The sequence below is a fragment of the Dactylosporangium maewongense genome, assembly GCF_039531485.1.
Classification (GTDB): Bacteria; Actinomycetota; Actinomycetes; order Mycobacteriales; family Micromonosporaceae; genus Dactylosporangium; species Dactylosporangium maewongense.
On record NZ_BAAAQD010000056.1, the window covers coordinates 1 to 44,726 of the forward strand.

Annotated in this window: 26 protein-coding genes and 1 pseudogene; 13 read left to right on the plus strand and 14 right to left on the minus strand. The window is 69.5% G+C overall.

All coding sequences use genetic code 11. The features are described from left to right. Positions 1–49 precede the first annotated feature (49 nt). From ABD332_RS58020 to ABD332_RS58045, 6 genes are all read left to right on the plus strand, one after another. On the plus strand, positions 50–679 hold the full coding sequence (locus tag ABD332_RS58020) for a hypothetical protein (protein ID WP_344515413.1): 630 nt from the start codon (positions 50–52) through the stop codon (positions 677–679). Positions 680–732: 53 nt separating this feature from the next. Then, on the plus strand, positions 733–1,125 hold the full coding sequence (locus ABD332_RS58025) for a hypothetical protein (RefSeq protein ID WP_344515415.1): 393 nt from the start codon (positions 733–735) through the stop codon (positions 1,123–1,125). 83 nt (positions 1,126–1,208) lie between these two features. Beyond that, positions 1,209–1,769, plus strand: coding sequence for a hypothetical protein (locus tag ABD332_RS58030; protein ID WP_344515417.1), 561 nt, complete (start codon positions 1,209–1,211; stop codon positions 1,767–1,769). A 149-nt stretch (positions 1,770–1,918) separates the two neighbouring features. Beyond that, positions 1,919–2,851 carry a hypothetical protein gene (locus ABD332_RS58035; RefSeq protein ID WP_344515419.1) on the plus strand — a complete coding sequence of 311 codons (933 nt, stop codon included), beginning with the start codon at positions 1,919–1,921 and terminating at the stop codon, positions 2,849–2,851. A gap of 62 nt (positions 2,852–2,913) precedes the next feature. Then, positions 2,914–4,626 carry a DUF6884 domain-containing protein gene (locus ABD332_RS58040; RefSeq protein WP_344515420.1) on the plus strand — a complete coding sequence of 571 codons (1,713 nt, stop codon included), beginning with the start codon at positions 2,914–2,916 and terminating at the stop codon, positions 4,624–4,626. A 114-nt stretch (positions 4,627–4,740) separates the two neighbouring features. Beyond that, positions 4,741–6,237, plus strand: coding sequence for a DUF2637 domain-containing protein (locus tag ABD332_RS58045; protein ID WP_344515422.1), 1,497 nt, complete (start codon positions 4,741–4,743; stop codon positions 6,235–6,237). A gap of 154 nt (positions 6,238–6,391) precedes the next feature. On the opposite strand, the gene ABD332_RS58050 is transcribed toward ABD332_RS58045, so the two are convergent. Genes ABD332_RS58050 through ABD332_RS58065 form a run of 4 tightly spaced genes read right to left on the minus strand, consistent with a single transcriptional unit; the run spans position 6,392 to position 12,202 of the window. Then, positions 6,392–8,983, minus strand: coding sequence for an SAV_2336 N-terminal domain-related protein (locus ABD332_RS58050; RefSeq protein WP_344515424.1), 2,592 nt, complete (start codon positions 8,981–8,983; stop codon positions 6,392–6,394). A 2-nt stretch (positions 8,984–8,985) separates the two neighbouring features. Further along, a complete protein-coding gene (locus ABD332_RS58055; protein ID WP_344515426.1) occupies positions 8,986–9,957 on the minus strand; it encodes an AAA family ATPase in 972 nt (323 codons plus the stop codon). 30 nt (positions 9,958–9,987) lie between these two features. Further along, on the minus strand, positions 9,988–11,844 hold the full coding sequence (locus tag ABD332_RS58060; protein ID WP_344515428.1) for a VMAP-C domain-containing protein: 1,857 nt from the start codon (positions 11,842–11,844) through the stop codon (positions 9,988–9,990). A gap of 7 nt (positions 11,845–11,851) precedes the next feature. Beyond that, the gene (locus tag ABD332_RS58065) at positions 11,852–12,202 is read right to left on the minus strand and encodes a CU044_2847 family protein (RefSeq protein ID WP_344515430.1); all 351 of its coding nucleotides are present in this window, start codon (positions 12,200–12,202) and stop codon (positions 11,852–11,854) included. A gap of 368 nt (positions 12,203–12,570) precedes the next feature. Between ABD332_RS58065 and ABD332_RS58070 the strand changes: the two genes are divergently transcribed. From ABD332_RS58070 to ABD332_RS58080, 3 genes are read left to right on the plus strand one after another with little or no spacing between them, the layout of a single operon-like run. After that, positions 12,571–12,834 (plus strand): DNA-binding protein, encoded by a 264-nt coding sequence (locus tag ABD332_RS58070; protein WP_344515432.1) that lies wholly within the window; start codon positions 12,571–12,573, stop codon positions 12,832–12,834. Positions 12,835–12,872: 38 nt separating this feature from the next. Continuing rightward, positions 12,873–15,590, plus strand: a complete 2,718-nt coding sequence (locus ABD332_RS58075; RefSeq protein WP_344515434.1) for an argonaute/piwi family protein — start codon at positions 12,873–12,875, stop codon at positions 15,588–15,590. Next, on the plus strand, positions 15,587–16,921 hold the full coding sequence (locus tag ABD332_RS58080; protein WP_344515436.1) for a PD-(D/E)XK nuclease domain-containing protein: 1,335 nt from the start codon (positions 15,587–15,589) through the stop codon (positions 16,919–16,921). Before ABD332_RS58075 ends, ABD332_RS58080 begins: the two co-directional genes overlap by 4 nt. 190 nt (positions 16,922–17,111) lie before the next feature. Here the strand turns inward: ABD332_RS58080 and ABD332_RS58085 are convergent, their stop codons facing one another. The 8 genes from ABD332_RS58085 to ABD332_RS58120 form a co-directional block, all read right to left on the minus strand. Further along, the gene (locus ABD332_RS58085) at positions 17,112–19,205 is read right to left on the minus strand and encodes a toprim domain-containing protein (protein ID WP_344515438.1); all 2,094 of its coding nucleotides are present in this window, start codon (positions 19,203–19,205) and stop codon (positions 17,112–17,114) included. Then, positions 19,202–21,220: a type IV secretory system conjugative DNA transfer family protein gene (locus tag ABD332_RS58090; protein ID WP_344515439.1), complete on the minus strand. Its 2,019-nt coding sequence runs from the start codon at positions 21,218–21,220 to the stop codon at positions 19,202–19,204. The genes ABD332_RS58085 and ABD332_RS58090 overlap by 4 nt, the downstream gene beginning before the upstream one ends. 259 nt (positions 21,221–21,479) lie before the next feature. After that, positions 21,480–22,262, minus strand: coding sequence for a phosphoadenosine phosphosulfate reductase (locus ABD332_RS58095; RefSeq protein WP_344515441.1), 783 nt, complete (start codon positions 22,260–22,262; stop codon positions 21,480–21,482). Positions 22,263–22,306: 44 nt separating this feature from the next. Further along, positions 22,307–23,656, minus strand: coding sequence for a hypothetical protein (locus ABD332_RS58100; RefSeq protein WP_344515443.1), 1,350 nt, complete (start codon positions 23,654–23,656; stop codon positions 22,307–22,309). 137 nt (positions 23,657–23,793) lie between these two features. Next, complete coding sequence (locus tag ABD332_RS58105; RefSeq protein WP_344515445.1) at positions 23,794–25,278, minus strand: SCO6880 family protein; 1,485 nt, start codon at positions 25,276–25,278, stop codon at positions 23,794–23,796. A 5-nt stretch (positions 25,279–25,283) separates the two neighbouring features. Further along, positions 25,284–26,747: a hypothetical protein gene (locus tag ABD332_RS58110; protein WP_344515447.1), complete on the minus strand. Its 1,464-nt coding sequence runs from the start codon at positions 26,745–26,747 to the stop codon at positions 25,284–25,286. A 5-nt stretch (positions 26,748–26,752) separates the two neighbouring features. Continuing rightward, positions 26,753–27,490, minus strand: a complete 738-nt coding sequence (locus ABD332_RS60490) for a DUF8175 domain-containg protein (RefSeq protein ID WP_486303849.1) — start codon at positions 27,488–27,490, stop codon at positions 26,753–26,755. Positions 27,491–27,493: 3 nt separating this feature from the next. Next, a complete protein-coding gene (locus tag ABD332_RS58120; RefSeq protein WP_344515451.1) occupies positions 27,494–27,808 on the minus strand; it encodes a hypothetical protein in 315 nt (104 codons plus the stop codon). A 359-nt stretch (positions 27,809–28,167) separates the two neighbouring features. Between ABD332_RS58120 and ABD332_RS58125 the strand changes: the two genes are divergently transcribed. The 4 genes from ABD332_RS58125 to ABD332_RS58140 all read left to right on the plus strand — a co-directional run bounded on the left by ABD332_RS58125 (position 28,168) and on the right by ABD332_RS58140 (position 41,806). Beyond that, positions 28,168–29,280 (plus strand): C40 family peptidase, encoded by a 1,113-nt coding sequence (locus ABD332_RS58125; protein WP_344515453.1) that lies wholly within the window; start codon positions 28,168–28,170, stop codon positions 29,278–29,280. A 69-nt stretch (positions 29,281–29,349) separates the two neighbouring features. Next, the gene (locus ABD332_RS58130) at positions 29,350–30,087 is read left to right on the plus strand and encodes a hypothetical protein (protein ID WP_344515455.1); all 738 of its coding nucleotides are present in this window, start codon (positions 29,350–29,352) and stop codon (positions 30,085–30,087) included. Between the two features lie 320 nt (positions 30,088–30,407). Continuing rightward, positions 30,408–30,665, plus strand: a complete 258-nt coding sequence (locus ABD332_RS58135) for a hypothetical protein (protein WP_344515457.1) — start codon at positions 30,408–30,410, stop codon at positions 30,663–30,665. Between the two features lie 38 nt (positions 30,666–30,703). Then, positions 30,704–41,806, plus strand: a complete 11,103-nt coding sequence (locus ABD332_RS58140; RefSeq protein ID WP_344515459.1) for a UvrD-helicase domain-containing protein — start codon at positions 30,704–30,706, stop codon at positions 41,804–41,806. 499 nt (positions 41,807–42,305) lie between these two features. Here ABD332_RS58140 and ABD332_RS58145 read toward each other — a convergent pair whose 3' ends face one another. Both ABD332_RS58145 and ABD332_RS58150 read right to left on the minus strand, forming a co-directional pair. Further along, positions 42,306–43,535 (minus strand): IS110 family RNA-guided transposase, encoded by a 1,230-nt coding sequence (locus ABD332_RS58145; RefSeq protein ID WP_344515461.1) that lies wholly within the window; start codon positions 43,533–43,535, stop codon positions 42,306–42,308. A gap of 1,086 nt (positions 43,536–44,621) precedes the next feature. Then, a pseudogene (locus ABD332_RS58150) lies at positions 44,622–44,726 on the minus strand (IS982 family transposase); the annotation flags it as partial.

Below are 44,726 nucleotides of genomic sequence, written 5' to 3' on the forward strand. Positions count from 1 at the left end.
GATCGCGGGCACGGGCATCCTTGTCGATCACGGAGCGTAGAGAACTCACATGATCGTTGATGCCTGTGCCCGCTTGCTGCCCCGCTCTGATCTTCTGACCGACTTACGCCCTATTGCCGGTCGCTCTAAGAAAAGACACTCCACCTCTATCTTTGTCTATACCTTTTATTATACGCTTGCGGTGAGGCGCCCGGCGGGTGCGGGAACACCAGCCGGGCTGCGGAAACAACCTCTGCGAAAGGCGTTTCCAATGACCAACCCTACGTCCTCCGACTCCAGTCAGAGCCATCAGACCGCACCACCCATCGAAGACCTGATTCGCCTGGCGGCGTGCTACTCCAACCGCGACCAGGTGGAGGCCGCCGGATTCAGCTTCGGCACCGCCCTCAAGATCGGCGACGTCGCGGCGATCGACTCACGGGGACGGTGGCGCGTCGGTGTCATCGTACGAATCGGTCGACTCAACGCCGCCGTGGAGTACACGACCGAAGGTGCAATCCGCGACGCGGCTGACCCGCGCAGCTCCTGGACGGAGCCGTTCCGGTCGATCAAGACCGCGCGATTCGCGGACATTGCGGTCCGTCCCGCCGCGGCGCCCGCCCGTCCGGAGACAGCGCCTCGGCGCCCGCCCGGCTGGACTGCTGACCGCTCCCGCCCCGGCTGGCCACGCATGCGATGAGGTCCTGCGCGGCCAGCCGGCCACCCGATCCCGCGTCCTGTCTGGAGGAACCCATGTCGAACGAATCAGACCCGGCGGCCAGCAGCCGCGACGGTCAGCGCGACACCGCCAACGTTCTGCTTGATGAGGTGATCACCCGCATCCGTCGCAGCTATCCCGACGCCGTCATGGCCTACCTCAACCACCCTGGTCTCGGCGACGGCATCATCCTGTGGGATCTCGCCAGCGCCGATCGGCTGCTGTGGCCCGACGAGGACGGCGAAGTGTTCCAGGGCGCGGACGAGCCTGGAGAACGCCTGTGGCTCGACGACCGCGACGGCGACCCCTACGCGGAACTCGCTGAGATCAACCGGCTGCTCACCGCGGTCTACCGCGAGCGCGGAGCCGACCTGTTCGAGCCCGGCGAGCTGGGCGGCGGCTGGTACCTGCCGCTGGACCGCACGTAGCCACGCCAGCCCTGCGGGAGCGCCGCAACGCGGCGCTTCCGCTACCAGGCCACCCCGGTCCTCACCGCGAAAGGCGTCCGGCAATGCCCGAAACCACAGCCCATGACCACGAGCGGCACACCGGCCGGGCCACCACACCCGTTGCCGAGTACGACCACAACGACAACTGCGTCGGCTGCGGCACGCACCGCAACGCCCCGTGCCGCCCCGCGTGTCCGTTCGGGACCGGTGTCTTCGACGAGTCCACCATCCTGCGGGCGACGGTACGACGCCTGTCAGACCACCGAGTCATCGACGGTCAGGCCCGAGCTTTCGTCCTGCGCGAGCTGGGCTGCGTCGAGTGGACCGTCCGCCGCGGCCAGCGTCACGGTGGCTACCATCTTCGATCCGCCATGGTCGCCACCGCGGTCGAACTCGTCGGCGAAACACACGCCACGTCGCTGGTCGAGCGGGCACGCGAGTTCCTCATCGACTTCCTCGTCGTGGAATGGGGCGCTGCACCCCAGCCGATGCGGGTCCTGGTCGTCTACCTGCACGGGATGACCGCTGACCTGCAGGACATCGGCCTCTCGCTGTACGCCGCAGCAGCACGCCTCGACGGCGACGACTTCAACGCCGAGGACTTCGGCGAAATCGACGGCTGAGCTTCCGCCGAATCCACCAACGCTTCGTCACCCGAGCCGAACCCGCCAACACGCTGACGTATGGGTCCTCCCATGACGCGACAGCTGCCGGCATCACGACGGATTCGTGAAGGCTCGGGCCCAATTTGCGAACAGTGAAGGAGCCCAAAATGACCAGCACTGACGTGTATGGGCTGCAGCCAGGGGACCGCATCACGGTATCCCCGGGCGCGGCCATGAGCGGCCACACGTACCGCACCCTCGCCGGCGGCTTCGCCCTCGACGTCACCTCGGTCCGGACCGATCACCGCGGCGACTTCGAGGTCAGTGGCATCGAGTTGACCACCCGCGGTGCGTGGCGCCACGGCGTCCCGAGCCGCTCGGTGATCCTCCCGCGTGGCGCGTACAGCATCCCCGTCCGCGTCGGCGACAGCGTGGCCGCTTCGGGCATCAGCATCGCTGCGGCGGTGACCGCGCTCCACGTGCGCGCTGACGGAACCGCGGTCGCGGACCTGCTGCTCCCCGAGGGCGAGACGAGGTGCGGGTACAACCTCGTCGACTTGCAGCACCGCGCTCGGGCGGCGCAGGAGCCCGTGCGTCGACCGTGCCTGCGCGCACACGCTGCCGAGGCACGGTGCCAGCGATGCCTGGACGCAGACGAACCGGCCACGATGCCGTGTGACGCGGAGCGATGCTCGGTCACGGCCGTCAACGTCTTGCTCACCCGCCGCGGACACACGCTCGGCGCCTGCGGCTCGCACACTGAGCAGGTCCGCCACATCCTGCAAGACGGCGCTGCCGTGACGATCGTGCTGCGTGCTGGCACGCGTGAGTGCTACGCCGATGGAACCCAGGTGGCGACCTGCCGGCACTGCGGGCACCAGATCTACCCGGCCTTGGCCGGCGCCCGGCGTCCGTGGCGTGGCAATCAGTGGGACGAGACCGGGCGGTGCGGCGCGGCGGAGGACCGGACCCGGATCCGCACCCTGCACGCGCCGGCCGAGACCTGCGCCGAGCTGGACCTGGCGATCGCCGGTGCCGTCTGTGGCCCGACTGCCGATCAGCACAACGAACTGGACTGCCCCGCCCGCAACCTCCGGTAACCGTCCCGCTGTCGGCCGGCCTCGCTGCCCGGGGCCGGCCCCGGAGATCTGGAGCGCCAACCGTGACCAGCAATCACCCCGAGTCTGCCGTGCCCGCCGTCCTGGCCGAGGAGCGGCTCGAGCACCCGAACCCGTACGCGTGCGCGGCGTGCTCGAACCGGGCGACGCTGCGGCTCAGCCTAGCCGGCGGCGGGCAGGTCACCGTGTGCCGGCCGCACGCCGCCGCCTACCGTAACGGCACGGTCAACCGTCACGGCTCCGTCACGCCTGGCTGGCAGCCCAGGACTCCGCTCGCGATGCCGACCGAGACGTGCATGGATGTGCCGCTGCCGACCGGGCCGGGCACGGTTGCGCCCGGCCAGCGGGTCCGCTGCATGCCCGGCTCGCTCCCGGCGCGGGACGGTGGTCAAGGCGGCGGCATCCTCCGCTCGATCGGACCGAAGACTTCCGTGGTCGACGTCGATGGCGGCGGACCAAGGCGGATCCGCAACGAACTGCTGCACCCTTCGGCCGGACCGACGGTCGCGGCCTGGCGACACGGCCGGGGATATCGCACCACCTTCCCCGACGGCCGCAGCTGGCTGCCGGGCTGGGCGTGGCTGGGCTGGACCGTCGCCGAGCACCAGCAGTACGCCGCCGGCCAGCGCCGCCTCCCGGAGCCCGCTCCCGCGCCGCAACGCTTGATCATCGTGGTCTGTGGTGCCCGGAAAGTGGACCGCATCGAAGCACCAGCCGGCGAGCTGTACGTCGGCAGCTACCACCGGGCGGCCCGCCGCGCCGCCGACGCGATCCGCACGCCCGGCACCAGGGTAATGATCCTGTCCGCCTGGTACGGCCTGGTGGAACTGTCCGACATGCTGCTGCGCTACGACGCGCGGCTCGGCCAGCGGCACACGATCACCGCCGAGGCGCTGCGCGAACAGGCCGAACAGCTCGGCCTGCTGGACGTCACCGACGTCGTCGTTCTCGCCCCGGCGCCGTACGCACGCCTCGCCCGGTTCGTCTGGCCGAACGCGACCTGCCCGCTGGACGGCACCCGCGGCATCGGCGAACAGCTGCGCCGCTTCGCGACGCTCGCCTCCGCAGCGACCACGATCGCGCCCGATCCCCAAGCCAAAGCCCGGCCCACCAGATGGGACCACAGCGTGGCGGGCGAGCGACACGTGATCGGCGCCCAGGGCGGCCACGCCCACCTCGACCTAGCTCGCCACGCGCCTCCGCGCACGCCGACCCCTGCCTGCCGGGCGCGGCGGCGGCAGACCGACTGGGTGACGACCCAGGAGCCGCTGAACTGCCCGCGGTGCGCGGTGATCCAGGCCCGTCGCCAGGATCTACGCCGTTGGTGCGCGATGGTCGAACGGCTTGCCGCCGCAGCACACCAGCCTCTGCTTGCCGAGGCACCAGCGCGTCCAGCGCCGATCGACTCCGTCCGACCCGGGGCCCAGCGACCGGACCAGGTACGCGACGGAGGGGAGGGCAGTCGCCGCAGCCCTGCGGGTCGGGCCGTGCGGGCCGCTCGTGCAGCCCTGTCGTTCCGGTTCCAGGTGGTGATCCGGTCGCGACGAGGCGGTCCGGGTCGGCGTACCCGCGGCGACCCATTGGACGAGCTCCACCTGTCAGCAGGACCGAAGACCGCCACCGCCGGCGGCGCCCGGACCGCGGCAGCACGTGGCCAGACGCGACGACCTGGGCCGCCACCAGGGCAAATGCTCCTACCCGTAGCAGGTCCGCTAACGGTTCGTCGACACCATCACTGTGCACCACCAGGTCCGTAGCGCGGCCAGCGTTGGCGGAAGCGCTACGGGCCAGCCGAACAGAGACTTGGCACCTCCGCAGCAACCCAGAGCACCGCAGCCCCGGACACAGCGCCGAACCGGAAGGACCACGCCGTGACCACCCTGACCAGCAACCCCGCCGACGCCGAGCCGAGCGACACGCTCCAGGCCGCGAGGACGGTGCGAGCGGAGGTCACCGACGCGCGGACGATGCGCCAGATCAGCCGGGCCGAACAGGACCGGCTCAACGCCGACGCCGAGGTCGAGCGGCGCGCTCGCGCGGCCAAGCTGGACCTGGAACTCCAGGACGCCCGTCGGGCAGCGGCTCGCCGGGAGCGTGACGCCGCTGAGCGGGAGAAACGCGAGCGCCGCAAACGCCGGCAAGTCCGCCGAGCCGCCCGCTGGGCACGGCTGACCACCGCGGTTCCCCAGGTGGCGGAGTGGGCGTTGTTCACCCTGCCGATCGTGTTTCCGATGGCCGTCGCCTGGGTGGGGCAGATCCGCTTCGCGATGGAGGTCATGCACTGGCCGCTCCCGGCAGCGGTCGTCTTCGCCGCCGGGTTCGAGCTGTCCACCGCCTATGTGGCCCGACTGGACTGGCGCGCCCGCGCGGCCGGCGACTCGTCGCTGCTGTTCCGCGCTGCAACCTGGGGCTTCGCCGCGGGGGCCGCGGTCATGAACTACTGGCATGCAGCCGGCCCGAACTTTGCCCCCACCGGCGAGGCCGTCTCCTATGGGCTGATGTCGCTGACCGGCGTCATCCTCTGGGAGCTCCTGTCGACCTACCGGCACCGCACCCAGCTCCGCGCCGAAGGCAAGCTCCCGGCCGCCCGGCCCCGATTCGGGCTGGCTCGATGGCTGTACATGCGCCCGATCACCCGCATCGCCTGGCTCTTGACGGTCCGCGACGGCTACACCACCACCGACCTTGCCTGGCGCGACGCTGTCGACGCGATCGAGCAGTACGGTTCAGCCAAGCTGGCCCGCCAAGCGATCCGCCGCGGACGTCCGGTGCTCCGTCCAACTGCGGTCGGCCCCGACAGCCCGGAACAGGCACCACGCGAGGAAGCCTCCCGAACCATCGTCCCGCCGCGCGACAGCGCGGAGGAGCCGGACGAGACGACTGCGAGCCGAGAGACGAACACGCGAGACGAGACGACCGGCGGCAGCGAGACGGTCCAGGGAGACGAGACGGCGGCCGGTAACGAGACGGAGCCGGCAGACGAGACGGCCATCGGCGACGAGACAGAGCCGAGAGACGAGGCACCCGTCGGCCGTGCGACGAAGGTGGGAGACGGAACGCCTGCTGGCCGCAAGACGAATGCCCGGGATGGGAGCGGCACGCCCAGCGCGACCACCCGTCGCGGGACTCGTAGCCGCAGCAACAGTCAGCGGGGCGGCGCTGTTGGTGCCAGCGGCGGCGCTGGTCCGAAGGCTCGGCGGGGTGGGTCAGGTGCGTCCCTGCGGGCGCAGATGCTCGCCTACGCCCAGGACCGGATCGCGCAGGGGGCGCCCGTTACCGGCAAGGAGCTCGACGTCGCGTTCCACACCAACAACTACGGCTCCCGAGTCCTGCGAGAACTCGCTCGTGCGCGAGTCGACGGCGCCTGAACGCGCCGCCCGTCGCGACGAGACCACGCAGCAGGGCCAAGGGGGTCCCTCCGAGTCGTCACCGCACGAAAGCGAGACATCCGTGGGCATGATCTTCTATCCGGCCGGCTTCGAGCTGTACGTCGACAACCCTGGCCACGGCGAACACGGCAATTCACTGGGCATCGGCGCCGGCGCGTGGCTGCCGGGACTGTAGCCAGTGCGGTTCCACGTCGGTCGGGCAGAAGTGCGCATCGACGGTGCAGTAGCCGACATAGCCGAGCCCGATCGGGTCGCCGTCACGGTCGATATACCGTCGGGTCAGTCGCCGCAACGTCTCTGCGAACGAGACCCGTGTCGACAGCACCTCGTTGAAGAACTCGGTGGCGAACCGGTTCGCGGCCTCGACGGGGGTCTGCGGCGCGGCCTGGATCACGCATGAGGCTCCGGCCCGGAGAAACTCGAATGCGCGGTATGCGGTATTGGTCGGGGCGTCGGCGTTGAGGAATACGAGTGGGCTGCCCTGCAGGGCCGCTGGTGAGGACAAGATCAGGTAGAGGTTGCCGATGGTCGCCGGGGTGTCGAGGTACAGCAGTTGCGGGGCTTGGCCCCGGAAGTGCTCGTCGAATTGGTCCGAGGCTGAAATCACCGTCGTCCGGGCCCGGTAGGCCATCGTGTTCAGCAGTTCGTCGTCGGCTGTGTCGGGCCCGGGGCGTAGCGAGCGGCTGGTGACGAAGGCGGCGCTCGGGCGGCCCGTGAAGCTAATGTCGCTGACGGACTCGATGCCGGACGCGGGGCGGTTCTCGACCAGGTGGCGGTAGCCGACGAAGCCGCGCACGTCGACCGGGACGTCGCGGGAAGGCGACGGCGAGCCGGGCCGTGGGACGTACAGGAGCTGCCACGGTATGTGCACGTCGTCCGACGTGACCGTGATGATGTGGTCCTGCTCCCACAGCACGTTGGCGAGTGTTTCCCCAAGCTTTCGGAGGGGCTCGTCGTCGAAGAGCAGTCTGAACAGCCGATACCCCATGTCTGCCAGCCGGTACCAGGCATCGTCGCGGGAGCCGGTGGTTCCTCGCGCGAAATCGCTCCAGGCAGCGAGCAGCTGGTTGACGTAGTCCGCGACGGCGCGGGGCTCCGTGGCCGATCGATAGGAGAGTTCGGTCAACCGGTCCGGACCGAGAATGAGGAACTCGTGTCCAGGCGGGTTTTGCGTGATGCGGATGGAGATCGTACGGCGCAGCCGAGGGTGGGTCACCTGTGCGGGATCGGTGGGGCGCGGGGTGAGCTGCGGAGCGCGTACCCCGAGCCGGCTGAGCACCGGACGGCTCACGCGGGCGAACTCGGCCTGCATCGCCGCCCCTACCGCGTCCGGGCCGGAGTGGTGTTCGGCCAGGTAACTGCTGACGGTGGTGACGACGTCGGCAATCTCGTAGTAGCGCAGTGTCGACTGCAGCACGGGGCGCAGGCCCGGCTTGAGGTCGTAGAGCGTGGTCGGGCCGACCTGGGCCGTCGGCTCGAAGATGGTGGACAGGTAGAGCTCGGCGATTTCCGCCGGGCCGGTCTGCGGCAGGAGCTGTTGCTGCACGTGTCGCATGACGGGGATCGTCAGGGGCGCGGCGGCGGCCAGCAGACCGGCGAGGCGGTAGGTGTCTGGGGCGAGCGACGTGCGCAGTGTGAACGCCTGCTCGACCGGGTCTGGCGGCGCTGGTATCAGCTCGGGTCCGGCCGTACGGACCGGTCGCCGCTCGCCGACGAACGTGATGGCGGCGTCGGTCCAGCGACCGGACGTTCCCGCGGTGTAGTGCGCCCACGGACGCAGCCATTGCCGGTCGAGCTCCAGGACCGGGACGGACAACGCGCCCGAGCCGACGCCGTCGCGCTGGGTCCTCGCCCGGGTCTGTGCGTTCGCCGCGCCGCGGTGGGGTGCCGACAGGTAGCCGTCGATCGCTTCCAGCCAGGTGTGGCGCCACAGTCGCTCCGGCAGCGGATCGACGATGGCCACGGCGGCCTGCTCGCCCCACTGGGCCAGGACGCGGTTCGCGGCGCCGGTCGGCCAGTTCGGGCCGAGTGCGTCACTGATCAGGAGGATGAGCTGCCGCCGGCCGGCGGCCGGTAGCGCGCCGGGCGGACGGAACCGTTGCGACGGCTCGGCGGTGCGGGCGAGCATCGCGGCGCCCTCGACGCTGCGCAGGTGCTGCACGGTGATGGTGCGGAAGGCGCCGAGGTACCGGCAGGTGTCGACGAACGCGTCGATGGTGTCCCGCCACAGCGGAGCGAGCGGGCTCTCGTCGATCACGACGGCCAGGTCGAGCCAGCGGTCGCGGACGGGACGCATGACCGGCACCCACAGTTTCTGCTCGACGATCAGGGCGACGGTCGCGGCCTCGTCGAGCTCCCACCGTTGCGGCGACGGGGCGCGGCGCTTCAGCGGGCGCAGGGCGCGCAGGATCTGCAGTGATCCGTGCAGCGCCGAGGAGGGTGCTGGCGCGACCGGCACCGGCAGGGTGGCGATCTCGACCGGCCGGGGCGACTCGGCCGGCTCGGTGTTCGCCGGGACCGGACGTGACCGTACGTGTGGCGGCCGCGCCGGGGGCGCGGGTGGCTCGGTGTCGTCTGCCCGGGCGTAGGCCCTGGGCCCGGCCGGGCGCCCGCTGTTGGGCAGGTGGGCGGCCAGCCAGAGGCAGTCGGCGATCTCCTCGGCAGTGGCGGAGCCGGTCAGGTCGGCCAGCAGCCGCCGGACGGGCTCGACGTCGGGGGCCGCCATGCTCAGAGCTCCACGTCGCCCAAGCGTTGCAGCAGCAGCTCGGCGAGCTCCGCGCGATTGGCGACGTCGTGCGCCTGGAGGCTGCCGGCCATGTACACCGCATTGAGTAGTTGGTCGGTCGACAGCTCGATGGTCTCGCGCCGGCGGAGGAACGCTTCGATGAGCTCCTCGCTCCGCTCACTCCACGACCCGAGATGGGCCTGGACGATCTGGTTCAACATGTCGCGCGTGGGCTGCGGCAGCTGCAGCTGCAGGCAGCGGCGCAGAAACGCCGGCGGAAAGTCCCGTTCTCCGTTGCTGGTCATGATCACGATGGGGAACGCCCTGCAGGACACTTGGCCCCGCACTACCGACGCGCGCCGGGTGTCGGCGGTACCGACCTCCACCGCGGCAACGTCCTCCAGGCGGACGAGTTCCGGGATGGTGAACCGGCCCTCCTCGAAGATCTCCAGCAGGTCGTTGGGCAGGTCGACGTCGCTCTTGTCGAATTCGTCGATGAGCAGCACCCGCGGCCTTCGGGCCGGCAGCATCGCGGTCCCGAGTGGCCCGAGGCGTAGGAAGCTGCCGATCTCGGCGGCCCCGTTGAGCTGCGCGTCCCCCAGCCGGCCCAGCACGTCGTAGCGGTACAGCGCGTCGAGCAGCGTGCTGCGACTCGTGACCGCCCAGCGCAGGACCGGACCGAGCCTCAGCTCGTGGGCGACGGCGTAGGCCAGCGACGTCTTGCCCGATCCAGGCGGACCCGTGACCAGCAGCGGGCGCCGCAGGTACAGCGCGGTGTTGACCATGTCCAGCGTCGCCTGATCGACGATGTAGCGGTCAGCCCGGGCCGCGGTCGGGCCCTGGTACACCTCGGCGAGGTCGGTCTCGTACGGCGGCGACATGGACTCGAACTGTCGCCACGGCGGCGGCGGAGGGAGCGAGTCGATGTCGTCGTGCGGCACCCCGGAGCCCCGGTAGATCAGCCATTCGTTCACTGGATGCGTTCCTCTCCCTCGACCGGGCTGTTACCTGCTCGCGGGTCGCTTCATCGGTGGCGGCTGACGGTACGGGTCGTCCCACAACAGCACCAGGTCCTTGCCGCACTTGACGGGGTTGTCCGGATCCAGCGCGTTGTTGCGCAGGGTGCGCACGCGCTCGGGAAGCTCGTCCAGCGGCGTCTGCGCCAGCTGCTGCGCGATGTCGCGGACGAAGTCAGCGCCCGGGCAGGCCGCGTTGTCGGGGGCCACGCAATGGCGGCACGCTCGACGCTGCCACAGGACGACCGGCACGCCCGCGGCCAGCGCGACCTCCAGGGCGGTCCGGGTCGGCGACTCGAACGGCGAGGCCGCCAGCGCCAACGCGCCCAGCTGCGGATCGGCTTCGATGCGACCGCTGTGTGCCTCGTGCGTGCGTTGTTCGCAGACGATCGGCTTGACGGCCCCGCCGACCGGGGCGCCGGCCAGGCTGTTCCAGCGCGCCTGCCACCTGCCCTCGATCCGGCCGTCGTAGCGGCGGTCGACATTGCGCAGGACGACCGGGTAGTCACGGCCCAGCTCGGTCCATTGGTGTTCGGGCCACAGGCGCCAGCCCCCGACGTGCTCATCCATCAGCTCCACCGGAGCGAAGATCTCGATCCGAACAGCGTCCTGCGAGCGGCCGGCCACCCGCAGCTCCGCCACGAGCAGATCCTTGAGCTTACGCCAGGCGCTCTCAGGCCTGAGCGACGTCGGCCCGAGGTACACCTGCACCGAGTCGCCGGAACTGAGGTGTTGCCAGACGCTGAGCCGCACGCGCTTGCGTTGCGGGCTGGTCGGGGTCAGCTCGGCCATCAGCGAGACGATCTGCGGCGCGGCCGGCGCCGCGGCCAGCCGGGCCGTGGTGGCGCCGGCCTGGCCGCGGCGCCGGGACACGGCCAGCGCCCAGTCACTCAACGCATCCGCATGCGCTCCGGCGCCGTCGCGGGCGAGGTCCGCGGCATAGGCGACAGCCAGCGGGAGTGAGCGCTCGTTCTGGCGGTACAGCTGGCCGAGCTCCTCGGCCACGTCCCGGTAGTCGATAAGCGGCGTCTGTGGGTCCAGGGGCAGCAGTCCGGCGACGCTGCGCCACCTGCCCCCGTGATCGTCGCTGGACGGCAGTTCGGCGAGCAGGCCGCGCAGCTGCCGTTCCTCGCGATGGTCGAGCCCGGACGTCAGGGGCAGCCGCATGCTGTCGATGAGCTCCAGCCACCGGGATCCGGTTGCGTGGTACCGGTCGTGTGCCCGCCAGATGCACCGGTACAGCGACGCGTCGATACCGCGCAGCGCCCGCAGCGGGACCGCCCGGCCGCCCATCGTCGTGTTCTTCAGTCGCTGGATCTTGGTGATGGCGCATACGGCGCCGGTTGCGAGGGCCAGCACCGGCCCGCCGGACATGCCCTCAGGCAGCTCGTTGCCGTTGAGCACGAAGAACTGTTCGGGCGGGTGGCCGGTCTTCCCGCCGTACCGCACGAGGGCCGGGTTCGCCTCGGGCACCCCCTGGTAGATGACGGAGTGGCCGATCGCCAGCAGATCGCTGCTGCCCGGCGGTTCGCTCTGTTCGAGCAACGCGCAGGTGTGCTGCGGGGCTCCCTTGTCCAGCTCCACGACGGACAGGTCCGGATACGGCCAAGTTCTGGCGTTGGCCGGTGGCGGCGGGGACGCCCAGCGTACGGTACCGGTGACCCGGTGGTGCTGCCACGAGATGCTGACCTTGTGCCCGACCTCGGCCCCGGTGACGTGGGCGTTGCTCAGGACGAACCCGGGCGCGGCGAAGAAGCCGCTGCCGATGGTGTGGCCGCCCTCGATGAGGACGAGGCACTCGTCGCGCAGGATGTCGGCGATGTTGTCGGTCGGCAGCCTGGCCATGCAGGCTTCAGCCCGCGGCCGGTGCTGCCTGGCCCCAGGTGGCGGTCACCTTGATCGTGGCGCTGCCCGACAGGCCGGTCAGCGCGGCCACCACACCGCCGTCGGCGGCCGCGAGCTCGATCCCGAACTCGACGCTGACCTGATCGGGAGCGGCTGCCTGCAAGCCCTGGCGAACGTTGACGACCACGCTGTGCAGCGACTCCTGCAGCCCGCGCAGCGCGGACGCGGCCTTGTCGCCGATGCCGACGTCGGACGGACCGCCGCCCCGGAGCGCTTCGCCGGCGTCGGCGTCGGGGATGTCGACCCGGGCCCACACCAACGCGCCGTCGGGCATCTCCAACGGCAGAATCTCGTGCACGGCAGCCACTCCCCACGTCGGCCCATCGCTGTCCTTGCATGTTGGCCTACGGCCGCAGCCGCCTCAACCCGCGAACCGGACACTTCTGCCCGGCCGCTCGGATCAGCCGTTCCCGGTCCAGGCGGAAGCACACCACCAGCCGAAAGCCACCGAAAGCGGCCGCGTCAGGGGGGTGGCGCGCAGGTGAACGGCCTCGCGGGCGGCCCTGTGAGCGTGAGCGAGCAGCCTCGGAATCGCGGGATTGACGAAGACGCTGCCCGTCACGACCCCAGCGTTACGGGGCACCGCTGCGTCCATGGTTGCCGAGCACGCTCGGAACGACATCGAGCGGTGCCGGCTGACAGCCGGCGGCAGGAGGAGCGACCACCATGACCGTCACGACGCAGAACCCCGGCGAGGTATGGACGATCGATGCCGTCCGCAAGCTGCCCGCCACGGTGGACATCGAGACTGCCGGCGCTGTGCTTGGCATCGGCCGTTCCAAGTCCTACGAGCTGGCCAAGGCCGGACAGTTCCCAGTCCGGGTGCTACGCATCGGCCGGCGCTACCTCGTGCCCACGAACCTGCTCCTCAAGCTACTCGGCGTCGACGACGACGCCACCGGGAGCCGCCGGTTGCCAGCGACGGCGTGAAGGAGACAGCAGAACCCGGGCGAGATGAACGATTACAGATGATTGCCGCGCCCGGATGGTTCGCCCATCCGGGCGCAGTGCGTTACGAGGTCGCCGCCAGCGACAGCTTGGCCCGCACTGCCATGTGTCGACCTCGTGGCGCGCGTGCCTATTGGTGCGGCATCAGGCCAGCGATTCGCGGACGTGCCCGCAAGTTCGGCGAACTGGACGAGCGCTATACACTGTCCGTGGCGGATCAATTACGAGTTTGGCAGAGTTTCGCTGGCTGGATGTTCATGCTGCCCGCGGGAGAACCAGGCGACAGCCATGGCGGAGTAGCATTTCTTTCCCCGTACCTGGCGGCAGCCATCGACAGAGTTTCGCGATCTACGACCGCATCGCTTTCGTGGCATTTAGCACCCGGAGGAGAGCCTAGCTTGCACGCGGACACCGCCAGACGAACCGCAGATCAGCGCACGTGGAGCGAGCCGGGGCTGGTGTTTAACTACCTGCCGGTGACATTCGAAGGCGCCATGTTCCGAGGCGGGGTCGTAGCGTACGAGTCCCGGGACGGCCTAGAAGAACTGCGCCAACGCCTCGCTGCCAGCCACGTAGTGTTGAAGCTGCCATACTCCAACGAGGTCGCCTGCGTACCGTACGTCTCCGACGCCCAACAAATCGGCGAAGTCCGCGAGTTTAAAGCTGCCGACGGTGACGAGGCGCTCGTAACATATCTGCTCCAGGCAGCACTGGTGCGAGCGCTGACTGGCTGGCGTGACCCGTTCCAGCTCTCTGCGTTCCCGCCGAAGAACCCCGTGTTCGCCATGCGCTCGCGGGCACGGGACCTCGTTGCGACCGCGGCGCGAAACACCCCGGGTCTTGAGGGTCTTCATATCTTTCCCGAATATACCTTGGACGTACGTCGCCACGGTCCCGCTGCGTTGCCAGGGATCATCGTCGGGATCAAGACCCGCTATGAGATCGACTGGTCGGCGGCTGAACTGCTTCGCCGCAACGTGAACCTTGTCGACAAATATGTGCTGACCACTGCGGACTCTGCGCCGCCGCGCCCATTCGAAGATCCCAGGAGCCGGCGCCGCCTCAAGGGGATTGTGACGGAGGTCCTCGGTGACCTGCTCAAGGTGACCACCGCAGACGGGTCCGAGACCATCAGTGCCGACCAGGCTTGGCTTGAAGGCAGCAAGGAGTGCTTCGACGAGGTCCTGACCGCGGTGGCGGGGCCGTCGGCCGGCCGCGTCGCCAGGCAGCTTGAGCAGGCCGCGTTCAAGGTCGCGGGCTCCGAAGGGCGAATGGATCTTACAGAAAAGTTCGGCGGCTGGCTTCGCCAGCACGGCCCGCTGCCGATCGCCCTCGGTGTCTCGGCATCCGTCGGGCACGCCCTCGGCGATGAGGCATCAGGCATCCACGTCTCTAGCCGCCGCTTGACCGAGCCGACCTTCGTGTTCGACCTCGGCGGCGGCAAGACCCACGAGTACGCCGACCGCGGCCTCAACACATACGGCCCCTACGACGCGCAAGGGTTCACCCCGAAGACCCCACGGATCGCGGTGATCGCGCCGCTGCGGGCCGAAGGTGCGGTGGACACCTTTGTCCGCAGTTTCGCCGACGGCACCCGCGACGGCTCCTTCGCCAAGGGATTCATTCGCAAGTATCACCTGAACTCGTGCGAATTTGTCTACCAGTACTTCGACGGAGGCGTCCGGGACGCCTCCGCCTACCGGCAGGCATGTAAAGACCTCCTGGAAAAGGGACCACGGCCAGACCTGGCGATCGTGTTCGTCAGCGAGCAGCAGCGCCAGCTCAGCGGCAACGCCAGCCCGTACCTGGTCGCGAAATCCGTGCTGATGGGCCACGGCATCCCCGTCCAGATGTTCCGGCTCGAGAAGCTCAAGCGACCGGACCTCGGCCACCTGCTCAACACTATGTCTGTGGCCTGTTACGCCAAGCTTGCCGGCACCCCGTACGTCGCGAAGGTGGTGGACCGGCCGATGGCGCAGGAGCTGGTCGTGGGCATCGGAAGTGCCCACGACCGGCCGAACCGGCTCGCGCGCAGCGAGCGTTATGTCGGCATCACCACGGTCTTCACCTCCGATGGGCACTACCGGGTTTCCAACATCTCCGGCGAGGCCACCTACGACACCTACCCGCAGGAGTTGATGCTCGCCCTGCGGACTTGCATCGAAGACGTCAAAGCACGCAACGGATGGCAGCGCCAAGACCGTATCCGCCTGATCTTCCACGTCTTCAAGCCATTCAAAGACCGCGAGGCTCAGGCGGTCAAGAAGCTCGTCGAGGACCTCACCGGGCAGTACGCCGGCGTGGAGTTTGCGTTTCTGCACGTCGCTGACCACCACAACTGGATGATGTTCGACCGCAGTAGCAACGGCGTCGAGATGGGCCGCACCCGCAAGGGGGTGTATGTCCCTGCCCGCGGTCACGCCGTGCGGGTCAGCAACAGCGAAATGTTGATCTCCACCGTCGGTCCCCGTGAACTCAAGACCGCGCTCCAAGGAGCACCGCGACCGCTGCTGATTAAGTTGCACCGCGAATCGACCTTCAAAGACCTCGACTACCTAGCAGAGCAACTGTTCCGGTTCACCGCCCTTTCATGGCGACGCCTCTACCCAAGCAGCCAACCAGTGTCGATCGCATACTCAGAGCTGATCGCTAGCCTGCTCAGCCAGCTTCGCCAGGTCAGGAACTGGAATTCCGACATCATCTCCACCCACTTGCGCGACAGTAGATGGTTCTTATGACCGAACCCGCCGACCCCAACGCGGCTAGCGCATCCCTCGGAGGCCAACTCGCAGCCCTCCTCCGGCGCGTCAACAGTGGCAACACACCCGGAGATCTCGACGGCCTGTTCGCCCAACACGTCCTCGGCAACCGCGGCGGACTGACCTGGAACCTTGGCCCCAGCCGAGCGTGGCTGGATGAACACACCTACCAGCTCGACGAGGTCGGACCGTTAGCGACCATCGGGTACGCCATCTCGCCGAGCGACCCTGACACCACCGCCATGGCGCCGGCAGTAGTCTCAGGGCTACAGCGACTCATGCAACGCGATCACTTCCGAGCGGGCCGACTGAACTTCATGCACGACATGCGGGTCCTTCTGGGCGTCGGCCTTGCCGCCAAAGCCGTGCAGGGCGGTATGCCCGAAGGCGTCGCCTGGCTAGCCGCGATGCTGCAAGACACACGACTCAAACCCACCGACAGTTTGCACGACCTGGCCCAGCAGTACGTCCTGGCCATCACGGCGGCCATCACCCCCCGGCCCATCAGCAGCAGCTCCCTAGCCTCTGACGGCGACAAGGCGATGGCCTACTGGATGGTCACCACAGGTCTGGCGGAGCTGAGCGACCGTGACGACATGAGGTCCTTGCAGTTGGGCGTGCTGCACGCCGCCGCGATGGTCGACGCAGCCGCCCTCACCATCCCCGAGGCGGCGCTACTGGCCTTCTCTGCGATCCACGCCACAGTCACCAGCATCGACCAGCTCGTTCTCAGCAAGACACACCTCAGTCTCGTCCTCAACCGGTTCGAATCGGCGATGCTGCGCTGGCGCTGGGACGACCCGGTCGACCGAGTGCGGGAACCCGTTCAATGGCCCATCCCTCGCGAGGAAGAAGTCCAGGCGATCCTCTGGCTCATCCTGCGTTCGGTATTTGACGACCTCATCGATGAGGACACCCTCCCGCGCTTCGGTCACGGCAGCACCCGAGCCGACTTCGCTATCCCCAGCTTGAAGGTCTTGATCGAAGCCAAGTACGTCCACAACCGCTCTGAATTCAAAAAAGTCGAGCATGAGGTGATGGTTGACTCAATCGCCTACCTCAAGCGAACCGACCTCTACCGAGAGCTGGTCGTGTTCATCTACGACTCAACGTCCTCCGTGGAGCACCATGAACTGACTCGACGCACGCTGCTCCAGGTCGACCACATCAGCGACGTGATTATCGTCTGCCCTCCAGGCGTGCTTACTCCGGCGGCCGTCCAAACGCGGCCATCAACCGGCAGAAGGCGCCGACAGACTCGCCAGACTGACACCGATACCCAGAATGCAGTGATAGATAGCGGGCTATGAGTTGGCGTCGTCGTTCGACCCGGCTGGTGCCCCTGTTGCCACTGCCCACGCCTTCGCCGGATTCCTCGAAGTCCCCGGTGAAGCACTCGCCGCCAGACTCGAACACCTTTGACGCCCGCGCCGAACGCCTCCGCAGCCGCATCGCCCAGCGAGGGCAGTGCTCAGAGGGGCGCGCGGCTGTCGCGTCGTGTCAGGGCGCAGAGGGCGCGGATATCGGTCCGGCCGGGAGTGCCGAGCGGGTGTCCGGCCGGCGGGTGCCAGGGCACCGGGCGTGCTGGGTCGTGTCCGTGACGGCTTGGCCTTGTCGAGCGAGCCGGGCCGCGGTCATCACATCGTGCAGTTGTGCAGGGTCGGGCCGGATCGCTATGGCTACGGCCTCCGGCCCGGCGAGCTGGCGGAGTCCGGCCACGGTGACCTCCGGGCGACGCGGTTCGATGGCGGTGCGCAGCTGCTGGATGCCGATGGCGGTGACGCGTCGTCCGGCAAGCAGGACCGTGGTGGGCGGCAGGTCGAGCCGGTTGATGCCGATTGCGCCGCCGCGGACCGATGCGGTGAGTAACTGGTCGCCGACGTGCGAGCTCCGGCCACCGGGCTGGGGTGCCGCTGCCGAGCTCGAACCCGTTGCTGGCCGCTGCACGGTGGAGGCGTCGGTGTGCCGAGCGCCGACGGTGTGGTCGACGGTCACGGCAGCGAACCAGTTGCGTATCCGGGCGGCGTCGGTGGCCGTCTGAGCGTGTAGCGGGCTGGCGGTGGCGTAGGCGCGGGCGTCTCCGGCCCAGGCGACGGTGAACTGTCCGGTGCCCTGCTGTGGCCGGTCTCCGTCGAACGAGCAGACCACGACGATGCTGGCGTTGCCCTGCCGGGTCCCGGGCTCAGCGAACGCGGCGTTGACGGCGACCCGGGCGATCTCGACGGCCTGGCGAGCGCCGACCAGGACCGCGGCCCGCCCGGCGACCTCGGCGGCCAAGCGTGCGGCATCACGATCGGCCGGGTCAACGCCGGTGCCTTCGCTGAGGACCCAGGCCGTGTGGCCGGTCTGCGGGTCGTGCTGGACCCAGGTGGCGGCTGGAGCATCGGCAGGGCAGATTCGTGCATACCCGTGCCCGACGATGCTGGGGTCGGGGAATCCGCGGGTGCCCAATGCGACGGCATCCGGGTTCGGACGGTCAGGCACGCCGACGGGGATGGCGTCGTCGTCCTGCGGTGGGTAGATGGTCTCCAGCACGGTCAACGGTTCGACCCGCAATCGTGCGCCCAACTCGATCGATAGTCGAGCAGCAAGGTCGGGGTTGTCCTGGGCGACCTCGCCGATGAATGGTGCTACCGCGCGGACGGCGTTGAGGCGGATCAGCAGCGACTCCGACGACGGGTCGCGGCCGATTCGCGCAAGCTCGTCCAGCCGGGTGTCGAGCCGGGCGAGGTGCGGCTTCAGACGGTGATCGAGGACCACGTCGACCAGCGGCCGGCGCAGGTGGGCGAATGTTCCGACTGCGGTGGCCAGCCCAGCAGCTACCAGCGACGCTGGGTCGGCACGGCCCTCAAGCGAGATTGCGTCGACTGGTCCTGGCCAGGCCCGCAACAGCTGGTAGGACTTGTCGATGGCGGCTTGTCCGGCGTCGTCGGCGTCGAAGGCAGCCACGATCGGTGTTCCCGGCGGCACGGCTGCGGCCAGGAGCGCGACCTGTTCGGCGGTCAGCGCCGTGCCGCAGGGAGCGACGGCGTAGTACGGATCCGGGTAGAGGGTGTCCGGCAGGTTGTGGCGCAGCCGGGCCACGGCCACGACGTCGGCCGGACCTTCCACGAGCATCACCGCCGCGGGCTGGGCGGTGCCAGCGAACTGCTCGGCGAGCCCGTACAGGAGGACGCTCTTGTGGTAGATGGCTGTGGTGGTGGTGTTGCGGTACTTGGGTGTGCCGTCGCGGCCGGACAGGTCCCGTCCGGTGAACGCCACGATGTCGCCGGCGGCGTTGCGGATCGGAAACATCACGCGGTCGCGGAAGACGTCGATGCGGTTGCCGTTGCGGGCGATTGTGATCAGCCCGGCGTTAAGGAGTTCGTCGTCGGTGAAGCCGTTGGCGCGGAGGTGGTTGCGGAGGTTGGTCCAGCCGTGGGGGGCGTAGCCGATGGTCCACGGCGGGGTCGATGCGCTCGCCGCGACGATGCCGCGGCTGCGCAGGTACGCCAGGGCGCGGGGCTCGTCGAGCAGGTGGCTGCGGTAGAACTCGTTGGCGACCCGGTGAGCGGCGATCAGCCGGTCCGGGTCGGACGGGCGAGCGGCGGTCACGGCTGCCTCGTCGGACCGCGGAACTGCGGCGCGGAGGGCTTCGCGGTGCGCCGGGCTGCCCCCGGGCCGCCCTCATCGTCGTCGGACATCTGGACGCCTCCGGCCCCCGATCTGGTACTGGGCGCCGCGGACGCGGACGGCGGCGTCGAGTTCGGTGCCCCTAGGACCGGCGGCGCAGGCGCAGCCGGTAGCTGCACGCCGTCCTGGGCAAGGTCTGCGAGCAGGCGTTCGCGTTCGGCGGCGTCGCTGATCTGCGTGATCGCCTTCGCGGTCGCCAACTCCAGGGCCGGCGCACCGGGCTGGCGGAACCACGGGTCGAGGCGGAGCAGCGCGGGCCGGGCACCAGAGGCGAGCAGGATCGCGGTGCCGCGCTTGAGGGCACGGACGTCTTCGGGTCCCATGATCCGCTGCCGGCGGACGCTGACCTGCCGGGATACGTTGCCGTTGCCGTCGCGGGTGAGCGACATGGTCGCCACGTCGTGTTCGCCGATGAGCGAGGACACGTCGGCGGCGAAGCGGGGGTCGTCGCCGCCGGCGCCGATGAGCTTCACGGTGGCGGCGCCCCACAGGGTGCCCATGCCTTTGTCGCCCCAGACGGTGCTGCCCTGCTGGTAGGTCTGCAGGATGGTGACGAGCACGATGGAGCGGCTGCCGTAGTGGCTGTAGAGCAGCGGCAGGTCGGCCAGGGGGCAGATGTTGGCGGCCTCGTCGAGCATGGCGAGCATCGGTGGGTCGAGCCGGCCGCCGCGGGCCTCGGCCCGGCGGACGCCGTGCCGCATCACCTGGTCGGTCAGCGCGGCGACCAGCGGCCCGGACGAGCCGGCGCCGTCTTTGGACAGCAGGTACAGCGTGTCGCTGCCGACCGGGAACGCGTCCGGGTCGAATCGCTCAAGTTCGTTGTCGGCGGGTTCGTTGACCCAGGCCATGATGCGCGGGTCCTGCAAACACCGTGCTGCGGTGCGAGCGGTCTCGTAGATGCCGTCTCGGGTTTCGGGTGCCCCGTTCTGCCGGCCGCGCAGTGCCCGCGCGACCTCGGGGTAGCCGTGGGCGAAGAGGATGCCGACGGGCTGGTCTTCGCTCGCGTCGGCCAGCCATGCCTGCACGTCGCTCATCGAGCCGTGGCTGACCGCGGCGGCGAGGAAGAACGAGGTGAGGAGGTCCTCGGCGGCGAGCAGCCAGAAGTCCTCGCCGCGGTCGCGGCGCAACGGCTGCACGAAGTGGCTGGCGACCCGGGCGGCGTCTTCGACGGAGCTGACCGCGGTGAGCGGGTTCCACCACCAGCGCTGTCCGACGCGGGTGATGCCCTGTGGATCGAACGCCCATACCCGCCCGACCCGGGCCCTGGCAGCGCTGGTGGTGGCCCATAGGTCGGCCTTGTTCGAGGTGGCGACGACGGGGCCGGGCGCGTCGAGGATGAGCGGTACCGCGATGGCGGTGGTCTTCTGGGCGCGTGGGCCCATGATGGCGACGATGCCGTCTTCCCAGGAGGCGCGTAGCTGCGGACCGAACCGGCCGTGTGGCCGCTGCATGGTGCCCAGCGCCAGCCCGGTCTGCGCGGCAGGTAGGTCGTTGGCCGGCGTGCCGGCCAGGCTCGGCCGCAGCTGCAGAGCCCGCTTGGTGACACCGGCGGGGGTAAGGTCGGCGACCTCGTGGGGGCGGGCCAGCGACGGCAGCGGGTCGTCGGCCTGTGTGCGGTGCCGCTCCCACCACACCCACCCGACGATCACCGGCGCTGCCGCCATGGCCAGGAACAGGCCGAACACCACGCCGACCGCCATGCGGTTGACGTCCGGATACATCACCTTCCATCGGCCATGCAGTAGCGCGGTGACAAACGCTGCGCCGTACCCCGGTCCCGTGCGCCCGCCGGTCACGGTGGCGGTCAGTGCTCCGGCGGCCCAGGCCAACCACGTCACGCCGATGGCGCCCCACGCAGCGCCGAGCACCACGAACGGCGTCAACGGTATGGCGCCCGCGCTGGCGCGGGGCTGCACCGGCTGCTGAGACAGGCTCATCGCACACCACCCTTTGCAGACAGCCGGCGTTGACGACGGTGCCGGCCACGTGGGCGCTGCGACCGGCGGTGCACGGCAGCGAGGAGGACCAGCAGCGCTACGGCAGCGCCTCCGTCAACCGGTGACGGCGGTGCCGAGACGAGGCCGCATCCCACGGTCACCGTCAACGTCCCGGCGGCGACGCGCGCTGTGAGCTGCTGCAACACCTGCCGGGACGGCAGGGCGGCCCGGCCAACGCGTCCATGCATCGATAGGCGCGTCATGTGAAACACGCCCCGTTGTCGCAGGAGCCGTCGTCTGCGTCGGGTTCGAAACCGGGCAGCGTCTCCTGCGCCGCATCGAGCGTCCGCAGGGGTCGGTTCCGTGCGGTCAGCCAGACGGGATCCCGGCCGAGGCGGGCGCGCCGCTCGTTGAGCAGGTCCTCCAGCTGGCAGGACCGTTCGAACATGTCGGGCCGGTCCCGGCGCAGCTCAGCCCAGTACATCCGCCGGTGCAGCGGGCAGAACCAGCAGGCGCTATTGCCTGGCACCGGCAGCCCGGCCGCGGCGATGATCCGTTCGCAGTCGGTGCGCCGCAGCGGCGGCTGGTGATCCAGGAGGGGATATACGGGCTGCTCGTACGGCATGGCGCGGCGGTTGTTGACCCGGTGGATCTCGTCGAGACTGATTCCGATGCCGACCCGAGCGGGTGTGGTCGGCGATGCGCCGTGCGCCTTCAGCCACCGACCCATGATCTTGATCTTGAAATCTGCGGTACAAGAACGCGTTCCTGGCGCTCCGCTGGACATCCGGACCGGGATGGGCAGGGATCGTGACTGCGGCCTGGTCAGCCGTCCGTACAGGGTTTCGGTGGACCCGTCACGCCGGATGCGGTGCAGCTCGTGCAGGGCGATGCCGTGCGTTGCGGCGTACGGCTTGGCGTAGCGCTCCAGGTAGCTCAACGTCGCCGGCTCCTCGGAGTCGGCCCCGACGTTGGCGAACAGGAACACCGGGTAGTCGATGCGGCCGGTCGCGGCCAGCACCAGCAGGGCGGTGGACTGCACGCCACCGCCGTACGCGATGGCTCTCAGTGGACTCGAAGATGTGCTCATGCGGCAGCGCCCCGGACGGCGCGGTCGGTGTCGTACAGCCGGGCCTCGTCACCGACGAGGCGCATCGCGACCGGCAAGCCTGGCCTTTCGCCAGTCTTGATCAAATATTTGCCACGGCCGGGGTGGACGCTGCCCGGGAACAGGGCTTCGGGCGCGGCCCATGAGCTGACCAGGTCGCGTTCCGGGCTGGAGAGCCGTGTGATGCGGCTGATGCGGTCAAGCTCCCGGTCCGGCAGCGCGCCGAGGATCTTGATGGCGGCTCGCTCGAAGAAGCCCCGCGCCTTCGCGCGGTCCTCCTCGGTCGGCAGTGCCTCCAGGTCGTCGAGGCTGTGGGTGATCATGAGGCTGGCCATGCCGCGCTGTCGGTTGAGCCTGGTCAGCGCGTCGGCGTGGTCGACGAGGCCGGGCGCGCCCCGCAGTGCCCGCCACAGCTCGTCCATCACGCCGATGAACTGCCGTGGCGGTGCCAACCCTTGCTCGGCGAGGACTGCGGCGGCGTCGACGGTGCCGAAGGCGTAGCTCCAGGTGCACAGCATCGCGGCGGCGACGAGTTGGTCGCCGGCCGCCGACACGTGCGAGATGTCCACCGACACCGCGGGTGCGTCGAGGTCGATCGGGGTGGTGGTCGCCTGGTCGAACACTCCCTTCAGGGAGCCTTCGCAGAGCAGGGCGAGGGTGGGGACCAGTTCGTCGACGCGGCGGCGGTAGTCCTCGTCCGTGCCGGCGCGAGCCGCGGTGCGCACCTCGTCCGGGCCTTCCTCAAGCAGCGCGAGGACGTCCGGGACGGTGGGTTCGCGGTCGAGCCGGTCGGTGAGGATGTCCACGGCCCGGCCGAGGATGATCTCCTCGGGGTTGGTGACCCGCCCGGCCCGGACCAGGGTGCACAGGGCCAGCAGCAGCGACAGCCGGCGCCCGCGGATTTCGAGGCGGAGCCGCATCGCGTCCGGGCCGCTCATCCGGGCCAGCGCGGCGCCGAGCGGTCCGGCGTCCAGCGGGTTGATCCGGTCCATGCCGCGGCCGACGGTGATGACCTGGCCGCCGAGCTCGCGGATGAGGGGCGTGTAGTCCGGTTTGGTGTCGCCGAGGACGAGGCCGTGCACCCCGTAGCCGACCATGCCGGTGAGCAGCCGCTTGGCGAGGCTGGACTTGCCGATCCCGGGCTGCCCGAGCTGAAACATGCCGGGGTTGGTGACCAGGCCGCTGGTCAGCCACTGCAAGGGATCCAGACAGACAACCTCACCCCACAGCATGTGCCGGCCGATCGGCACGCCGATCATCGGGGAGCCGGAGCCGGCGACGAACGGATACAAGCCGCAGAACTGCACGCTGGTGGCCTGGTACTCCATACCCGGTGCGAGGTGGCTGACCCGGCCTGCACCCGGGTTACGCCATCCCCACGACGGCGCGACCGGCCCGGTGCCAAGCCGCGGGTCTCGGTCTTGTGGTGACTGTCGTTGCACGATGGATTCCAGTCCGCGCATGGTCAGCGGGGCCACTGCGTGGCCAGTTGGGGAGGGCAGATGCCGCACGGCAGCGTGACGGCGAACGCTGCGGCCTGACTGGCGCGCAACCGCCGGAGCCGGATCTTCGCCACCTCGGCACGGCTTTCCGCGTCGGCGACGGCACGGCCGAGGTCGTCCTCGTCCGTGACAGTCACCGTGACGAACATCGACATCAGGCCGACGCCGGCGCCCGCAGCTTCTTCGCGGGCGGCTCGCATTGCCCGCTCCTTGTCGGCGCGGTCGCGGGCGTTCTCGTCGCGTTTCTGCGCCGCCCGGAGCGCGTCGCGGAAGCTGGCCGCGTTGACCTCGCGGTCCACGATGCGGGAGGCGTCGGCGGCCGAGGCCGGCCGGTAGAGCAGCGTGACGCGCTTGGGATGCCCGCCGGGCGCCAGGAGCCGGCTCAGGACGTCGGCGTGGACGTTGGCTCTCGGCGCCTCGTGCCAGGCCCAGGACACCGACCAGCCGGAGTCGTGCTGGTAGCGGTCGTAGAACTCATTCGCGGCGATCGGTCCGGCGGTGTCCCAGTCCAGGAACCGGCGCAGCCCGGCGCCGTCGCCGAGCGCGTTGGCGACGTCGCCACGGGCGGCCGGATCGTAGGCGGCCCGGACCACGGCCAGCAGGTCCGACGCGGTTGCGCGACCCAGGACGGTCAGCCCGCAGGAACCCAACGTATCGGTCAGACCCGGCAGGGCGCGACCGACCTCCGCGAGGGACTCGTCGAGGTCTCGAGGACGGGTCGGTGACAGCGCCGGGTCGAAGGTGATGGTGACGCGGGTTTCCACGTCCGCGGCAGCTGCCGGGGACACCTCCACGAGCTGCGCCAGGACCCGGCGGGCCGCGGCCGGCGCATGCGGCGCCACCCGCCCGGCCACGTAGTGCGCGAGCCGCGACCCGGACGCCGGGGCGGTGTCGACGGTGACCGCGACCCACCGCACCGTCGGCAGATAGCCGAGGCCGGCCAACCAAGAGCCCCAGTTCGCGACCCACCGCTCAGCCTGGCCCGGGTCGACCAGCCAGGTAGACGTAGCGGCCACCCGTAGGGTGACGGTCATGGTGCCGAGCCGACGGTGCCACACCACGCCGTACTCCCCGCCCGGGTCCTCAACCGAGAGCAACGTCGTCGGCGCCAGCAGGCCCGGCAGCTGCCAGCCGTGCGGATGGGCGGCGGTCACCCCGGCCCGGTAGGCGGTGTAGCCGCGGGTGGATCCCCATCCCCAGCGGATGCGTTGCAGGATGCCGTGCAGCAACGGCACGCCGTCCCAGCGCAGGACGATCCCGCCGATGAGCAGCAGCGCCGGCCCGGCAACGATCCCGCCGAGGGTCAGGTCCACGGATACCGAGAGGATCAGCACCGTCAGCGCGATCACGACCATGAGCGTCTGCGCCGATCCCAGGCCCATCAGCCCGAGGCCGCGGCTTCTGCGCCAGCCGCCGTACGTTCGTACCCGGCTTTCGGATGCGGTCATGACGGTCACTCCTCCTTGTCGGGGTCGTCGAGGGCGTTGGCGGCAGCGTTAGCGGCGGTACTGGCGGCGTCGCTGACCGCGCCAACGACTTCGGCGGCGCCGACGATTGCCAGCCCGGCCGGACCCGATCCGGCGCCGGCGCCCATCTCAGCGCCGGTGGCGGCACCGGTAGGTGCGGCGCCGGTCGCTGCGCCTGTCCCAGCCGTCGGGGCAGTTCCTGAGGCTGAAGGCGCAGCTCCTGACGGGTCTGCGGCCGAGGTGATGTTGGCGACCTTCCCTGAGCCGGCTTCGCCAACGAACGCCGGAGGTTTCGGTCCGCCGCCAGGGCGGGGCGCCCCGCCCGAACCGGGGCCTGACCCGGACGTCGGCCCGGGACCGGATTTGGGTGGATCGCGATCGTCCGGGCCTGGACCAGGACCGGACGGCCCGGCACCGGGGCCGGCGCCACCGGGTGGGCTGCTCGATGGACTGGCCTGGTCGAACATGTCGGAGAGGTAGCGGGCGTGCATGCCCGCGTCGAAGCCGCCCAGCATCGACGATGCCGCGTGCATCCCGGCGGCTCCAGCGGTGGCGAACATGCCAAGTCCGCCGCTGCCGCTCTGCAGGGAGCCGACGGTCCAGTTGAAGAACCGCATCATCGCCGGTAGCGCGATCAGCGCGATCACCATCATGGCCAGCCCCACGAACAGGACCCGCGGATCGGTCGAGGTGTTCTCCCCGGTGATCCAGATCGCGGTGGCATAGACCATTGCCGCCATGGGTTTGTAGAAGATCAACGCGAGCTGCCAGGCGAGCAGCTTGTTCTTCCAGCCGTTGGTGGCGTTGGTGAAGCTGCCGGCCGCGGCCAGCGGCGTCAGCGCGGTGAGGACGATGACGGAACCGTCCCGGAACAGCATCAAAAACGCTTGCGTCAGCGAAGCGAGCATCGCGAGGCAAGCCGCCAGGATCACGATGATCTGGGGGAAACCGCCACCCGACGCCGGGACGGCCAGGGCGCCCAGCCGTTTGCCGAGGCTGGGGTTGCCGACGGACTGCAGCGCGGAATTCAACACGGCGGTGCTGAACTGGTCGCAGCCGGTCAGCAGCAGCTGGGTGCCGAAGATCCCGACCGCGGCCCACAGGGACGTGTTCCACAATCCACGCAGTACGTTCACCAGCGGGGCGGGCTTGCGGGTCAGCACCATCAGGATGGCCTGCCAGAGGATGCCGCCGACAGCGACGGCCGCGGTGATCGGCACGATGAGGGTTCGGAGGTGCGTGACGGCGTCGATCGGCGTCGACGACGACGTGATCTGTTCCGTGTTGGGGTAGAGGCTCAGTGACGGCACCGCGACCCACCAGGTCGCGCAGATGTCGATGGTCCACAACGCCGTGGTGATCATCATTTGTTCGAGCTGGCCGAAGAAACTGTTGGCGACCGCCGTCGAGACGGCATTGGCGATGCAGTTCGTGTCCCATGGAGCGCACACGGCAATCAGCCCCCCGCCGGGAAGCCGGTGTAGCCCACGGTGCTCGGCACCAGCACGGCGGCGGTGTTCCAGTCGCCGCCGCTCGGCGCCTGCAGCGCCCAGTCGTCGTCGACCCATCGCATCTGCACTGACAGGGCCACCCGTGCCAGGCCGGACTGCCCCGGACCCTCGATGAGCAGACCGACCTCGACGGCATCCGGCGATGCGGACCCGATCCGGTAGCCGGTGACGGTGGAGTACAGCTGGCCGGCGGGCTCGCCGGGCGTGACGCCGAGCTGTGCCCGGAGCTCCTGGTACTCGTCCTCCAGGTTTCCGAGCAGCCGGTTCGCATCCGGGCCGACGACCTGCTCGCGCAGTGTGGGCTCGAACACTGCCGGCCCGGCCTGCGGCGACAGCCGCAGGCTGATGTGCGCGGCAGCGAACACCGCCCCCATCGGGGTGTGGGTGAACCCGCGGGCACGGCCGGCGCTGGTGTCGCGTGGCCCCTCGGCGCCTTCGGGGAGATGCGCCCCGAAGACCGTGACCCAACGCAGGGCAGTCGGTGTGCTCGGCAGCGGTTGCGGTGCTGTCGGATCGGCGGTAGCGGCGGTGGCCGAGGGTGGCGCGGGCGCCGGGTTGCCCCGGCGCCCTACCGTCGCGGCGAGCATGCCGACGACGGCAACCACAAGCAAAACAACGGCCGCCACCGCGGCAACCAGAGCGCGGGTGTGTCGTCTGGCCGCTAGGGTGATGTCGTCCGTCATGGCCTACAGCACCGCCCCGACGACCGTGGCCGCGACCGCGCCGAGCGTGAGACCACCCAGGACCCACGGGATACCGGTCGCGCCGTCAACCGCAGTCGAGCTGCGGTTTCGACGACCCATGATCATCATGCCGGCGCAGATAAACATGCCGAGAATGCCGGCCACGAGCAGCGCCCACTTGGCCCAGCCAAGCAACTGCGTGACCAGAAACCCGAGGCCGGGGATCTCGATGACGCCCGGGTCCAGGTCTGCCGGCGTAGGGGCGGGCGTCGGGGCGGCCAGCACGTTCAACGCGACGTCTGCCAGATGTGTGAGCACGTGTGCTCCTTCGTCCAGATGACCCACCCGAGTGGTGGGCCGTGACCTGGACGATCAGCCGGGGGTGTGGACGAAAGCGTTGGCGCACAGGGTGATGGGGGCGCTACGGGCGCTGCGGGTAGCGCCACCACCCACGGTTGACGGGTTCGGTGGAGCGGTCACCGACACCCAGGAGCGGTCATGCCAGCCACGACACGAATACGAGCCGAACAGTGCTGTTCCTCCACACAGGACAGTGCTGGAGCCGACGGTCAGCCATCGCATGTGGATGTGTGCTGCCGGTGCAGCGCGGATGCCCACGTCGGTCAGCGCGGTGAGCGCCACGGCAGTGCCCCTCACGGCGGCGAGGGTGCTACGCGGTGAGCGGGCAGGACCAATCTGGAGGTGCCGGGACGCGGTGGATCGTCGTCGCGGGCCTGATCGTGCTGCTGGGCATCGGTGGTTGCTGCTGCGGCGGGTTCGTCATGGCGAGCTCGCTCGGCGGGTCGATCCAGGCAGCCGCCCAAGCAGATGCCCAGGCAGGCGGCGCGGGCGGCAATCAGCTCCGACCCGACGCGTCGGTACCCGCCCAATACTTCGGCTACGTCCGGGCGGCCGGCGTGTTGTGCCCGTCGATCGGGCCGGCCGACATCGCCGCCCAACTCGATCTGGAGTCCAGCTGGAACCCCAACGCCTACACCGACATCGGCGAGGTACCGGCGAAAGGCATCGCGCAGTTCACGGACGCCACCTGGCAGACCTGGGGTTACGACTACGACCACAACGGCGTCAGCTCGCCCTACGACCCTGGTGACGCGATTCTCGCCCAAGGCCACCTCATGTGCGACCTGGTCGCCTGGGCCGAGACCCAGGTGGCCGCTGGGCGTCTCGTCGGCAACCCGCTCGACCTGGCATGGGCCGCGTATTTCGCCGGCCGTGGCGGCATCCTCGCCGCGGGCGGGGTGCCATCGTCCGGGCTCGCGCACGACTACCCGCAGCAGATTCGCAGTCGCCTGCCCAAGTACGCCGTCGACACCGGCGGCGATGGGCTGCCCGGCGGCGACAGCGGCATCCCCGCCGGTTACACCCTGCCGTCCGACGCGCAGCAGGCCGCCGCCGTGTCCTTCGCCCTCGCCCAGCTCGGCAAGCCGTACGTGTTCGGCGCCGAAGGCCCGGACAGCTACGACTGCTCCGGCTTGATGATGCGGGCGTGGGAGCACGCCGGGGTGCGCATCCCACGCGTCACCGGCGACCAGGTGCGCACCGGCGTCGCGATCGCCGGGCCTGACGTCATGCAGGCCGGCGACCTGATCCTCATCCCCGGCTCCAACGGCTCAATGAAACGGCCGGGACATGTGGGCATGTACATCGGCCGTGGCGGCGACGGTCGGCAGTACCTCGTCCAGGCGCCGCACACCGGCGACGTCGTCAAGATCACACCGGTCGCGACTTTTAAGCCGGTTGCCGCCATCCGCCGCCCGCTTACCCGCTGACGCAGCAGCGCCAACGCCAGCCGGCGCCGGGCCGCGGTCTCGTCGTCGCTGTCGAGGAAGGACTCCGCCATGGCATCACCGGATCACCGCCAGCAGCCGTCCACGGCCGGCCTCGCCCTGCCTGCAGACCTTGCACGCGTTGCCCGTGAGAGCTGGTTCAGCGCCCGCGCGAGCCAGGCCGACATCGCGGTAGCGGAGACGATTTGGGACCGCGCCTACCCCTCGTTCTACCGGGCGGCGTACATCGACACCGCCCAACGGATCGGCGAAGCCGCGACGCAATGCAGGGCCGACGGCAAGGGCTGGGTGCTCACCTCCTCGATCGCACGAGCGGCCAGTGAGGTCGTCGGTCACGCGCACCGGCTGCCCGTACCCGTGCCTGAGTTCGATGAGGACGCGCTGCACTACGCCGCCGAGGTATCCGCCCCGTCACTTGAGCCGTGGCGTGCGCTGGCCGAGACCGTGTGGAACACCGCACGGATCGAGGCGACCATCGCCGGAGCATACGCAGCGGGCATGTACATCACGACACACCAGTCGGTACGAACAGGTCGCAGCGTCGCGCAAGCAAACGGCGTCCAGTTCGACGGCCAACCAGCCGAACCGTGGTTCCACGCGGTCCTGCTGACCGCGAACCGGGCCGTCATCGCGCCCAGCAGCATCCCGGTCACTGCCGCGCAGCTTGCCCGACAGAGCCAGGCCCCTGGGGCAGCAGCCAATGCCCTGCACGCGACGGCCGATCGCACGAACCGAGTGCAGCACGCCCCAGGGACTCCAGCTGCGACGGTGCCCGTGACGCGCCGCTGACCCGCCGTCACCGCCCGGCGGAGCCAGCCCCGGTCCCACGGCGGCAGGGCACCGCATCGCTCGCTCGGCACCGGCCGACTGCCGCACTGCCAGGACATACCCGACCCCGCCGCGCCCCCGATCGGCGCTCATCCGTAGCAGAATAGGAGGACAGCAGATGGCCCGGCGCCGCCGCGAACCAAGCCCCGACCAGCTTGCGTTCGACTTCACGTTCGGTCTGCCACGCACGCACGCGCCGCAGCCGGAGCTGGAACCCGCACCCGAAGCGCCGAAACAGCAAGCGTCGGCAGACGAGCCGCGAGTAGACGAGGGAGTACAACGTGAACCGGTACGGTCAGCAGGCAGAACGTCACTGGCAAGAGACGATGCCGGCCCGCGTCCGGGAACTGGACAACCCGGAGCAGTTCTTCACCGCGATGGGCGAGGAACTGGAGGCGGCGATCGAGGAACTCGCCCGGACGCTGGCCGGACCGACTCCGATCGGCGAGCCGTACATGGATCGGGTCCAGCGGCTGACCACGGCCCGGTTCGAGGCCGAGGGCCAGGTGCTGCGCCAGATGCTGCTGACGGTCGGGTAGCTCCGCAGGACCCGGCACCCGCCGCTGCAGCGGATGCCGTGGCCGGCGGCCCGACGCACGAAAGGCTGTTCGAGGAGCTGCTGCAACCGCTGTTGGCGCACGCTGTCACTGCGGGTGCTGAGCTGGGCACTGTCTCGGCCGCCGAGGTTGCCTATGGCACCTACGGCATCGTGGCCGGGCAGCTTCCCGACGGCCGCGACACGCAGCTGACCGGCTACGTCATCGCTACCCACGAAGCTGTTGCCAATTACCAGGGCTGGACCCGGGACGCCTGCCTCCTGGTGACGGTCGCCACCAGCCCCGAAGCGCTGGACGGGATTGCCATTGCCGTGCCGACCGGCGCGGACATCACGGTCGTCTCACCACCGCTCGGCGCGCCGGCTGGGGCCGCTGCACCGTGGCGCCAGATGTCTGTCACCGACCAGATCATCACCGCCCTCGCCGAGACCGGCAGGAGCCTCCATGAAGGGCCGGACGCGCGAGGGCAGGCCCGCTGGACCATCCCCGGCGTCGACCGTGACTTCCGCGACCTCGACTCGATCGCCACCTATCTCTTCGGCAACGACACATGGCGTGGCCGGGGCGCCCCGCTGCTCCGGCAGCCCCTGGTGGACCAGGCGGTCAATGAGGGCCGCTGGAGCGGTGCCACCGCGACAGGGCCGACGCCGTTGCGTGCCGTACGCCCCGGCTCCTACGGCGCGATCACCGGCGTCGTTGACGGCACCGAACAGACTGTGACAGGCAGGTACGACCGGTGGTGGACCCCCAGCCACGGCACCCAGCGCAGCGCCGTCGCACACGTTGCCGTCAAGGTCGCCGACCCGGACGGCCGCCCCCACGTCAACCGCGTCGTCACGGTGGCGGTACCCGCTACCGGCGCCCAGTTCACCGTCGCCGACCCACCACCAAGCCCCGAACCGGCGCCGGTGACGCCCAACGCGACGATCCGACGAGCGGCCGTGGAAGACACGCTGCCGCTCGAATTCCCACTGTCCCAGCCGTTGCCGATGCCGGGTGCGCCTGCTCTCGCAGATGCGGACACCGCCCGACTTGAGGCGCCCGGCGCGCAGACGCGACAGCAGCAGCGAACCCTTACGCCCGACGGAGACGACCGTAAGCCGGTCAGGCCAGCAGGCGACGCAGCACCGGCACAGCACGATGCCGCGCGAGAGGCTGTCGACGGTGAGCGAGCCGACCTAGCGCCGGAGGAACCGGCACACTCGTCCACCCCGTCCGCGTCCACCCCGTCCGCGTCCACCCCGTCCGCGTCCAGTCCGTCCGCAGCGCAGGCCGGCGAGCCGGTCCGCCCGCCGACCGGCGAGGCCGACCGCATCCGGGCCAACCTGGCGGCGGTGCGGGCCGCCCTGCGCGCCGACACTCAGCCAGCCACCACCGAAGAGCCTGATCTCTACGCCCGGTGGTCCGGCTGGGGCGCCACACCCGCTCTGTTCGACGAACGAGCTCGGTTCGCAGCCCGGTTCGCCGGCGAACGCGCCGAACTGCAGCAGCTGCTCGGCGAGGACGGCTACCGCGCCGCCCGGGCCACCACCCTCAACGCGCATTACACCGATCCACAGTTCGTCACCGCGATCTGGGCCGCGGTCACCAAGCTCGGCTTTGCCGGCGGCAGGGTGTTGGAGCCCGGCTGCGGCAGCGGAAACTTCTTCGTTGGTGCACCCGCCGGCAGCACCTTGGTCGGCGTCGAGATCGATCCGACCACCGCGCGGATCGCGCAGGCCCGGTTTCCGCACGCCGAGATCCGCGCCGAGTCCTTCGCCGATACCCCGCTGCCCGACACCGGGTTCGACCTGGTGATCGGCAACGTGCCGTTCGGCAGCCACAAGCTGCACGACCCTCCCCACAACCCGGGCCGCCAGCACTCGATCCACAACCACTTCATCCTCAAGGCGCTGCACGCGATCCGCCCCGACGGGCTCGTTGCGGTGATCACCTCCCGGTACACGATGGACGGCCGCGACGACGCCCACCACGCCGCCCGCACCCAGATGGCCGCCCTCGCCGACCTCGTCGGTGCAGTCCGCCTGCCCAGCGAGGCGCACGCCGCCGCTGCTGGCACCGACGTCGTCACCGACCTGCTCATCCTGCGGCGCCGCGCCGACGGTCAGCCCCCGGCCGGCACCGCGTGGATGCAGACGCAGTCGGTGCAGCTGCCCGCCGCCGAAGCCACGGGGCCCACTGATGCGTTCGACGTGAACGAATACTTCCTGAACCACCCGGCGATGGTGCTCGGCCAGCAGCTGACGCACAGCGGCCGGCACCGGCCCGTCCTCGTCGTGCAGGCGGACATGGACACCATCGGTGCCGCGTTGACCGGCGCGCTGGACCGCATCGTCGCTGCCGCGACCGAGCTGCCGGAGCCGCCCGCGCCGCCGCGAGCACCGACCCCGGACCAGGAAGGTCTGTTCATCGACGCCGGCGACGGCCGGTTCTTCCAGGTCCGTGACGGCCGCCGCTCACGGCACGAGCCGGCCAGCACCCAGGTCGCGGAACTGCGGGCGCTGATCGGCCTGCGGGAGACGATCCTCGCGCTGCTCGACGAGGAAGCAACCCACCGCACCGACACTCCGCAGACCCGGCAGTTGCGCGCCGACCTGAACCGCCGCTACGACGCCTACGTCGCTGCGCACGGTGCGATCAACCGGTTCCAGCGTGCCACCGGTACCCGCGTGGACAAGAAGACCGGCGACGTCGTGGAGAGCGAACGCCGAACGTACCCGCGGATGGGCGGCTTCCGTGACGACCCGTTCTTTCCGTACGTCGCGGCGCTGGAACGCTTCGACGACGACAGCGGTACCGCCGACAAGGCCGAGGTGTTCACGCAGCGGGTCATCACCGTCCCGAGCCCGGTCGACCGCGTCGACACCCCGGACGACGCGCTTGTCGTCTGCTGGGATCGGCACAATGAGGTCCGGTTGGACGTCATCGCTGCACTGCTCGGGTTGGACACCGAGGCGCAGGCCCGCGAGGCGCTGGCGGGTCTGGTGTTCGAGGAGCCCGGAACCGGGCGACTGATCCGCAAGGCCGAGTATCTGTCCGGCAACGTGCGCCGCAAACTCGACGCTGCTCAGCACGCTACCACCACCGACCCGCAGTTCCAGGCCAATGTCACCGCGTTGCAGGAGGTGGTACCGCGGGACCTGACGCCCGGCGAGATCAGCGCCCGGCTCGGCGCGCCGTGGATTTCCGCCGGGTACGTGCAGCAGTTCCTCCAGGAGATCCTCGAAGACCCCGGCCTGCGGGTCGCGAACATCGGCGCGAGCTGGTCCGTGACCGGCGGCGCCAAGAGCGGCGTGCTGGCCACCACCGTCTGGGGCACCAAGAACCGGCCCGCTACAGACCTGGCCGCGAGTCTCCTCAACAGCCAGACCATTGAGATCACCAAGACCATCGGCACCGGCAAGGAAGCCCGAACGGTTCGTGACAGCGAAGCGACCGCGTTCGCGCAGGCCAAGTCGCAGCAGCTCGACGACCGGTTCCGCACCTGGCTGTGGGAGGACCCCGACCGGGCCGCCGCACTGGGCCGCACCTACAACGACCGGTTCAACGCCCGCGTCGTGCGCAGCTACGACGGCGAGCACATCACCGCACCGGGCATGTCCGCAGCGTTCACCCTGCGGCCGCACCAGATGGCGGCCGTCGCTCGCATCCGCAACACCAGGGGCACCGGCCTGTTCCACGGTACCGGTGCCGGCAAAACCCTGGAGATGATCGTCGGTGGGATGGAACTGGTCCGGCTCGGGCTGGTGTCCAAGCCCGCCTACGTCGTGCCGAAGGGTGTGCTGGGCCAGTTCCGCCGCGAGTTCCTCCAGGCATACCCGCGTGCCAAGGTCCTGGCCGCGGACTCCGAAGACCTCGAAGGCGACAAGCGGCGTCAGTTCGTCGCCCGCTGCTCCACCGGTACCTGGGACGCGATCATCATCAGCCACAACGCGTTCAAGAAGATCCCGGTCAGCCGCGAGGTGAAGGTCGCTTACCTCAACAAGCAACTCGACCGGCTCAAGAAGCATCTGGAGAACACCGAAGGCGCCGACCGGTACACCGTCAAGGACGTCGAGAAACAGGTCGCGACCCTGCAGGAGCAGATCAAGGAGCAGCTGGCCACGCCGTCCGATCCGGGGGTCGAGTTCGAGCGGACCGGCATTGGCTACCTGTTCATCGACGAGGCGCACGTCTACAAGAACCTGCGCGTCATCTCCGCGATTCCGGACTTGGCGCACCCCGGCAACCAGATCACCGCCGACCTGGAGATGAAGCTGGAGTACCTGCGTCGCACCAGCACGCGGGTCGTCACGCTGGCCACCGCCACCCCGATCGACAACTCGCCGTCAGAAATCCTGACGATGACCAAGTACGCCGCGCCGGAGCTCCTCGCCGAGATGGGCATCGAGGGGGACGACCAATACCACGCGGCGTTCATCCAGCCCCGCCGGCGCATCGAGATGCGTGCGGACGGCTCCGGGTTCACCTCGAAGACCCGGCACAGCCGCTTCGTCAACCTGCCCGAGCAGAAGCAGCTGATGTACTCCTGGGCCGACGTCAAGCTCAAGGAGCACCTCGAGCTGGGTGAACCCGCGATCATCGGCGGTCAACCCGAGATTCTGTCGGTTCCCGCGTCGCCGGAACTGCGTCAGCGCCTGGTCAGTCTCGCGTCCCGCGCCAGGGCGGTCACCTCAGGCAGCCCCGAATCGCGGCTAACGACCAAAGGTGTGCTCCGCGACGACAACATCCTGTGGATCTCCACCGATGGCCGGACCGCATCGCTGGACCTGCGCCTGATGGGCGCAACCACCACCGAGCCACAGAAGCTCGACGTCGCCGCCGACTGGCTCGCCGCGTCGTGGAACGCACACAAGGACGACCTCTACTACCGGCCGGACGGCACTGCGGATCCGGAGCGCGGCAGTCTCCATCTGGTCTTCTGCGACCTTGGTGTGCCACGCGACGACCGGTGGAACATCTACGACGGACTGCGCGACGCGCTCGTGGCCCGGGGGATGCCCGCCGAGAAGATCCGCTTCGCGCAGGACGCGACCAACCGCCGCCAGAAGGACCAGCTCGACCAGGACGCTCGCGACGGCAAGATCGCCGTGCTGATCGGCAGCCGCGCCGGGCTCGGCACCGGCCGCAACATCCAACGTCGGGTCATCAGCGTCATGCAGCTGGACCCCACCTGGAAACTCAGCCCGGTGGTGCAGAGCCTGGGTCGCGGACAACGCCAAGGCAACGCTAACCCGGCCATCCACCACGTGTTCGTGGTCACCGAGAACTCCTACGACCCGTTCCTGTGGCAGAAGGTCGACGACAAAGCCCGCTTCACCAAGCAGATGCTCGACCCGAACGACACCACCCGCATCATCGACGCCCAAGAGGACGACGCCGACGGCCAGATCGACCCGGCCGTCATGTTCGCCGTCGCCGCCGGCCGACCGGAGCTGCTCGAACTGCACCGCATCGAGGAGACCGTCGGCGCACTCCGGCTCGAACAGCGCATCTGGGGTGACGAACAGGTCACCCTCAAGGTCACCGTCGAGCAGAACCGACGCACCATCACCAGCCTGCACCGCACCATCGGCGAACTGGACGACGTCCTCGCCCGGCGCTTCGACACCCGCGGCGACGCCTTCCGGATGACCCTCGACGACGTCACCTTCGACACCCGCACCGACGCCGGCGCCGCGCTGGTCAGCCGGCTGCACCCGGCAGTGCACACCGCCTACGGCCGCACCCAGCTGCACCTCGGTCAACTGGGGGGCATCGACCTGCACGCCAGCATCGAACCCGACCTGCTCGGCCACCGGGCCATGCTCCGGCTGGACGGCATCTCCGACAGCACCGTAGAGCTGACCCAACGCGACCTCGACACCCTCGCCGCCGGCGACGGCCAGGACCGCGTGGGGCTGATCCGCAAACTCGAGAACCGGCTCCTCGGAGCCGACGACCTTCGCGCCCGCCAGCTGGACGCCGTCGAGCGGCTCCAGGCGAACATCGACCGGGCCACCGAACGTATCGGCCTGCACTTTCCCCGCCAGGCTGAACTTGCCGAGCACGGGGCCAAGCTGACCGCACTGCACAAACAACTGCGCATCATCGACGTCGCTGTCTCCGATGCCACCGGCGCGGCGGACACCGTGCCATCCGACCCCGCTGGCCTAGACGGCGCGGCAACTCGGTCCGCGGCCAAGGATGAGCTCCCGCCTCGGCGGCCGGACGCCAACGATGTCGCCGCGGCCGATGAGCCCGCCCGGATCGTCGTGGCCACAGCGCCACGGCCAGATGACAGTGACGCCGCGTCAGCAGGAAGCCGCGACCCGGTCGCTGTTGCACCGGATACCCGCAACCGCGGAGCCCAGACTCAGTCCCGCCACGACACGCCATCGAGTCAGCAGCCGCAAGCCGCTGCTGGTCTTCCAGAGGTGCACCGGCGTCGGCGCGGCCACCCGTTCTATCCGCCTGCCGACATCACCGCCACCGTGCCGGGACTGTACGCCACCGATGCGCAACCAGCCGAGGACAAGCTCCTGCATCTGCACTACTTCGGTGGCTCCTTCGACGCGTGGCTCGCCGAGTACGACCCAGCGACCGGTACCGGCTATGGGTTCGTCAATCTCGGTGATCCCAGCGACGCCGAATGGGGCTACGTCGACCTGCCGGAGCTGGAGGCCATCAACCGCGGGTTGCTCATCATCGAACGGGACCTGTACTGGACGCCGGTGCGGGCCGGCGACGCGAATCTTCCCGGCCCACGTGCACCGCGTCCGACTGCCTCATCCACCGCAGAGCCGACGCCCGCCATGACCCCCACCGCACCCGATGCCGAGCAGCGCCCCACCGCAATAGCCAGCCCCGCCGTTGCCCAAGCGACAACCACGCCCAGCGGCCCGATGACAGCCCCACCGCCGTTGCCTCCGGAGATGACATCGAGCCAACGGGCGGCGATCGGCGAACTCGGCAACGATCGGGGCGAGCCGTGGACGATCCGGCGGGAGTGGCGGATACGCACCTTCGCTGAGGTGTCCGCCGACGACCTGGCCGGGCTGCCACCCGATGACCGTCAGGCACTGACCGCCGCCGTCCGGGAAAGCCTCACCTCACCCGCGTGGCGCGAACGCGCCACCGCCCGGCGACTGCTCGACCGCTGGTCGGGCCACCCCACCACCCACACCGAAGCCCAAGCCGCGGCCATCGACGTGCTGTGCCTGCCGGCCAGCAGCTACGACGTGCCCGACGCCGGCCGACTGAGCCACTACGGCCGACTGACCATCGAGGAATACCTCACCCTCGACCCCGCATACCAGGACGACATCAAGGCCGACCTGAAGGCCATCGCCGCCAGCGGCGCCACGAAGACCGTCCCGCGCAACCGCACCAGCACTGGCACGACCATCCGCGGCGTCCCAGCCGACCACGTGGTCGCAGCCGACAACCTGCTGCGTCGGATGGGTTCTGGCCTTGAGATCGCGCCCTACCGCAGCAACGAAGGCGACATCGGGCGCACCGTGGTTGGCCTGCGACTCAACCCCGGCGACCAGGTACAGCTGCGCAGCGGCAGCGGCGCCGTCATCGTCGACCGAGTCGGGATCAACTTGACGGTCTACCTCGTCGGGGGCAGCACACTCCCGGACAGCACTCGCCGCTACCGCCTGGTAGCCGTTGGCCCCGCCCCGGTCATCGGCGATGCCCTCGCCGACCGCGGAGCTCTACCTACGGTTACACAGGACCCGTCGCCGGTCGACGCACCGCGAGCACCCGAAAGTTCGCGGGACGTGGCACCGTCGGACCCAACTACCACGGCGCCAGCCATGCACGACGGGCAGCGCAACGGGGGACGGACGGCAGCTGCAGCCGACCAGCCAACGCCAGCCACACTGCAACCGGTACGAATGTCGCCCGCGCCACGGCCGGCCTGGCTGACCGGGGTGGCGATCGGCGAGGAAACGCCGACCGCGGACGGGCAGCACCACGTGCAGCGACGGACCAACCGCCACGGCACAGCGGTGTACGTTGACGCGCGCCACCCGCAGGTTGAGATGCTGCCACGCGGTCGGATCACCGTGGCGCCGGATCACGTGCACGACGACGGTCCGGTGACCACCTGGCAGCTCGTCGACCACGACGGCACCGAGATCGGCGAGCACACCGGCCCCTACTCGGAGGCAGAGGCGCGATTGCTGGCCGCCACCGCCGAGCTCGACGAACCCCTCGACGACCAGGACCTAGCCGAACTTGCCGAGCACGCCGACGCCCAGCAGCCGGACCAGGACAGTCAGCCCGGCGAGGCCCATGACGCCGACAGCACCGCAGCGGCAGCGCCGGCAGCCACAGTCGAGGCCGCGGCTGACCCTCCGACGGAACCGGTGGCGCCGGCCGGTGTCACCTCGGCACCGCCGCTTCCCGCGCCCAACATCGGCACGACCGCCGCGGGGAACGACAGCCTGCCCGACGCGCCAACGTCCTGGAGTAGCCGGATCCAGGTGATCGACGGCCCGGCCCTGATCGTTCGCGGCACCGACGGCTCCCGCCGTGAGGACGGTCTCCGCGGACTGCTTAAACAGCACCGCTTCCGCTGGCAAGGAACCAACCGGGAATGGCGCTACACCGGCCGCCCAACCGACAGGCCCGCCGCGCTCGGCGACATCCAGCGCTGGCTGGCCACACAGGACCGCGCCGACGCCAGCCGCGCCCACCAGCCCGCTGCCGCAATGGCGCCGACCGGCCAGCAGCAACACATCATCGATGCCTACCAAGCCGGCCGGACGATCGCGGTGCAGGCCCTCGCCGGCACCGGGAAGACCTCCACACTGCTCATGCTGGCCAACGCCCGGCCGCAGGCACGCATCGCCTACATCGCGTTCAACGCCGCCATCGCCGCCGAGGCCGCCCGCAAGTTCCCCCGACACGTGCGGGCAGGCACCGCGCACTCCTTCGCGCGGGAAGCCCTCGGCAACAGCCCACTGCGGGACAAGGTCGGTCGCGTGCGCACGGGCGCTCGATGGCCCGACGAATGGGCCGCCCACCTCAACATCGAGGGACACGTCGGTCCCGACGTCGTGGAGCCCGAGCGGGTGGCCCGCATGGTGATGGCCACCATCCGGGTGTTCCGCGAAAGCGCCGCCGACACGATCGGAGCCCAACACCTGCCGACCGGTATGGCGGAGGAGACACCCGAGCTTGCCCGGGTCGTGCTCGATCACGCTCGCACCGCGTGGGCCGACATCATCCACCCGGACGGCAAGCTGTTCTTCGATCACGACGACTACCTCAAGGTGTGGGCGCTGACCCACCCCGCCATGCCCTACGACACGATCTTTTTCGACGAGGCGCAGGACATCAACGACGTGCTGCGCCAGGTCATCCAGGAACAGCCGGAGCAGACCATCGTCGTGGGCGACTCCAACCAGTCCATCTACGGTTTCCGAGGCGCGATCGACGCGCTCAAACGGTGGCCCGCTGACGTCACGCTGCCGTTGACGCAAAGCTGGCGGTTCGGTCCCGCCATTGCCGACGTCGGCAACCAATTTCTGTCGCTGCTCGACTCCCGCTGGCGACTGACCGGCAACCCCGCCCTGGACAGCAGCATCGGCGTCGTCGAGGATCCGGACGCAGTCCTGGCCCGGACCAACGCCGGTGCCGTCGCGGCGGTTGTCGACGCCGTCGACGCCGGACGTCGGGTCGCTCTGCTCGGCGGTGGCAAGATGATCGAGGACATCGCGAAGGCCGCCCAAGACCTGCAAGCGGGACGAGCCACGAAACATCCCGACCTGAACCGGTTCGCCACCTGGGAGGAGGTACGCGCCTACGTCGAGGACGGTGAGGCGGACGCCCAGTCGCTGCGAGCGTTCGTCAACCTCGTCGACCGCCGAGGCGCCGACGCGCTCCTGCAGATGGTCCGCGAACTGGTCAACGACAGCGAGACCACACCAAACGGCGAACCGGCGTACGACGTCATCGTCTCCACCGTCCACAAGTCGAAGGGACGCGAGTGGGGCCGCGTGCGCATCGCCAGCGACTTTCCTCAGCCGCAAACCAACCAGCAGACCGGACAGACCGTGCTGCCCAACGACGAGCAGCTGCGGTTGGCGTACGTGGCGGTCACCCGGGCCAAGCAGCGTCTGGAACTGGGCTCCCTTGCCTGGATCGACGACGTAGCTGGACAGCAGCCGGGCGCTGCGGCGACAGTGCCCGCCGCAACCCGGGTGACGCAGCCGCAGTCGGCGACCGTCGCGACGGCGCCAGACCCAGCGGGTGCCACCCACACACGGGAAGTGTCCGCTGATCCGCGTGCGGCGCTGGTGAGCGACGTACAACGGCCCGCGGCTACGTCAAGCAGCGATGCCACCATGACTCTGGACACGGTCGATCCATCAGATCCGGCCCTCGCCGATGTTGATGCTGAACCGGATCGGAGTGACCCGCCGGACGAGTCGCATCGCTCCACGCCTTCCAAGGGGCGAGACGACACAGAGGTCGACGATCCGATGCAGCGGTTCACCTTGATCGAACAGGCAAGCATCCGTACGGCGGTCGCCGACCACGCCGGGTTCTACTTTCGTGGATCGCTCAACCCCGGACGCGAGGCAGCTGCGCGGTACGTCAGCGAGGGGCATCTGCGTGACCTGGCGGACCGCTACGGGCTCGCGGCCGTCTGGGACGCCGTCACGGCCGTCATCGACGCCGATCCGAGTGTCTTGGAGCGCACCGACGCTCAGCGAGATGAGCTACGCGCATGCAGGCAGGACCGGGCCGAGCAGATCGCCGCCGACGCGCTCGCGGCGTTCAAGGCCGGCGACTACAACCTGGCCCAGGCACTGGTGACCCGGGGCGAGCTGTTGGACCCGCAGTACCGACCTGGGCGTACGGAGCACAGGCCCTACGGTGTCGGTTGGCACCAAATGACCGAAGCCATCGCCCAGCGCCGCAACGACCCAGCACCGGCCGTGCCGTCGCAACCAGATGACCAAAACGGTTCAGACCAGCCGCCGCAGCACCGCACCGCAGCTCAACTCGCGCGGCTCGACACCGCAGTCGCGCTGGGTACGGCAACCAGCAGGCCCAGCGATCCCCATGTCACACACGCCCGCACGGGTACAGCGAACGGCAACCGCACCGCAGTAGGACTATGACGACGGATCCGACAGAGAGGTTCGAACCCGTCGACCGTGGACACGGAGCAGAGCATGGCCCGATGCGCCGACGTGGTGTTCAGTGGCGGCACCATCGGAAGGCGGGTCCAGCCGGTGACCCGGCGCGAGTAGCGCGGTCCGCCGTGAACCCTTGGGCGCGTTCTGGATCCGGTCCGGGCCGCAGCATCCGCCCCAGGGCGCTACGAGATGGCGATCCTGTGCCGTTCCAGCCAACAGCCGGCTGATCGCGTCCGCGGCCGAGTCGAGCACACCGAGCGCCACCGTCAGGTGTGCCACCACGCCGCCGACCGACTTGCTGAGCAGTCGTCAGTACGGATCACGTGGAGGTGACGGAGGTCAGTGCCCCCACCAGGACGCCCATAAACCGGCCCCACCTTCGTCGAGCGATCTCCACCCGTCATTACTCTCGGTGGCTGCGTTCGCTCTCGGCTTCATACGTGCGAGCGTTGTCCGCGGCAGACATCCCACGTTTTGTTTGTCAAGGGGTGGGCTGAGGTTTGGCCCAGGCGGTGGCTTCGTCGTAGGTGGTGCCGGTTTTGAGGCAGCCGTGGAGGATGCCGATGAGGCGGTTGCTGAGTTGGCGGAGGGCGGCTTGGTGGCTGGTGCCACGCTGGCGGAGGGCTTGGTAGTAGGCGCGGGCTCCGGGTGAGCCGCGCATGGCGCAGAAGGCCCATTGGTGCACGGCGTCGCCGAGGCGGCGGTTGCGGGCGTAGCGGGCCAGCACAACCCGGCGGCTGCCGGAGGCGCGGGTGATCGGTGAGGTGCCGGCGTAGTTGCGGGGGGCTTTGCTGTCGGTGTAGCGGTGGGGGTCGTCGCCGAACTCGCCGAGGACCCGGGCGCCGAGGACTGGTCCGAGTCCGGGCAGGCTCAGATAGCGTTCAGCGTCCCGGTGCCGGCCAAAATGTTCGGCCACCACCTGCCCGAACTCGGCGATCTCAACATTGAGCGTGTTGATGAGCTGGACCTGGCTGGACACGATCGCCGCGTAGGCGTGCTGAACCGGCCCGGGTTGGCGGAGCTGGTCCCGGCGCAGCGTCTGCTGGATCACGTCGGCCTTGGCGTCGAGGTTGCGGCGGCCGGCGCGGCGCAGCGCGGCCACAATGGTCAGCCGCGGGAGCCGGGCGGCCTGGTCCGGGTCGGGTGCCCGGTCCAACAGCTCCAGAGCGTCGCTGGCGGTGAGGTCATCGAAAGCGTGCAGGGCGGCGGGGAAGAACTCCCGCAGCGCGGCGCGCAGCCGCAGCACCTGGCGGGTGCGGTCCCAGATCAGGTTCCGGTGGGCGCGGGCGACGAGCTTGACTGCTTCAGCGGCCGGGCTGTCCCCGGCGACCGCCCGGTGATGGGCATGGTCCAAGCGGACGATCTCGGCCAGGACATGGGCGTCGCCAGCGTCGGACTTGGCGCCGGAGGTGGAGTGCCGTTCCCGGTACCGGGCCACTGACATCGGATTGATCGCGTAGACGCGGTACCCGGCGCCGCGCAGCGCCTGCACCCAGGCGCCGCGGTCGATCCCGATCCGGACCCGGCCGGCGGCCTGCACCGGGTCGAGCTGCACCCACGACGCCGGCATCGACTCAGCGATCAGCGCGTGCAGCCGGGTGATGCCCTCCAGACCCTCGGGCAGCCGGGCCCGGACCAACCGCCGGCCGCCGTCACCCTGGATCTCGATGTCGTGGTGGTCCTCGGCCCAGTCGTCACCGATCCACATCAGCTCGTCCACGTCATCCTCCTCCACTGTGGACGGTACGGTGGAAGCGCGGAGGAGACGTCAGCGATCTCATAGTCCAGTGCTCACCAACCGCGGGGCCGGGGCACGTCATCCCATCAGCTGTTACATCTCCTCACGACCAGCGGGCGTACGGTCTGCCGCAAGACCTCACCAGGGTCAGATCCGAAGAGTGCTGACCCGCCGGCCGCTCCAGAGTCATCCTGCATCCGCAGGTTGACAAGAACCTATGAGATCCGGACGCCATGATCGTCGTCAGGGACGATCGCGTGACGAGCTGGAGTTGGCCTCATGCCAATGTCCTCCAACGCTGATCTACGCCAAGGCAAGCGATCAGCCGGGTCGCGGACACGTTCAGGAAGAGCTGGAAGTGATACGGCGGATCGTGTACGTCGACACCGCCGATGAGTATGGACTTGTCGCCGTACGCACGCAGCGACTGCACGGCGTCGGCGAAACCGACCTCCGAGGTACCGCGTCGCCAGACCAGGCGCAGTCGCCGTGCGTAGATGGCGGCAAGCTCTGAGGCCGGCGTGCCGCCTTCTCAGACCTGGATGATGGCGCCCGCCGCCACTGCGCGCCGGCACGCCGCGAACGCCTCACCGTCCCGGTCCAGCAGGCGAGCGAGATGATCGCGGTCCATCGACCCAGTCTACCGAGTTCCTGACCCATTCCGGTCTCCACAATGACCAACCCGACCTGCAGCCAGACTCCATGAGGGCATCAAGCACCGAGTCGTGCTCTATCAGCGGCTACTTATTAAATTGGATCTACGACCTCAGCCCGGCCAGGCTGGGTCGAGGTGGCCGGCGGGTTGCTCTCTCTAGCGGCTGTCCACGGCACTTTGGGTGTGACTCTCACATGGCGTGCGCCCGCAGGTCACCGCTATGGGAGTGGATCAAGAGGGGTATGCCCAGCTCAAAGTAGCGTTGCCCTCCCCACACCGTCCACTGTGTACGAGTGAGGAGACGCACCAGATGAGTCGTGTAGTCATCGGCATGGATCCGCACAAGCGATCAGCCACGATCGAGGTTATCGACGAACGGGAGCTAGACGGTCTATTCCAAGGGTTCAGTGGTCGTAAGCGATCAGGGATCGCATGACGGGTTGGCCGGTGTGCCAGTTGTGCCAGATCGCGGCGGTCATGGCCAGGAGGCGTTGCAGGATGCGGACGGC

Coding starts and splice junctions, on each gene's coding strand:
- ABD332_RS58020 (WP_344515413.1), top strand. CDS start 50: ATGATCGTTGATGCCTGTGCCCGCTTGCTGCCCCGCTCTGATCTTCTG.
- ABD332_RS58025 (WP_344515415.1), top strand. CDS start 733: ATGTCGAACGAATCAGACCCGGCGGCCAGCAGCCGCGACGGTCAGCGC.
- ABD332_RS58030 (WP_344515417.1), top strand. CDS start 1,209: ATGCCCGAAACCACAGCCCATGACCACGAGCGGCACACCGGCCGGGCC.
- ABD332_RS58035 (WP_344515419.1), top strand. CDS start 1,919: ATGACCAGCACTGACGTGTATGGGCTGCAGCCAGGGGACCGCATCACG.
- ABD332_RS58050 (WP_344515424.1), bottom strand. CDS start 8,983: ATGGCGGCCCCCGACGTCGAGCCCGTCCGGCGGCTGCTGGCCGACCTG.
- ABD332_RS58060 (WP_344515428.1), bottom strand. CDS start 11,844: ATGGCCAGGCTGCCGACCGACAACATCGCCGACATCCTGCGCGACGAG.
- ABD332_RS58070 (WP_344515432.1), top strand. CDS start 12,571: ATGACCGTCACGACGCAGAACCCCGGCGAGGTATGGACGATCGATGCC.
- ABD332_RS58075 (WP_344515434.1), top strand. CDS start 12,873: ATGATTGCCGCGCCCGGATGGTTCGCCCATCCGGGCGCAGTGCGTTAC.
- ABD332_RS58080 (WP_344515436.1), top strand. CDS start 15,587: ATGACCGAACCCGCCGACCCCAACGCGGCTAGCGCATCCCTCGGAGGC.
- ABD332_RS58090 (WP_344515439.1), bottom strand. CDS start 21,220: ATGAGCCTGTCTCAGCAGCCGGTGCAGCCCCGCGCCAGCGCGGGCGCC.
- ABD332_RS58100 (WP_344515443.1), bottom strand. CDS start 23,656: ATGGAGTACCAGGCCACCAGCGTGCAGTTCTGCGGCTTGTATCCGTTC.
- ABD332_RS58105 (WP_344515445.1), bottom strand. CDS start 25,278: ATGACCGCATCCGAAAGCCGGGTACGAACGTACGGCGGCTGGCGCAGA.
- ABD332_RS60490 (WP_486303849.1), bottom strand. CDS start 27,490: ATGACGGACGACATCACCCTAGCGGCCAGACGACACACCCGCGCTCTG.
- ABD332_RS58130 (WP_344515455.1), top strand. CDS start 29,350: ATGGCATCACCGGATCACCGCCAGCAGCCGTCCACGGCCGGCCTCGCC.